Raw genomic sequence first — 55,734 nt, 5'->3', positions numbered from 1 at the left:
TCGTGCAGCTGGGTGCTGCCGGTGTTGGTGACCGTGTACGCGTAACGGACCTCGGTGCCGACCCGGAAGGGGCCCTTGGAGACGGCCTTCTTGTGCAGCGTCAGGTGGGGCTGCCCGACCGGAAGGGTCTGATACGTCTCCGGCGAGGTGACGGTCTCCCCGTCCGCCGTACCGGTCGCCGTGGCGGTGTTGGTCACGGAACCGGCCGTACCGTCGGCCGCGGTGATCGTGTAGGTGCCGGTGCAGGTGGTGCTGTCACCGGCCTCCTCCGCCGGGGCGAGCGTGGTCGACTCGCAGGTGATGTCCGTGACGTGGTCGTCGTGGACGGCGACACCGGTCAGCTCCGTCCCGCCGGTGTTGCGGACGGTATAGGCGTACGTGACCGTCTGCCCGACCGAGTACGGGCCGGGGGTCTCGACCCGCTTCTCGACCGAGATGCCGGGCGCCCGCTCGATCGGCACGGTCTCCGACGAGGGCGGGGAGGTGACCGGCTCGCCACCTGACGTGCCTGACGCCGTGGCCGTGTTGTCGATCGAGCCGTTGGCGACGTCGGCGGACGTCACCGTGTACGTCGCCGTGCAGGTGACCGTCTCACCGGGCGCGAGACGTGTCACGGGGCAGGAGACCGGGCCTGTCTTCGGGTCGTCGACGGCGAGGTCGTCGATGGTCGTGCCTCCCGCATTGGTGACCACGAACTCGTAGGGCACCTGCGTGCCGGCCGTGAGGTCACCGGGCAGCGGCTGCACGACCTGCTTCACGAGATTCAGCCGGGGCAGCGGCCGTTCGGTGCGCACGGCCACATTGCGGATGAGGTGGGTGTCCGTGAACAGACCGGTGGAGGCCGCGAATCCGAACTTGTAGGTCGCGGGTACGGGGCTCGGCGCGTCGGCCTGGAGGACCTGCTGGGAGCCGTTGCCGTCGTTGAAGTCGATGGACACGGTGACCTGCGGGTCCGGTGCCGGGGTGATCACCACGTGAACGCGACGGCGCGAGGGCTCAAGGTCCTGCTCGGCCTGGACGGGATCGCTCGACACCTCGGTGGTCGGCCCGTGCAGTTGTCCGGGGAGGGTCGACGGCCAGGGGCCGGTGGTGGAGAAGTTGCTGGTGGTGGCGGTGAGGAAGCAGTAACCCTCGATGCCGTCGCCGGGGCCGCGCAGCGTGACCATGTTCGGCCCGGGTGCGGGCACGTGGAACGCCGTGCCCGCGGGCGAGCGCTGATCGGGCGGGCAGCCGTTGCCCCGGTGTTCCCAGTCACCGAAGTAGTTGCCGAGGACGTCGAGCCCGATTCCCAGATAGCCACGGTCCACACCGGGAAGGAACTCGGCGGTCGGGTCGTCGTCGGGCAGTTTCTGCGCGTACCCGAGGCTGCCGCCGAAGGCGCCGGGGTGGGTCAGCTCCGCTTCACCGTCGACCAGGAAGAACGAGATGCCGTCGGCCGGGGCGATGGCACCCGTGGTGGTGCCGTACTGCCACTGGTCGAAGGTGACGTCCAGGCCGTCGCCGGCAGGCAGCGCGTGGTTGTAGAGGACTGCGCCGGACTGGTCGTTGGAGGAGTCCGTCAGCCGCAGATAGCCGCGCGGGGCGGCGTCGTTGGGCGGTTCCGGGCCGATGCCCACCGTGCAGCCCCCGAGCGGGTGGTTGCCGGGCCCCGGCAGGGCGTCGGCTCCGGGCGCTCCGGTGAGGCAGGCCGAGCCGACCCCGGTGAAGTCCGGGGCCGTGGCCCGGGTGAAGGTCTCGTCGAGCAAGGTGGAGCCGCCTTGGCGCGGCTGCGCGTGGGCGAGTTCGCCGGTGGAGGCCAGGGGGCCGGCCACGCCGAGGGCGAGGGCCAGCGCCGCGGCGGCGAGCCGCGGGGCCCGTACGGCTCCGCCCAGCGGTGACGCGGGGTGTTTGCGGGTCATGCACAGCACAGATAGCAGTCGCTCTATGTGATCAACCGATTGCGGACCCTGTGTTCGCCGGGAGCACCCGGCCAGCCCTACCCGCCCGTCCGAACGGCTCCACATGCGGGACCGGCGCCCTCCGCCTAGCGTGATCACCCGGGGGAATCCGGCGGTGTGCGCAGCGAGGGAGATCCGCCCCATGGCCCGTGAAGCAGGTCCCCGGGAAGCAGGAACCCGCAGGGCGAACCCTCGTGAGGATCACCCGTCCCACCGCTGGTGGGTGCTCGGGGTGATCGGCCTGGCCCAGCTGATGGTGGTGCTCGACGCGACGATCGTGAACATCGCGCTGCCCTCCGCCCAGCAGGACCTCGGTTTCAGCGACGGCAACCGGCAGTGGATCGTCACGGCGTACGCCCTCGCCTTCGGCTCGCTGCTGCTGCTCGGCGGACGCATCGCCGACCTGGTGGGCCGCCGGGTGGTCTTCCTGACCGGGCTCGTCGGCTTCGCGGTCGCCTCCGCGATCGGCGGTGCCGCCCCGAGCTTCGAGGTCCTGGTGCTGGCCCGCGCCCTCCAGGGCCTGTTCGGCGCGCTGCTCGCCCCGGCGGCGCTGTCGCTGCTCACGACGACGTTCACCGTGCCCAAGGAGCGGGCCAAGGCGTTCGGGATCTACGGCGCCATCGCGGGGGCGGGTGGCGCGGTGGGGCTGCTGCTCGGCGGGGTGCTCACGGAGTACCTGGACTGGCGTTGGTGCCTCTACGTCAACCTGGTCTTCGCGTTCCTCGCGTTCACGGGCGGCTGGCGGCTGCTGACCGCGGGCGCGCCGGCCGACCGGCCCCGGCTCGACATCCCGGGGACGCTGCTGGTCTCGGCCGGTCTCTTCTGCATCGTCTACGGCTTCTCCCAGGCCGAGTCGCACGCCTGGAGTTCGCCGCTGACCTGGGGGTTCCTGGTGGCGGGCGCGGTGCTGGTGGCGGCGTTCGCGTGGTGGCAGACCAGGGCGGCGCATCCGCTGCTGCCGATGCGGGTGGTGCTGGACCGGGACCGGGCGGCGTCGTTCCTCGCGATGTTCATCTCCGGCGGCGGGATGTTCGGCGTCTTCCTCTTCCTCACGTACTACCTGCAGAAGAGCCTGGGTTATTCGCCGGTCTCCACCGGGCTCGCCTTCCTGCCGATGGTCGCCTGCATGATCGCCTCGTCGGTGACGACGACGAATGTGCTGTTGCTGCGGTTCGGTGCGAAACCGATCGTCCCGACCGGGATGGGTATCGCGGCCGCCGCGATGGTGTGGCTGACCGCCCTGGACCTGAACAGCGGCTACGCCGCCCATGTGCTGCCGCCGTTGCTCTGCCTGGGCATCGGTCTCGGCGCCGTCTTCGCCACGGCGATGAACCTGGCCACCGCGGGCGTCGGGGCGCGGGACGCCGGGGTGGCCTCGGCGATGGTCAACACCAGCCAGCAGGTCGGCGGCTCCATCGGCACGGCCCTGCTCAACACCCTCGCCACCAGCGCCGCCACGAACTACCTGGTGGGCCGCAGGCCGACCCCGCCCGTCGTCGCCCAGGCCCAGCTGGACAGCTACGCGACCGCGTACTGGTGGTCCGCGGGCTTCTTCGCCCTCGGGCTCGTCGTCTCCCTGTTCCTGTACCGGCCCGGCGCACCCCGCCCGCACCTCGCGGAGGAACCGGCGCGAGCGTGAGGGTCAGCGCCTCGCGCCCTCGGTGAGCCGGACGAACGGGATCGACTCGCCCACCCGCCGGTAGTCCTCCGCGCTGCCGTCCACCTCGAAGCCCATGTACGCGCAGAGCCGGCGGGCGACCCGGGGGTGCCGGGGCGCGTACCGCACCATCAGCTCGCCGCCCTCCTCGGGGGTCAGCACGTGCGCGGTCACCGCGTGGAACCGGCGGCCGACCTGCACCGTGGCGTGCGGGGTGCGCTCCAGGTTGCGGAACCAGTCCGCGCCGGGCCCGAAGCCCGAGGCGACGGTCCAGCAGGCCCGGCCCTCGCGGGTGCCCGCCTCCACGACCTCGACGGCGGTCCGGCGGGGGAGGCCCGAGACGCGGCCGGTGTGGACGAGCAGCAGCAGCCGGCCCCCGAAGAGCGGCCCGAGCCCCATGCGGAACATGTGGACGGGCAGCCGGAAGGCGGTGCGCCGCCAGCCGGTCGGCGGGGCCGGGCGCCGGGGAGCGGGCGAAGCCGCGGATTCATGCGTCACTATGCAAACGTTGCACAATCCAAAGGTCGGGGCCAGTGCGCGCCGCTGTCGGTCCGGTACCGGTTGGGCGGCGGTTCCGTATCGGATGACCGCCGGTTCGAGTACGCACGCCGGGCGCGGTAGAAAGGGGCATGGCCGCGCACGGACAGGCACCCGATGACCCCCCGACCGCCCCGGACCGGGACGACGTCGACGCGGTGACGCGCGCGGTGCTGACCGCGTCGAGACTGCTGGTCGCGGTGTCCGCCCGGTCCCTCGCGGCGGTCGAGGACCGGGTGACACTGCCCCAGTTCCGGCTGCTCGTGGTGCTCTCCACGCACGGGGAGGCCAAGCTCGTCACCCTCGCCGAGCGCCTCGGCGTGAACCCCTCGACCGCGATGCGGATGCTCGACCGGCTGATCGCGGCGGGCCTCGCGGAGCGTCAGGTCAACCCGGCCAACCGCCGTGAGACGGTGCTGCGGGTGACGCCCGAGGGTCACCGGCTGGTCGAGGAGGTCACGGCCGGCCGCCGCCGGGAGGTCGCCTCGATCGTGGAGCGCATCGCGCCCGAGCAGCGCGCCGCCCTGATCGACGCGCTGCGGGCGTTCACCGACGCGGGCGGCGAGGCGGCGGCCCCCGCGGACGGCGCCGACGCCTACCCGCTGGGCTGGACGCCGGACCTGCCGACGGGGGCCTGACCCCCACCGGACACGGCTGCCCGGACGAGGCGGAGACCTCACTCCGGACACGGCTGCCCGGACGAGGCGGAGACCTCACTCGGTCGAGGCGGAGACCTCTTCCCGGGCCGGGGGGACCGGGGCGTTGCCCACGGGGGCGGCGGGCGCCCCGTCCTTGCCGCGCCACTTCTGGACGCGTTCGACCATGGGCTGGGTCCAGCGCGCGGTGAGCGGGCCGACGATGACCAGGATCAGGACGTACGCGGTGGCGATGGGACCGATGCGGGGCTCCGTCGCCACGGCCAGACCGGCGATGACGATGGAGAACTCGCCGCGCGCGACGAGCGTGCCGCCCGCCCGCCAGCGCCCGCGCGGTCCGATGCCGGCGCGCCGGGCCGCGTACCAGCCGGTGCCGATCTTCGTGAGGACGGTGACGACGGCGAGCAGCGCGGCCGGCAGCAGCACCGGCGGGATCTCGGCCGGGTTGGTGGAGAGCCCGAAGAACACGAAGAAGACGGCGGCGAACAGGTCCCGCAGCGGCGTCAGCAGCTTGCGCGCGCCCTCCGCGACCTCACCGGAGAGCGCGATGCCGACGAGGAACGCGCCCACGGCGGCCGACACCTGGAGCTGCTGGGCCACCCCGGCGACCAGGACGGTCAGCCCGAGCACCACGAGCAGCAGCATCTCGGGGTTGTCGGAGGAGACCGCGCGGCTGATGAGCCGGCCGTGCCGCAGCGCGAGATAGAGCACGAACCCGACCGTGCCGAGCGCGATCAGCAGGGCGACGCTGCCGCCGGCGAGTCCGACGCCCGCGAGCATCGCGGTGAGCAGCGGCAGGTAGACCGCCATCGACAGGTCCTCGATGACCAGCACCCCGAGGATGACCGGGGTCTCCCGGTTGCCGAGCCGTCCCAGGTCCGCGAGGACCTTCGCGATCACACCGGAGGAGGAGATCCAGGTGACACCGGCGAGCGCGACGGCCCCGACCGGGCCCCAGCCGAGCAGCAGCGCGGCGACCGCGCCCGGGGTCGCGTTGAGCACGAAGTCCACGGCCCCGGACGGGTACTGGGTCTTCAGACTGGTCACCAGCTCGGAGGCGCTGTATTCGAGGCCGAGCAGGAGCAGCAGCAGGATGACGCCGATCTCGGCGCCGACGGCCGTGAACTCCTCGCTGGCCCCGAGCGGCAGCAGCCCGCCCTCGCCGAAGGCCAGCCCGGCCAGCAGGTAGAGCGGGATCGGCGAGAGCCCTATCCGGCCGGCGAACCGCCCGATGATGCCGAGTCCCAGAATGACGGAGCCGAGCTCCACCAGCAGTGCGGTCGTGTCGTGCACGGTCAGCCCTCCGCGATGATCTCGGAGAGCGTGTCGACGCCCTCGCGCGTTCCGACGGCGACGAGCGTGTCGCCGATGGCGAGCCGGAAGTCCGGCCCGGGTGACGGGTGCGCGCTGTGGGTGCGCAGCACCGCCACGATCGAGGCGCCGGTCCGGGTCCGCGCCTTGGTGTCGCCGAGCAGCCGGCCGCCGTACGGCGAGCGGGTGCCGAGCGGGATGTGCTCGGTGACCAGGTCGATTCCCTCGGTCCGTACGGCGTCGATGGGCGCCGCGTCGATGAGGTGGGCGAGCCCGGTCGCCTCCTGTGGAGTCAGGGGGACGGAGAGCCGGCACGAATCAGGGTCGTCCTGGTCGTAGAAGCCGATGAACCGCCGCCCGTCGTGGTGGACCACCACGGAGATGTGCTGCCCCGACTCGGTCGTGTAGTCGTACTGGACGCCGACTCCGGGCAGCGTGGTGCGGTGGGTTCCCATGGCTTCCTCCCGAGGAGCGCGGTACGCGCGAGGCACTTGGTGATCTCTTTAGCTCCGCATTACCTTATCCGGAGGTATGCGCCATCCCTGAGGGGCGCTTTCCAGCCACGTTCCCGTCGCGTCCCGGATCCCGGCACACGAAGGCCCGGACGGTTGCGCAAACGGCCGGGCACGCGGGTCTGGTCGCGGGCGGATCAGTCGCTGATCTCGATCTTCCCGTTCTTCTCCGGCGAGGCCGCCGGGGCCTGGACGACCGGCTCGGCGGCCGGCTTCGGGACCGCGCCCCTGAGGTTCTGGAGCAGCGCGGCGAGGTCGACCCCGGTGGTGGAGCTGAGCAGCTCCATGCCCTGGGCGACGTTGTCCGTGACCGTACGGGACAGCTGACTGGCGCCGTCCGTGGAGATGACGGTCATCTTGTCGATCGCGCTCATCGGCTCGGCGGCCTTGGCGACGACCTGCGGCAGCACCTCGACGAGCATCTGGAGCACGGCCGCGTCGCCGTACTGCGCGAAGGCGTCGGCCTTCTTCCGCATGGCCTCGGCCTCGGCCGAACCGCGCGCCGCGATGGCGGCGGCCTCCGCCTCACCCTCGATGCGGACCGCCTCGGCGAGCGCGGAGCGGTGCAGCTTCTCGCCCTGACCGGTGAGCCGGGCGCGCTCGGCGGCCGCTTCGGCCTCCTTGACCTGGGCGATGCGGCGGGCCTCCGCCTCCTGCTCGGCCTGGTAGCGGGCGGCGTCGGCGGGCTTGCGGACCTTGGTGTCGAGCTCGCGGTCGGTCAGCGCGGCCTGGCGCTCGGCCACCTTCTCCTGCTCGGTGAGCACCTCCTGCTGGCGGGCGGCCTCGGCGAGCGGACCGGCGGCGTTGGCCTTGGCGGCGGCGGCCTCCGTCTCGGCCTTGATCTCGGCCTGCTTCAGGTAGAACGTCCGCTCGGCGATCGCGATCTCCTCGGCCGCCTTCAGCCGGGCCTGCTCCGAGGCGCGGCGGGCGATGGCCTCCGCGATGTCGGCCTCCTGCTTGGCGCGGGCGGCCTCGGGGCGGCCCAGGTCCTCCAGGTAGGAGCCCTCGGTGGTGATGTCCTGGATCTGGAAGGCGTCCAGGATCAGGCCCTGGCCGGACAGGCTCGCCTCGGCCTCCTCCGCCACCTGGCCGGCGAACGCGGCGCGGTCGCGGATGATGTCCTCCACGGACATCCGGCCGACGATGGCGCGCAGCGCGCCGGACAGCACCTCCTGGGTGAAGCCGACGATGCCGTCCTGCTGGCGCAGGAAGCGCTGGGCGGCGGCCCGGATCGCGTCCTCGCTGCCGCCGACCTTGACGATCGCGACGCCTTCGAGGTGGGCCTTGACACCGCGCAGGGTGACGGCGCCGCGCACGGCGACCGGGATGTGCCGGCTGGACAGGTCCAGGGTGAACTTCTGCTGCACGAACGGCACGACGAAGACGCCGCCGCCGACGACGACCTTCTGGCCGCTGTTGTCGATGCTGGTCCGGCCGGTCACCGGGTCGACGGACTTCTTGCCCCGGCGGCCGGTGATGATGAACGCCTGGCTGGGGCCGGCCACCTTGTAACGGGTGATCACGGCGAGGCCGAGCAGGAAGAGGAGTACGACGACTCCGACGATCGCGATCATTACGGGACTCATGCGGTTTCCCCCTCTGCCTCCTGACGGGGGCAGTCGTGAGACGAGCGGTGATGGGGCCGGGCGTACCGGGTCAGCGTTCGACGGGACGGACCGACACCGAGGTGCTGGACAGCGACGCCTCGACCCAGACCTCGGCGCCGCGCGCGACCGGCACCGTGCTCCTCGCGGACAGCTTCACGAGCTGGCCGCCGAGGCGGAGCAGGACCTCGCCGTAGCCGTCGGCCGGGATCGCGGTGACCACCGACCCCGACGTGCCGACCACGTCCTCGTCGCGCGGCGTCGCGTCGGTCTGATCCCGCATCAGGGCGCGGCTGAACTTCCAGGTCAGCAGGGCGGCGACCAGTCCCGCCGCGACCCCCGCCACCGTGGCGACGAGGGTGCCCGCCCCGGTCGTGCCGAGCACGATGGCGCCGCCGAAGCCGAGCATCGACAGGAAGCCCGCGATCACCGGAAGGGAGACGAGCCCGCCGAACAGGCCCTCCAGCAGGCCCCCGAAAAGGCCCTCCAGGATCCCGTCGAAGATCAGCGACAGGGCGAGCAGAGCGATCCCCGCGATGCCGAGACCGAGGAACAAGGTCATCTGGTCACCCCTCCCGGCCCCGTCGCTCCCTGTGCTGCTTTTCCGTCGAACTGGCTGGATGGTCCCATACGCACCCCCGAGGCGACACTGCCGGAACCCGGCAATCTTCTACTGGTTGTTGATGCCGGAGAGACGGTCGGCCAGGGAGTCCAGGGACTGGAACGTGGCCCCCAGAAGCGCCACGTGCTTCCACCGCAGCACCCCCTCGCCGTCGATCAGGAAGACCGCGCGCCGCACCCCGATCCCGGGCGCCGCGACACCGAAGGCCCGGGCGGTCTCCCGGCCCGGGTCCGCCAGCAGCGGCATGCGCAGCCCATGGGCGAGGGCGAACGACTCGTGGCTGTCCACCCCCTGCGGGCTGATCCCCCACACCTCCGCGTCCAGCGTCTCGAAGGTCTCCATGCCCGAGGAGTACGAGCACAACTGCTTCGTGCACACGGTGGTGTTGTCGCCCGGGTAGAAGGCGAGGACCAGGGCCCGCCCGCGCGCGTCCGCGAGCGAGTAGTCGCGCCGCTCGAAGGCGTCCCCGGCGAGGACGCCGCCCGCCAGGGTGAACTCCGGTACGCGTGAGCCGAGTCGCGGTGACGATCCCATGGGGTGCTGCCCTTCGGTGTGCTGCGCCCGGGTGGCGGTGGTGCCGCCCGTGTCGCGTACAGCATGCCTCCGTCACCGGGGACGGTCAGCCACCCGTGGACGGTTCCGGTTCGGTGGGAGTGGAGGTGGCGGATCCAGAACGGCTCGATGAAGGTGATCGACCTGGAGCGCGTCGCACTCGACCAGCTCCGCCGGGTCGAACCGCTCGGGGTCTGCCTGCCCACCCCGGCCGACGCCCGGCTGCGCGACATCGCCCGCATCCTCCAGGACGATCCGGCCGACGGGCGGACCCTCACCGAGCTGGGCGCGGCCGTCGGCGCGGCGCCCCGCACCCTGAGCCGGCTCTTCCGCGCGGAGACCGGGATGTCCTTCCCGCAGTGGCGCACCCAGCTCCGCCTGCACCACGCGCTGACCCTGCTCGCCTCGGGCGGCTCGGTCACCTCGGTGGCCGTGGCCTGCGGCTACAGCGGACCGAGCGCCTTCATCCAGTCCTTCCGCCACGCCTTCGGCACCACCCCGGGCTCCTACGCCTCGGGCACGCCCTGACACCCGCCACCCGGCGGTGCTGCGGATGCGGGAGCGGGCGGGGCGACCGAGGATGAAGGGCCGGGCAGCAGGCGGCCCGCGCCCTGCCCGAGGAGGTTCGTCTTGCCGGTGCACGCCGACCATCCGCCGTCCATCGACGTCACGGCGCTCGCCGCCGTGCTCGACGGCACGACGGCGGGCGTGGCCGTGTTCGACACCGAGCTGCGCTACGTGTACGTCAACCCGTCCCTCGTACGCCACAACGGCATCCCGCCCGCCGCCCACATCGGCCGCCGCCCCAACGAGGTCCTGCCCGACATCGACGCCCGCGAGGACCTGATGCGCGCCGTGCTCGCGGACGGCCGGGCGCGCGAGGTCACCTCCAGCGGCCGGCTGCCCGCCGAGTCCGGGACCGCCCGGGTCTACTGGCACGGGGCCTACCACCGCCTGGAGGTGAACGGCCGGGTCGCCGGCATCGTCGGCATTGTGCTGGAGGTCATGGCCGACGACGAACAGCGCCGGCTCGCCCAGGCCCAGCGCCACCTCTCGCTCCTCGACAGCGCGAACACCCGCATCGGCACCACCCTCGACATGGACACCACCTGCGCGGAGCTGGCCGACCTCGTCGTCCCCGGCCTCGCCGACATCGCCGCCGTCGAGGTCTTCCCGCCGGACGTGGCCCCGCCGGTGCGCCCTGCTCCGCCCGACGTGGTCCGGCTGCGCCGCGCGGCCATGTCGGCCGTGCGCGGGCTGAGCGGCGAGGTCGCCCGGTTCGGGGTGGCCGGTGACTACATCGACTACCAGGAGGAGGCCGCCGTATCGCGCTGCCTGGCCACCAATCAGCCCGTCGTCGAGGACATCACCGACGACGAGCGGTTGAGCCGGTCCGCGCCCACCCCGGAGCGCGTCGCCGCCTACCGGGAGCTCGGGCTGCACTCGGCGGTCGCCGTGCCGATCTCGGTGCGCGGCGCCCCGATCGGCGTGCTCGGCCTGCTCCGGGCCGGCGGCTCGCCCGTCTTCTCGGACGACGACGTGGTGGTGGCCCGGGAGCTCGCCGGGCGGGCCGCCGTCCATCTCGACCACGCCCGCCGCTTCACCCACGAGCACACCATCGCCCTGGAGCTCCAGCGCTCCCTGCTCTCCGAGCCCCGGCCGCCCCACCCGCACATCGAGGTCGCCACCCGCTATCTGCCGGCCGACCGCAGCGTCCTGGTGGGCGGCGACTGGTTCGACGTCATCCCGCTGCCCGACGGGCGGCACCTGAAGGCGATGGGCGACGTCATGGGGCACGGCGTCGAGGCGGCCGTCGCGATGAGCCACTACCGCTCGCTGCTGCGCCTCCTGGCCGACGAGGAACTGCCCCCGCACCGCATCCTGGAACAGCTGGACCGGATGGTGGAGCGGTCCGGGATCGACCGGGCGGCGACCTGCCTGCTCGCCGTGGTGAACGCGGACGGCGGGCAGTGCGAGGTGGCGAGCGCGGGCCACCTGCCGCCGGTCTTCCTCGACCCGGGCGCGGCGGGCACCCGGATCTGCGACGTACCGGCGGCCCCGCCGCTCGGCACCGGGTTCGGCGGCTACCGGTCCACGGTGATGGAGTGCGGCCCGGGCACGGTGCTGTTCATGTACACCGACGGGCTCGTGGAGCGGCGCGACGAGGACATCGACACGTGCGTCGCCCGGCTGGGGGAGCTGACCCTGCCGGACAACGGCGATCTGGAGACCTTCCTGGACCGGGTGCTCGAACGCTTCGGACCCAACGCCGAGGACGACATCGCGGTCATGGCCTCGCGGACCCGGGACGAACCGGACGCCGCGGACCCGGCGACCTGAGCGGGGTCACCCGAACAGGAACGCCCCCGCCGTCGCCGCTCCCAGCGCCGTCCCCGCCGTGACCTGGCCGACCGTGTGGTAGCCGAGCGCCACCCGCGACCAGGAGACGGCGGCCGCCATCGCGTACCCGAGGAGCCACCACGGCGAGTGGACGGCGGCGAGCAGGGCGACCACGGCCGAGGCCACGGAGGCGTCCACGGAGATCTTCCACACCGTGTTGACCGCCAGCAGCACGACCGTCATCGCCCACAGCGCGAGCATCGCGACCAGGATGCCGGTGGGCGCCCCGCCCAGCACCATGACCGCCGAACCGGCGCCGATGGAGCCCAGGATGACGAAGAAGATCGGCGCCCGCTTGGTGCGGTCCACGACATGGCGGTCGCCCCAGGTTCCGCGCCCCCGCTCCCACTCGATGTACCCCGCGGGCACGATGCCGGCGCACAGCGCGCCGAGCAGCCCCCAGGGCACGCCGGTCCAGTCCCCGGCCGCCGCGAGGCCGATGCCGAGCATGCCGACGAGCAGCAGGTTGCGGGGCTGGAGGACGTCGGTCACCCTCCGCGCCAGGGCGTGGTCGGGGGCGGTCGCGGGGCCGGTGGTGTCGGTGGTGGTCATGCCGGCTGCTCCTTGCCCGTGGCGGTACACATGTCGAGGATCTGACGGGCCCGCTCCGGGGTCACCGTGCGGTACGCCGCCGCCACCCGGACCAGCCAGGCGACCTCGCCGTCCTGGTCGGTGGCGTGCTGGGTGGACACGGCCGCCGCCGCGCCTGCGGGTGCCCCGGCGGCACGGGCGGTCAACGCCGCCTTGATCCAGTACGCGTCGGCGAGCGGCGAACCGGAACCGCCCCCGGCGGCGGCCTCGGCGGCGGGCAGCAGGGTGTCCGGGACGTAGTGGCGCAGCTTCTCGACCGCGTCCGCGATGTCCGCCGCCCAGCGGTCGACGCGCAGGTCGGCGGGCGTGTCGAAGCGGGTCAGCTCGCGCCGCAGCGGGCGCGGCGGCTCGAAGGGCTGGTCCGGGAAGGCGGTCATCAGCTCGTACCAGAGGCCGTGCAGCCGGGCCTGCGCCCGCCAGAGCTTGGCACGGCGGCGGACGTTGCCGAGGGCCGGGATGGAGGCGCCGACCGCGAAGAAGAGGAACAGGACGACCTGGGCGGCCTCGGTGACCTCGTCGAAGTCCAGCGCGAAGGACTCGCTCGGCCGGTCCACGACGCTGACCCAGAGGAACAGCGTCCGGCTGACGGTGTACCCGACGCCGATGAACATGGCGAACGTCATCATCCCGAGCCCGACGCGCAGATGGCGCATCCGGGCGCTCCCGGTGGCCAGCGCCCACTGGTACGCGCAGACGGCGGACGCGGCGCCGAGGTAGAGGTAGAACACGCTCATGTACAGCGTGGCGCCCCACTGCCCGGCGTGGTCCGCGACGAAGCGGTCCGAGGGCGTGGAGCGGTCGACCACGGTGAAGAACAGCACGGTGAGCAGCACCAGCGTGGCGACCGACGCCTTGGCCGCGACCTGCTGGATGAGCCGGGCGAACCGTACGTGCCGGGGGATGGCGCCCTCGTCCGCGTACCGGCCGTAGATCGCCACGATGTAACTGAGAATGGCCAGAATCGCGATGGTCGCGGTGTAGTGCTTGATGAGGACCGACAGGTCGGTCACCGGGCTGTCGTTGAGCCCGACGCGCACGAACCGGGTCTTCGTCCAGAGCGCCAGCGCGAATCCCGCGTAACACCCCCACAGCGCCCGGCGGCGCCGGTCCTCCTCGTCACCCCACAGGGCGGCCGGCATGCGCCACAGGGCGACGGCGGTCATCAGGCCCGCTATGAGATAGCCGGCGAGGTCGAGCGGGGTCACGGCGGAAGTCCTCGGGAGTGGGGGGAGCGGTGGGGGGAGCGTGGTCGGGCGGTACGGATGCTACGGACGCCGGAACAGGCCGCCGCGGCGGTGGGCGACCGGACGCGAGAGCGAGTTGGCGAGCCGCCCCACCATGTCATCGCTCGTGACGTCCCGGGCCATCCGGGGGATCAACGAGGCACCGAATTCGGCCATGCGTTCGTCGTGGGTGTCGTACTGCGCGCGCGCCTGCACGGCATCCGGGGCGAGCGCCGCGTCCGGGCCGACCATCCGGGAGATGAGCGAGGTGTCGAAGACCGGCAGCAGCCGCTGGAGCTGTTCCGCGTCGAGCGAGGTGCCGTGGTCGAACCACTCGTGGCACAGCTCGTGCAGGATCACGTGCTGGGTCTGGTACTCGGTGGGGCGCCGGCGGTACAGCACGAAGCTGGTGTCACCGGTCTTCAGACGCAGCCCGCAGGCGGCGTTGACGCGCGCCAGACGGTCGGGCATCTCGTGCAGCACGATGGTGCGGCCCCGGGCCGCCTCCATGTTGGCCACCAGGCCGGGTATCGAGAACGGAGAGGGCAGCGGCAACTCCGCGAGCCCCTCCTCGCACTCCCTCCGCAACTTCCGCATGGACATGGCTCAGCCCTGCTGTCCGCCGCCGGCCGGGGGCGTGCGCTCCTCGGCGTCCCGCAGCAGGGACATCGCGAACCGCAGCAGCTCCGGCGGCAGCCCTTCCTCGTCGAGCCCGCGTCCGGCGAGCCCGCTGATCTCGCCGGTCCGGCGCTTGGCGAGGAACTGGAGCCCGGCCACGACGTCGTCGACGACCTCGGACTCCTCCTTGAAGAACCGCCAGTCCACGCCGAAGCCCAGCCCGAGCGCCTTCAGGATCTCCTCGGACGGCTGGGTCACCTTGCCGGCCAGGATGTTGGAGAAGTAGCTGTGGGAGAGCGATCCGCCGCGCTCCCTGACCAGGTCGGCGAAGAACCGGCCCGAGATCCTGCGGCCGGGAAAGGTCTTCTCGACCATGTACTCGACCTTCTGGCGCAGCGTCCGCAGCTCGGGCGCGCGCTCTTCGCCGTTGTCCATCCGGCCCCCACGTTCACGTCCGCCGCAGGCCCCTGTCCGGCCCCGGGCGGCGCTCGATTCGGTCAACGGGCTCGTACTGTAACGAACCGCGGACCGTGGCCTTCCGGTCGGGCTCCCGGAGCGAAGGTGAAGCGGAACAATCTGATCCGGTGCCCGGAGCGGGCTTGCGCAAACACTCTACGTCACTGTTAACTCGAAAAAACATGGGCAGGGGGCCACGAGGGGAGTCCCTTGCCCGTGAAGACGCCTGTGCGCGCCGCCGCGCCCACAAAGGGGTGTAGCCCTTCACGACGGGGGATGCGTGAAGGGCTACCCGCACATTATGGCCCCTGGCCGGGCAGTCATCAACTGACCGGCCGGTCAGTGTCCTTGTCCGGGGCCCGTTTTTCCGGGTCCGGCGCCCCGCACCTGCCCCGGTTACCATCGGAAAAGACCCGCGGGACGCCGCGCCTTCCCAGACGAAAAGGTTCCGCTTGAGCCGCGACCGCACCCCCCGCTCCCACGACCGCTCCTCCCGCTCCCGCGGCCAGGGCTCGGCGGGCTCCCGCACGGGCGGCGGCTTCCGCACCCGGGGCGCCGGCCGCTCAGGAGGCCCCGACCGCCGCTTCGGCGGGAAGGGCGGCAAGCCCGTCGCGCGGCAGGGCGAGTACGAGCTGCCGAGGACCGTCACCCCGCCGCTGCCCCCCGTCGCGGCCTTCGCGGACCTGGACCTGCCCGACGCCGTGCTGGCGGCGCTGACCGAGCAGGGCGTCACCGAACCGTTCCCGATCCAGGCGGCCACCCTGCCGAACTCGCTGGCCGGGCGCGACGTGCTGGGCCGGGGCCGCACCGGCTCCGGGAAGACCCTCGCCTTCGGCCTGGCGGTACTGGCCCGCACGGCGGGGCACCGCGCGGAGGCCCGGCATCCGCGCGCCCTGGTCCTGGTCCCCACCCGCGAGCTGGCCCAGCAGGTGACCGCCGCGCTGACCCCGTACGCGAAGCCGCTGCGGGTGCGGCTGGCGACCGTCGTCGGCGGGATGTCGATCGGCCGCCAGACGGCCGCGCTGCGCGGCGGCACCGAGGTCGTCGTCGCCACGCCGGGCCGCCTCAAGGACCTCATCGAGCGCGGCGACTGCATCCTGGACCGGGTCGAGGTGACGGTGCTGGACGAGGCGGACCAGATGGCCGACCTGGGGTTCATGCCGCAGGTCACCCAGCTGCTCAACCAGATCCCGCCGGACGGGCAGCGCATGCTGTTCTCGGCGACCCTGGACCGCGACGTCGACCTGCTCGTCCGGCGCTACCTGAACGACCCGGTCGTCCACTCGGTGGACCCGGCCGCGGGCGCGGTGACGACGATGGAGCACCACGTGCTCTACGTACGGCCCTCCGACAAGTTCGCCACCACGACGGAGATCGCGGCGCGCGACGGCCGGGTGATCATGTTCCTGGACACCAAGCACGCCGTGGACGAGCTGACCGCCCACCTGCTCAACAGCGGGGTCCGGGCGGCCGCCCTGCACGGCGGGAAGTCGCAGCCGGAGCGCAACCGCACCCTGGAGCGCTTCAAGACCGGGCACGTCTCGGTGCTGGTGGCGACGAATGTCGCGGCGCGCGGCATCCACGTCGACAACCTGGACCTCGTCGTCAACGTCGACCCGCCGGCCGACCCCAAGGACTACCTGCACCGGGGCGGACGCACCGCCCGGGCCGGGGAGTCCGGCACCGTCGTCACGCTGGTGCTGCCCAGCCAGCGCCGCGAGATGACCCGGCTGATGGCGGACGCGGGCATCAGCCCGCAGATCGCGGAGGTCCGCTCCGGCGGGGAGGAGCTGAGCCGGATCACCGGCGCGCGGGCCCCCTCCGGCGTCCCCGTCACCATCACCGCGCCGCCCTCCGAGCGCCGGGTCAGGCCCAGAGGGCCTCGGCGAGCGTGACGCCGGCGAAGGCCGCGCCGAGGCCCACGACGACGCTCACCACGACGTTGGCCGCCGCGTAGACCTTGGCCCCGTCCTCCGCGAGCCGCAGCGTCTCGTAGCTGAACGTGGAGTACGTGGACAGCGCCCCGCACAGCCCGGTCCCGAGCAGCAGCTGAAGGTGCGAGGAGGCCGCCCCGGCCGCCACCGCACCGGTCAGCGTGCCCAGGATCAGGCAGCCGGCCGTGTTGACGGTGAACGTGCCCCACGGGAAGACGGTGTCGTGGCGGGACTGCACCGCCCGGTCGGTCAGATAGCGCAGCGGGGCGCCGACCGCCGCACCGGCGATCACGAGCAGCCAGTTCACTCCTGGTCCCCCCGTATCCCGGGGTTCCGTACGATCTCGCAGGCGTCCAGCGTCACCGGGCAGCCGCCGGTCAGCTCGGCGATCTCCGGCAGGAACGCCCGTACCGCCTCCTCCGCGTCCACGATCACCACGGCCACCGGCAGGTCCTCGCTCAGGGACAGCAGCCGCTGGGTGTGGATCACCGACGAGGCGCCGAAGCCCTCGATGCCCCGGAAGACGCTGGCGCCGGCCAGCCCGGCGGCGTGCGCCCGGTGCACGATCTCCGTGTACACGGGCCGGTGGTGCCAGCTGTCGGACTCGCCGACCAGTACGGTCAGCCGCAGCCCCGGTTCGGTCACGGGTGTGGTCATGCCTGCCTCCACGCCAGTGCGCGGCGCGTCAGCCACACCGCGCTCCACACCGCTGCGAGGGCCGCGAGCAGTGTCACTCCGAGGTAGACCAGTCCGGTGCCGGCCCGGTCCTCGGACACCAGCCGTTCGATGTCCACCGCGTAGGTCGAGAAGGTGGTGAACCCGCCGAGGACCCCGGTCCCGAAGAACGGCCGGACCAGTCGGTGCGCCGCCCAGACCTCGCTGATCACCACCATGAACACGCCGATGACCGCGCAGCCGGTCACGTTGACGACGAGGGTCGTCCAGGGGAAGCCGCCGGTCGCGGTGGGCCAGAGCAGCGAGGCGCCGTAGCGGGCCGAGGCGCCGGCCGCGCCGCCGAGCGCGACCACGGCGACGACGGCGGTCTGCGGGTTCTTCGTGAGGATGCCGGGCATACGTCTCCTACCTGCCGGGGCCCCCGCCGGGCGCGGGCGCACGTCTGCGCAAGTAGGGACCGTTGGCGGCGCGTCAGGCGTCCGCGGTTCGGGTACGGCGGGCCCCACCGCCGCGCGGGGACCGTCACCGGCCCGCCGCTTCCCCCAGGATATCGCCGGATCGGGCCGGTCCGGGCTATTCCCCGTCCGGGCCGATTTCACCCGATCGGCCACCTCATCTGCGGGCCGGGCAGGATACCCGCAGGGTGGAGCCATGTGGCCCCACCGAATATGGCTGGGTGCCGCGGTCCTCCCGCTGGCTCTCCTGGTGCCGCGGGACGCCCCGGTGCCCCACGTCCTGGCCGAACCGCCCGCCGCCCCCCGCACGCGGGCGGTGGCCGCGCCGCAGCCGGTGATCGTCAGCCGGACGGCCTGGCACGCGGACGAGTCCATCGTCCGGGAACGTGCCGTCTACACGGGCGCCGTCCGCGCGGTCTTCGTCCACCACACCGGCGAGACGAACGACTACGACTGCGCCGAGGCGCCCGAGCTGATCCGGAACGTCGAGGAGGCCCACATCAAGGGCCGGGGCTGGGACGACATCGGCTACAACTTCCTGGTCGACCGGTGCGGCACGATCTACGAGGGCCGGGCCGGCGGCATCACGCGCTCGGTGCGCGGCGCCCACACCACGGGCTTCAACGCCGACAGCGTGGGCATCGCGGTGCTCGGCGACTACCGCGACGGCGAGAAGGTCCCGGCCCCGGTCGTGCGGGCCCTGGCGACCCTCGCGGCCTGGAAGCTGCGGCCGGGCGAGGACCCGCGCGGGAAGGTCCGGCTGCGGTCCACCAACGACGCGAGCCGCTACCCCAAGGGCGAGGTGGCCGTGCTGAACGTCATCTCCGGCCACCGCGACACGTACCAGACCCGCTGCCCCGGCCAGGCGCTGTACGACGAGCTGCCGGAGATCAGGTCGATGGCGGCGGCCATGCGCGCGGCGGCCGGGCGCGAGGGGGAGGCGGACACGGAGGATGCGGGCAATACGCACTAGTGCAAATATTATTTGACGCTAGTACGTACGAGGGTAGGGTGACGGGCATGACCGCCACGCGCCCCCTCCCCGTGACCCTGACCGGCAGCCACGTCCGCGTCGAACCGCTCGCCCCCGCCCACCTGGACGACCTGTTCGCCGCCGGCGGCGGCGACGACGAGGTCTGGCGCTGGCTCGGCGGCCCGGTGCCCCGCACCCGTCAGGACATGGAGGCCGCGCTCGCCGCGATGCTCGCGAACGCGTCGTACGTCCCGTTCGCCGTCGTCCACCTGGCCACCGGGCGGGCCATCGGCTGGACGGCCTTCCTCGACATCGACGTGGCGCACGAGCGCCTGGAGATCGGCTCGACCTGGTACGGCCGCGCCCACTGGCGGACCGCCGTCAACACGGAGACCAAGCTGCTCCTGCTCACCCACGCCTTCGAGGACCTGGGCATGGGCCGCGTCCAGTTGAAGACCGACCACCTCAACGACCGCTCCCAGAGGGCGATAGCCCGCCTCGGCGCCCGCCACGAGGGCGTCCTGCGCCGCCACCGCCGCCGCCCGGACGGCAGCTGGCGCGACACGGTGTACTTCTCGCTGCTCGCGGACGAGTGGCCGGAGGCGAAGGCGCGCCTGGCGGCGCGCGTCTGACCGCGCGACCGCCGGATGTCCACCGACCGGTGGACCACCGGTTCCACCGGTCGAGGCTGCCGGGCGCACCCCCCTCCGAAACAGCATGGAGGACATGAGACTTCGACCCGTACACCTGGCCCGGTGGAGCGCCCGGCACCCCTGGCGCGCGATCACCGGATGGTTCCTCTTCGTCCTCCTCTGCCTCGGCGCCGGCATCGCCGCGGGCTCCAACCCGGCCACCACGAAGGACTTCTGGGTCGGTGAGGCCGGTCACGCCGAGTCGATGGCCACCGACGGCGGCCTCCAGCGCCGGCCCACCGAACACATCCTCATCCGGTCCGCCTCCGGCCCCCTGGACACCGCCCGGGCCGACGAGGCGGCCCGCGAACTCACCCAGCGCATGCGGGCCCTGGACGAGGTACGCGAAGTGGAGGCACCCGTCCCCTCGAAGGACGGCACCGCCCTGCGGGTGAGCGTCGTCATGGAGGGCCCCGAGCTGGACGGCAGGAAGAACGTCGTCCCGCTCCTCGCCGAGACCGCCGAGGTGGCCGACGCGCACCCGGAGCTCGTCGTGGAGGAGACCGGCTCGCCGGCCATCAGCAAGGGCGTCAACGACCAGCGCGGCGACGACCTCGCGCTCTCCGAACGGCTCTCCCTGCCGGTCACGCTCGTCATCCTGCTGGCCGTCTTCGGCTCGGTGGTGATGGCCGGGGTGCCGCTGCTGCTCGCGCTCTCCTCGATCGCCGCGGCCATGGGCCTGTCCATGCTGGCCTCGCACCTGCTGCCCGACCCGGGCGTCGGCACCAACATGCTCCTGCTCATGGGCCTCGCGGTCGGCGTCGACTACACCCTCTTCTACCTCAAGCGCGAACGCGAGGAACGGGCCCGTGCGGGCGGCCGGCTCGGCCCCGAGGCACTGGTGGAACTCGCGTCGGCGACCGCCGGCCGGGCCGTGGTGGTCTCCGGCCTCGCGGTGATCGTCTGCACCGCGACCCTCTACCTCGCCACGGACGTCATCTTCTCCTCGCTGGCCACCGGCACCATCCTCGTCGTCGCCGTGGCCGTGCTCAGCTCGCTCACCGTGCTCCCCGCCCTGCTGGTCAAGCTGGGCCACCGCGCGGAACGCCGCGCCGCGCACAGGGCCGCCCGACGGGCGAAGCGCGGGGCGCCCGTCGCCGCGAAGCGCCCGAAGCCCGAGAACGGCCGCATGTTCACCGCCCTCCTGCGCCCCGCCCGGCGCCACCCCGTGGCCACCCTGTGCGCGTCCGTCCTGGTCATGCTCGCCGTCGCCGCGCCCGCCCTGGGCCTCAAGCTCGTCGACCCCGGCAAGGACACCTTCTCCCGCTCGATCCCCGCCATGCAGGTGTACGACCGGCTGACCGCCGCCTACCCCGAACTCCTCGTGAAGCACGAGGTGGTGACCCGTACGAGCCCCGGCCGGGCGCCCGAGGCGAGGGCGGCGCTGGCCGAACTCGGACGGCGCGCCCAGGCCGACCCGCTCTTCGCCCACACCGGGAAGCCCGTTCTCCGCACCTCCGCCGACGGCCGCGTCACCGTGCTCGAACTGGCCGTCCCGCACCCCGCGCCCTCCGACGAGGCCATCGCGTCCCTGGACCACCTCCGCGACCGCTACATCCCCGCCACCGTCGGCAGGCTGACCGGCGCCGACACGGCGGTCAGCGGTGACGTGGCACGCGGGCAGGACTACGTGCACCACGAACGCGGCAAGCTGCCGCTGGTGATCGGCTTCCTGCTGCTGTTCACGTTCGCCACGACCGCGGTCGCCTTCCGCTCGGCGGTCATCGGCCTGATCGGCGTCGTCCTCAACCTGCTCTCGGCCGCCGCCGCACTCGGCGCGCTCGTCCTGGTCTTCCAGGGCACCTGGGCCGAAGGGCTGCTGGACTTCGACTCGCTCGGCGCCATCGCCTCCCGCGTCCCGCTCTTCCTCTTCGTGCTGCTCTTCGGCCTCTCGATGGACTACCAGGTCTTCGTCGTCAGCCGGATCAAGGAGGCCTTGGACCACGGCATGACGGCCCGGGAAGCGGTGCTCGAAGGCATCGCCCGCTCGGCGAAGGTCGTCACGAGCGCCGCCCTCGTCATGGTCACGATCTTCGCGGCCTTCGTCTTCCTGCACCTCACGGAGATGAAGCAGATGGGCTTCTGCCTCGCGGTCGCCGTCCTCCTGGACGCCGTGGTGATCCGGATGATGATCCTGCCGTCGCTCCTGCTGCTCCTCGGCGACCGCGCCTGGCCCCGGTCCCGCCGCGCGACGGCGGCCACCGCGTCCGCCCCGGCCGTCCCCGTAGGCTGACGGACATGCTTCAACGGCCCCAACGCGGCGACCCGCTCTGGATCTGGGTGCTCCACGGCTGGGAGGCCCTGTCCTGGGGCCTCGTCGCCCTCGTCACCCTGGTCACGATGGCAGGCGGGTCGCCCGGGAGCCGGAAGCTCGGCATCCTCGGCCTGACGGTCCTCGTCGCCGCCTGTTACGCGTGGGTGCGGCTGCGCCCCGGCAGCCGGGTGCCCGGCCCGTACGGCTATCTGTCGGTGCTCGTCGTGGGGCTCGGGCTCCTCGCCTACCTGGGCGACGGGTTCGGCGCCCTCTACACCGTGGTGCTCGCCCAGTTCATCGTCTTCGTGGACAGCCCCCGGGGCGCCGTCCTCTTCGCGGGGCTCGGGGCGCTGGGGATCACGGTCGGCGGGAGCCTGCGGGAGGGCGGGCAGCCGGAGGTCTTCCTCCACAACACCGTCTCCTCGCTCCCCGTCTGGGCCGCCGCCGTCCTGATGGCCGTGCTCACCCCCCGGGCCCTGGCCCAGCGCGACGAACGGGCCGCACTCCGCGCCGAGTTGCAGAGCACCCAGCTCGAACTGGCCGAGAGCCAGCGGCGCCAGGGCGCGGCCGAGGAGCGCGAACGCCTCGCCCGGGAGATCCACGACACCCTCGCCCAGGGCTTCGCCTCGATCATCGTGCTCGCCGAGGCGGCCAGGTCCCAGCTCGCGGCGGATCCGGCGCGCAGCGCGCAGCAGTTGCAGTCCATCGAGCAGACGGCCCGGGAGAACCTGGCCGAGGCCCGCGTCCTCGTCGGGTCCGCCCCCAGCAGCGGCGTCGCCGCGGGCTCCGTCGCCGCGACGCTCCGCCGCACCCTGGACCGCTTCACCGAGGACACCGGCCTCACGGTCACCGCGGAACTCGCGGACATCGACTGCGACCAGCCGACCCGGGTCGCCCTGCTCCGCTGCACCCAGGAGTCCCTGGCCAACATACGCAAACACGCCGCCGCCACCACCGTGGGCGTCGTCCTGACCGCCCACCCCGGCGGCGCGGAGCTGGAGATCACCGACGACGGGCGCGGCTTCGTCGTGGCGGACTCCCGGGGCTTCGGCCTGGACGGCATGCGCCGGCGCCTCGCGGAGTTCGGCGGCGGGCTCACGGTCACCAGCTCGCTCGGCGACGGCACCCGCGTCCTCGCCACCATCCCGCTGCACGAGAGGCCCCAGGTGCCATGACGCCCACCCCCGCGCCCCTGCGCATCATCCTGGCCGACGACCACACCGTGATGCGTGCGGGGCTGGTCGCCCTGCTGGGCTCCGAGCCGACGCTCGACATCGTCGGCGAGGCGAGCGACGGCCGCGAGGCGGTCGCCCTGGCCGAACGCCTCCGCCCGGACGTCGCCCTGCTCGACCTGCGCATGCCGGTCCTCGACGGCGTGGGTGCCACCACGGAGATCGTCGCGGGTCCCGCACCGACCCGGGTGCTCATCCTCACCACGTACGACACCGACGCGGACATCGAACGCGGCGTGGAGGCGGGCGCCACCGGCTATCTGCTCAAGGACGCCACCCGCGAGCAGCTGGTGGACGCCATCCACGCGGCCTCACGCGGCGAGACGGTCCTCGCCCCGCGCGTCGCCCAGCGCCTGGTCGCCAAGATGCGCCGCCCGGCCCCGGTCGCCCTGACCGCCCGCGAGTCGGACGTCCTCGAAGCGGTCGCGGACGGCCTGTCCAACGCGGAGATCGGCCGCCGGCTGTTCATCGGCGAGGCCACGGTCAAGACCCACCTCCTGCGCATCTTCGCCAAGCTGGACGTCAACGACCGCACGCGCGCGGTGGTGGTGGCCCTGGACACGGGCCTGCTGAAGCGCCGCTGACGGCCTCTACAGCGCGTCCGGCCCCCGCTCGCCCGTGCGGACCCGCACCACCGTCTCCACGTGCTGCACCCACACCTTGCCGTCGCCGATGCGGTCCGTGCGGGCGGCCCGGACGACCGCGTCGACGGCGGCCTCCTCGTCCGCGTCGTCCACGACCGCCTCGATCCGCACCTTGGGCACCAGGTCCACGCGGTACTCGGCGCCCCGGTACACCTCGGTGTGCCCGTGCTGGCGGCCGTAACCGCCGGCCTCGGTGACGGTCAGGCCCTGGACACCGGCCTCCCGGAGCGCGGTCTTGACCTCGTCGAGGCGGTGGGGCCGTATGACGGCGGTGATGAGCTTCACGGAGTGGTCTTCCTGTCCCTCGGGAGCGACGCCGGCTGCGGGGCCGCGTGGCCCAGCGCGCCGTGATCGTAGGCGCTCTCCGCGTGCAGCGTCTGGTCGAGGCCCGTGACCTCCTCCTCGGCCGAGGCCCGCAGGCCCATCAGCCGGTCGATCGCCTTGCCGATCCCGTACGTCACGAGGAAGGTGTACGCCGCCACCGCGACCACGGCGACCGCCTGCTTCAGGAGCTGGGCCGCCCCGCCCCCGTACAGCAGGCCCTCCGGGCCCCCGGTCATCGTGGCGGTCGCGAACAGGCCGATGAGCAGGGTGCCGACGACGCCCCCGGCGAAGTGCACCCCGACGACGTCGAGCGCGTCGTCGTAGCCGAAGCGGAACTTCCACGCGACCGCGTACGAGCAGACGGCACCGGCCGCGAGCCCGACCGCCGCACCGCCCACCAGGGAGACCGTGCCGCAGGCCGGGGTGATCGCGACGAGCCCGGCGACCGCGCCCGAGGCGGCGCCGAAGGTGGTGGGGTGTCCGTCCCGCTTCTGCTCCACGAAGAGCCAGCCGAGCAGTCCGGTGCAGCCCGCGACGACCGTGTTGAGCATCGAGGCGGCGGCCAGCCCGTTCGCGGCGAGCGCGGAGCCGCCGTTGAAGCCGAGCCAGCCGAACCACAGGAGCCCCGCGCCGAGCATCACCATCGGCAGGTTGTGCGGGCGCATCGCGTCCTTCCGGAACCCGATGCGCGGCCCCACCACGAGCGCCAGCGCCAGTCCCGACGCGCCGGACGCGATCTCCACCACGAGCCCCCCGGCGAAGTCCAGCGCGCCCAGCGTGTCCTTGATCCAGCCGCCGGGCCCCCAGACCCAGTGCGCGACGGGCGCGTATACGAGCAGCGTCCACACCGGTACGAAGACGAGCCACGCGGCGAACTTCGTACGGTCCGCCACCGCACCGCTGATCAGCGCCGCCGTGATGATCGCGAAGGTGAGCTGGAAGGTCGTGAACAGCAGGGTCGGCACCCCGCCGGTCAGCGCGTCCGGCCCGATGTCCGCCAGACCCAGGTGGTGGAGGTCGCCGACGAGCCCGCCGAACGCGTCGTCGCCGAAGGCCAGCGCATAGCCCGCGACCAGCCAGACCACGGTGACCAGAGCGATCGAGACGAAGCTCATCATCAGCATGTTGAGGACGCTCTTCGTGCGGACCATGCCGCCGTAGAACAGCGCGAGGCCGGGGGTCATCAGCAGCACGAGGGCGGTGGCGGCGAGCAGCCAGGCGGTGTCGCCGCTGTCCAGGCCGGGCGCGGCCACGGTCACGGGGGTCACGGGGGAGTCCCTCCTCGGGGCGGGGAGCGGTGGGAGCGACTGCGAGCGTGACCGGCTCGCGTTTCGGCGAGGGACCCCGTGTGTTTCCGCCGTATTTCATTGCCCGGGTGTTGCCGGGATCTCACGGGCGCGGCGCGGCGGTGCGGGCCGCCCCGAGGGCCCGCGGGCCGGCCCCGAGCGTGTCAGCAGCCCCCCGTGAAGCGGGTGAGCCCGTACGCCGAGTCCAGCCGGTACGTCCCCGCCTTCCGCACGGTCAGCCGCGTCCACTCGCCGTCCTGCCGCAGGCAGGCCCCGCCCGCCCCCCGCACGCGGAGCCACGGCGAGTACGCGACCCGTACGGTCACCGAGCCGGCCCGCTCCATGCGCAGGACCATGTCCGCGTCGCCGCTGGTGGTGACCGTGGCGGGCGGGGGCGCGAGCGGGGTGGCCTCGCGGACCCGGTAGACGGTCCAGCCGTCGTCCTCCCATACCTGGTCCAGCCACGGCAACCCGCGCCTGATCAGGGCGGCTTCGGCCTCGGCGGGGCCGTCCGGCCGCCCGTGGTGCAGGACGACGAGGCCCACGGCCCAGTGGTCGAGCCAGGCGCGGTAGCGGTCCGGGGTGAGCTCGCCCTCGTAGAAGAGGCGCCCGCGCTCGACGTCCAGCTGGCGGTTCCAGCCCCGGGCCATGTTCACGTGCGGGGCGAGGACGGCGGCCTCGCGGTGGTTGCGCGCGGGGACGACCTCGACGCGGACCCGGTCGGCGCCCAGCCGGTCGAGCGCGGCGACGACGCCCCCGGTGTGGGACGCCCAGGCCGGCACGGGGGTGGCGACGCGGAGATCGGAAGCCGTCTTCTGGAAGAGCCAGACCCCGGTGATCACGAGGACGGCGGCCAGGAAACCCGTACGCGCCCGCGCCCCGGCGCGGACCGTGTCGAAGATCGCCGCGCACAGCAGGGGCACGGCGACCAGGCCGAGCAGCCGCTCGACGTTCGTACCGATGGGGGAGGCGACGAGGAACGTCAGCACCACGCCGACCGCGTACACCACGGCCCCGTACCGTGTCAGCCGCCACTCCCGCGTCCGGGGCGCCGCGAGCGCGAACACCGCGCAGACGAGGACCGGTATGCACAATCGGTCCGCGTGCATGGGCTGTTCGCCCTGGAACGGGAACAGCAGGGTCGTCGCGCCGACGACCGCGAAGAACGGGACCATCAGGACCGCGCCCGTGCGCCACCGCCGGTCCAGCAGGTACGCCGCCCCCACGACGACCAGGAAGAGCCCGGCCACCGGGCTCGCCATGGTGGCCAGCGCCCCCGCGATCGTGGCCACCACGGGCCGGTGGGCGTACCGGCAGGCGACGAGGCCGATGGCCACGCCGAGCGCGAAGGTCGTACGCCCCGACGCGACGTTGCACCACAGGGCGAACGCGCCGAGCAGCGCGGGCGGGAGCGGCCGGCGCAGGCCCGCGCGGGCGAAGAGGCGGGCCAGCAGCCAGGTGGCGGCGAGCCCGGAGACGACGGAGACCGTGCGGACACCGGCGTAGGCCATGACGTACGAGGAGAAGACGCTGTAGTTCGCGGTGTGCGTCCCCCCGTACCAGGAGAGGTTGTACGCCGATCCCGGGTGGCGCGCGGTGAACCCGGCCCAGGCGAGCTGCGCGGCGAGGTCACCGGCCCCGGTGGCCAGGAAGGCGGCCCACACGGCGTACAGCGGCAGCACGGCCGCGACGGAGATCAACGGGACACGGTGGACCCGCCACCAGGGGGGCCGCCCCGGCTCCCGATCGGAACTGTCCGTGTCCGCCCGTACGCCCTCATCGATCGCCACCCGGCACACCTTAGGGGGCGTTGCCCAGAGGGGTGTCCAGGGGCCTTCAAGAAGCTTCGAAACTTTCGAAATCGATGGTGTGAGAGATCGGGGGACTGCTTGCTTCCGCTCGAATTCGAGCCCGGCTACTGACGAGGAGGTGTCCAATGACCTGGGAGTTCACTCAACTCCCCTATCCCGAGGGGCAGTCGAAGGTTTCGCAACTCGTGCCGAAACTATTGACACCCCCAGAGGCCGGTCCAACACTGAGCGCCGTCGGCAGGCCCCCGCCGACGCCCACCTGCTCACGGGACCAGGAGGACATCCCCCATGCACGCAGCCCCCGCACATCCGACGAGCCGCACCAGAGCCCCCAGCGGAGTACGGCTGTTCATCCGCAGCGCCTTCGCCCTGGTGATCGCGGTCGTCGCGGCCATCGCCCTGCCCGGCACGGCCACCGCCGACACGACCGTCACCTCGAACCAGACGGGGACCAACAACGGCTACTACTACTCCTTCTGGACCGACAGCCCCGGCTCCGTCTCCATGAACCTGGGCTCCGGAGGCAGTTACGGAACGTCCTGGCGCAACACCGGAAACTTCGTCGCGGGCAAGGGCTGGAGCACCGGCGGCCGCCGCAGCGTGACGTACTCCGGCTCCTTCAACCCCTCGGGCAACGCCTATCTGGCCCTCTACGGCTGGTCGCAGAACCCGCTGGTGGAGTACTACATCGTCGACAACTGGGGCACCTACCGGCCCACCGGCACCTTCAAGGGCACGGTCACCAGTGACGGCGGCACGTACGACATCTACGAGACGACGCGCACCAACGCCCCTTCGATCGAGGGCAACAAGACGTTCAAGCAGTACTGGAGCGTCCGCCAGTCCAAGCGGACCGGGGGCACCATCACCACCGGCAACCACTTCGACGCCTGGGCCCAGCACGGGATGAACCTCGGCAGCTTCAACTACATGATCATGGCTACCGAGGGCTACCAGAGCAGCGGCAGCTCCAGCATCACGCTGGGCAGCACGTCCGGTGGCGGTGACACCGGCGGCGGCAACACCGGCGGCGGCAGCAACGGCTGCACCGCCACCCTCTCCGCGGGCGACAAGTGGAGCGACCGCTACAACCTCAACGTCGCGGTCTCCGGCTCCAGCAACTGGACCGTGACGATGAACGTCCCGTCCCCGGAGAAGATCCTCTCCACCTGGAACATCAGCGCGAGTTACCCCAGCGCCCAAGTGCTGACCGCCAAGCCCAACGGCAGCGGCAACAACTTCGGCGTCACCATCCAGACCAACGGCACCTGGACCTGGCCGTCGGTCTCCTGCACCACGGGCTGACCGTGCGGTGCGCTCCGGGGCGGCGGCGGGGGGGGGGGGGGGCCGGTCCGGAGCGCACCGGCCGTCCGCCCCCGATGCTAGGGCCTCCTCCGGGCCGTCACGGATTCATCACTTATGGAGAGCCTGCCTCCTCTTGCGGTGGAGCGTGCGTATACGGTCATGCCTCCATCAATCGCACCTTGGGGGGACGAATGAGCTGGGACAACAGCACCCAACAACCCTGGGGCCCGGCCCCGGAGAAGCCGGCCGGAGCGGCCTCGGGCCTGCCCGCCTGGGCGCGCAAGCGCGTCCTCGTCCCGGCGGCCGCCGGCCTGTTCGTCGCCGGAGCCGTCGCGGGGAGCGCGGGCGCCGGCGGCAGCGGTACGGAGAACGTCGGCAGCGTGACGCCCGCGCCCCTCGCGACGGTCACTGTGACGGCGTCGCCGAAGGCCGTCGCCGAGCCTCCCGCGCCGAAGGGCACGATCCGGCCGGCCGACGACGCCGGCGCGAAGGTGTCCGTGCCCGACTTCGTCGGCATGGGCCTCCAGTCCGCGCAGGACGCGGCCCAGGCCAAGGGCTTCTACGCGCTGACCTCGCACGACAGCGCGGGCCGGGACCGGATGCAGCTGCTCGACCGGAACTGGAAGGTCTGCTCCCAGAACGTGCCGGCCGGCACGTCGGTCTCGTCGACCACCACGTTGGACTTCGGCGCCGTGAAGACCGAGGAGAGCTGCCCGGCCGGGGACCGGAAGCCCCCGAAGACGGTGGGCGGACGGATGCCGGACCTCGCGGGCGCGTCGGTGAACACCGCGCGCGACGCGCTCGACCCCGGGACCTCGCTCACGGTGAAGGACGCCGCCGAGGGCCGCATGGTGCTGCTGGAGAGCAACTGGAAGGTCTGCACCCAGGTGCCGGCGGCGGGCGCGAAGCTGAACGGGCAGCCGGTGGAGATCACGGCCGTGAAGTTCGAGGAGAGCTGCCCGTAGGGGCGCCCCTCTCCCGGCTGCGTGGCCGTGGGCTCCCGTGCGGGAGCCCACGGCCCGGACTCCGGCCCGTCAGGAGGCGGGCATCTTCGTGACCAGGTCGATCCATGTCCGCGCTTCGGCCGCGAAGTCGACCCGCCCGATGTCGTGGTGGGCCGCGACCCAGCTCCCCGCCGGGGGCTTGTCCTCCCAGTCGTCCTGAGCGGGAGCGGCCCGGCGCAGATAGACCTCGCAGCCGACCCGGTTGGTGACGAAGCTCAGTTCCAGCTGGGAGGGCCGGTCGCCGGTGCCGACCCGGTCGGCGAGCAGGAAGGTCTGCGTCAGGTACAGCCCGTAATCGACCGTGGGGATCTGGCCGTCCGTGACCTCGCACGCGTCGCACAGGTAGCCCTCGGCGGCGAAGGCGTCGAAGACCGCCTCGTGCAGCGGGAGTGCGGCGACATGCACGAGGTCGTGGTCGCCGACGGCCTCGTCGTCCCCGACCCGCACCTTCGTGCCGAGTCCGAGGACTGCTCCGACGGCCTGTCCGGACACCTCCGTCACGGGGACGTCCCAGGGGAGCCGGTGCTCGAAGGGCACCCGTCGCTCCTCGCCCTTGGCGAGCTTGAAGTAGGCCGAGGCGCTGGGCCAGCAGATCGTCTCCTGGGCGTCGGCTCCCTCGTAGGAGGGCTTCACCTCGGCGAACATCTTCAGCTCGACGCCGCGCAGTTCGACCTCGCGGTCGAGCGCGCGCACCAGGACCTCGCCCCGCAACGTCTCGCCGGGCCGTACGAAACCGGCCGCCACCTGTGTGTCGACCTCCAACGGCACAGAGCCGCCCCCGCCTATGCGCCGCAGGCGCTTGAACACCATGCCCGTAGGCTAAACGTCCCGTCTGTTCATGGCCATACACGAATCAGGCTGTTGCGCAGCGCTCCTGACGCGCCGTCAATTACTGCGCTCCAGCGCGTCGGCCCGCTCCGCCAGCCCGGCGGCCACCTCGTCCCAGTCCGGGCCGTGCAGCCACAAGCTCTGGGCCGCCTCCCGCAACAGGTCCGGTTCGTCCGGCCGCTGCAACAGCGCCAGCCGGTAGGCCAGGTTGCGGACCCACACGGGCAGACAGCCGTCCGCGATGTTCGGGCAGAGTTCGCGCAGCATGGCGAGGATGGCGTCCGCGTCGGCGAACGTGAGCTCCTCGACGAAGTAGTGCTCCCGGTGTTCGAGCCCGCACGCCGGGGTGGGCCGGTACTCGTCCCCGTACAGGCACCGCGCGTGCGCCGTCAGGGTCCTGTGCATGGCTGTCACCTCGTTGCGCGGCGGGAAGCGCTCGTCCCCCGGGAGCCGGCGCTGTCATCGTGGGGTGGACGGGATGCTCAATATCATGATGCAGCCGTTCTGGAGGCTGCTCCTGGACGATGCCGTCGCCACACCGGAATGTGCTGCTGTCACCAGGGCGGTCATACAGAGGAGGGTGGTGACCGCCAAAACCTTGTTCACTAGCCGTTTTTCCTTCCGCGTGGATCTTTCGAGCGGAGATTAGCAGAACGTAGGACGAGCAAACCGGCTATTATTACCGCAACATTCCTCTGGTATATGCCAGCGGCATTCCTCGGTTACGCCTCACGCTCTGCCGGGCGGCTTTCCTGGCGGTTATCAGATAAGTGTTCGAGCGCCTTTAGGTGGCGGTCGATGCGCTGCGCCTCGGCGGCATCCCGATGCTGATTCAACGCGAAAGCCCGCCGGAGCGAGGCCCGCGCGTCGCCGATATCGCCGGCCGCCAGCAGGACCTCCGCGAGCAGTGTCCGGGCGGCGGTCTCCTCCTCGACGTCGTCCGTGCGGGCGGCGATGGCCGCCGCCGTCCGGAGGCGGTCCGCCGCGACGGTCAGCCGGCCACCGGCGAAGTCGGCGCGACCGAGCCGGCGCAGCGCCTGGACTTCGTGGTGAGCTGCGCCGATGTCCTGCGCGATCCTCAGCGCTTCGAGGACGTGCCGGCCGGACTCCTCGACGTTTCCCAGCCGCCAGTGCGCCTCGCCGATCCCGACCAGGGTCTCGGCCTGGCTTTTGCGGTCGCCGAGCGCACGGAATTCCGTAAGCGTGGCCGCGAAGGCGGGGAGAGCGGCCGAAGGAGCACCCGATTCCATCAGTGACTCGGCCAGATTTCTGCGTACGGTCGCACAGTCGTACCGGCTTCCTTCGTTTTCCAGATACGCGAGAGATTCCTCGAACGAGCGACGGGCCGAGGCCACGTCTCCCGTCTGCATCTGTAATTCCCCGATGTTGTTGAGCGTCTGGGCTGCGGCGGTCCTGTCGGCGGCACTGCGGAATCCGTCGAGTGCCTTGAGGAAATGAGTGAGAGCGCGCTCGCGGTCCCCCAGGAAGAGCATGGTCACCGCGATATTGTTCCGGCTGCGCGCCTGCTCCCAGACATCGCCCGACAGTGAGGCGAGTGCGAACGACTTCTGGAGCAGGACCAGGGCGTTCCGGTTCTCGCCGAGATGCCAGTTCAACGTACCCAGGACGCGGAGCGCCGCGGCCTCGGCGGCCGGGTCGTCCCGGGCCCGCGCGAGCTCCAGAGCCCGCTCCCCGGCCGCGGCGGCCTCCGCGTAGTCACCGACACTCGCACCCGCCGCGCACAGGTCGACCAGCGCCAGACAGAGAGCCGACGCGTCATCGGCCCGCTCCCAGTGGGTGACGGCGTGCCCCAGAAGCTTTCTGGCGTCGTGCCAGTGGCATTCGCCTTGCAGGAAGCCCGCCAGGGCACCGGCGAGCCGGGCGGCCGGCCCGCCGTCCCCGGTGCGGCGGGCGGACTCCTCGACGGCCAGAAGATTTCCGCGCTCCGCGGCGAGCCAGGACCGTGCCGCGGCGGGGTCCGTCAGGAGCCGCGCGTCCACCGCCGGGGGCGGCACCGCCGGTTCCGGACGCACACGATGGGGGTAGGCCATCCGGTCCGCGGCCTCAGCCGTCGTGACATAGAAGCCCGTCAGGCGGTCCATGGCCCGGCGGCGCTCCTGCTCGCTGTCCTCCGAGACGGACAGACCGCAGGCGTATTCCTTGAGGAGATCGTGGTACCGATAGCGATCGGGCAGGGGCTCGCGGAGCAGATGGCACGCCACCAGTCCTTCGAGCAGCCGTTCCGCCGTGTCGTGGGGCAGATCGAGCAGTGCGGCCGCCGCCGGAGTGGTGAACTCGGGCCCGGGATGGAGCCCGAGGCGGCGGAACGCCGCCCGCTGCTGAGCAGTGAGATCCCGGTAGGAGAGGGCGAACGCGCGGACCATCTCCTGTTCCTGATCCGCACTGTGAATCTCCGCCAGTCGTTCGGGACTTCGGGCGAGACGCTCGGCCAAGACCTCCAATGTCCAGGAGGTACGGGCGCGGAACCTGTGCGCCACCAGCTCGATGGCGAGAGGAAGGCACCCGCACAGATCCACTATCCGAGCGACCTGGCCGGTGTCACGGGTCCGTGCCCTTCCCGCGAATCCGCGGAACAACTCGACGGCGTCCTCTTCCGGGAGGACGTCGAGCGGTACGGACAGCGCCTGCGGTATCCCGGTCAGATGGCGGCGGCTGGCGACGATCGTCAGGCACGACGATCCGCCCGGCAGCAGAGGGCGTACCTGTCCGGGGCCGGTGGCGTCGTCCAGAACGATGACCACGCGACGCCCGGCCAGCATGGTCCGCCACAGAGCCGTGCGCCCCTCCAACTCGGAGGGAATGGAGAAGGCCGGCGCGCCGAGCAGTCTCAGCAGGGTCGCCAGCGCCGCCCGGGCGGTGAGCGGTTCCTGGGCCGGGGAATGGCCGCGCAGATCGATGTAGAGCTGACCGTCCGGGTACGTGTCGGCGAGCAGATGGGCCGTGGCGACGGCCAAGGCCGTCTTACCGACCCCCGCCATGCCGCTGACCGCCTCCACGGTGACGACCGTCCCGCCTCGCGCACCCCTCTCGGTGATCATCGAGGTCAGCGCCCGCAACTCCGGCCGGCGCCCCACCAGCGACGGCTGCTGCGGCAGATTGCGGCGCGGCGGCACCTCGTGCGGGGGGCCGGCGGAGCCGGGTGCTGCGGACGGTTCAGCGGCAGGCAGGCCCGGGGCGGCGGCGGCAACGAGCGGCGCGGCGGTCCGCTTCGCGCCACCGCCTCCGTGAGCCAGTTCACGCGCGGGCACGCGGGCCAGGACACCTTGGTGAATCAGGTTCAGCTCGGCGCCGGGCGGGGCTCCGTACTCCGTCCTCAGCGACTGCCGCGCCCGCTGGTACACCCGCAGGGCCTCCGCGTACCTTCCGCTGCCGTAGCACGCCACCATCAGCTGTCCGAGCAGGGTCTCGTCGCCGGGGTGCCGGTCGACGAGGGCGGTCAGCTCCCCCACGTAGTCGCTGAAGCGCCCCAGCCGCAGCCCGGCAGCGATGCGCGAGGTGCCGGCACTCAGCCGCGACTCCATGAGCGTGCGTCGTACGGTCGCTGCCCAGAGCCCCGGCAGACCCGCCAGCGCCTCGCCCTGCCAGAGCTCCTCCGCGCGAGCCAGCAGTTCCACCGTGCGCGCGTCGTCGTCGCTCCGGTACGCCGTGTTGACCAGGTGCTGGAACTGCCGCAGGTCCACGGCATCGCGGCCCGCGCGCAGCGTGTAGGTGTGCGCCCTGCCCACGATCGCTGGTGCGTCCGGCCCGGTGCCGGCCACCCGCAACTGACGTCGGAGACGCGACACATAGGTGTACGCGTTCGCCCGGGCACGCTCGGGAGGGTCGCCGTCCCAGAGGCGGTCCATCAGCTCGCCGATCGCGACAGGACGGCCCGCGTCGAGAGCGAGCGCGGCCAGTAACAGGCGTTCCTTGTCCGATTTGAGCGTCAGCCAGTGGCCGTTCAGCCGCAGTCCCACTGGTCCGAGAAGCTGAAATTCCACCAGCGCCCCCGCCGGTCCGATGGATGGCTCACGAGCATGACACCGCGCGCCGAATACCGCCATACAGCCTTACCGGAATTGGCGTGAATCACTTCGCCCGTGATGGTCATTCGAACGCGCACCGGGGTAGAACGCGAATGGGGCAGGCAATTGGCATTGATCTACGGGGGTGGATGGATGAGCGATTCCAGCGCGGTCCCGGAAGGGCCTCACCGGAATGAGATCAGCGGCGAGGCGAGTCTGAGCGGACCCACCATCCAGGCCCGTGAAGTGCACGGTGGCATCCATCTCCACCCGGCCCCGGCGGCGCCGCGGCCCGCGCCGCCACGCCAGCTCCTGCCCGTGCCGGTGAACTTCACCAACCGGCGCAGCGACTTCGCGGCCCTGGGCGATCTCCACGGCAGCGGATCGCGGCTGATCGTCGTCAGCGGTCAGGCCGGCGTTGGCAAGACGACTCTGGTGTCCAAATGGCTGCGCTCGATGACCCCGGAATTCCCCGACGGACAGTTGTACGCGGATCTGCGCGGGCATTCGGAGGGCAAACCGGTGGGGCCCGGGGAGATCCTGACCCAGTTCCTCCGGGCCCTGGGGGTCGGCGCGCCGTCCACCGACGCCGCCGAACTGGCCGCCCTGTGGCGGACACTCACCAGCGACCGGCGGGTCGCGGTCATGCTGGACAACGCCTTCACCGCCGCCCAGGTCCGCCCGCTGCTGCTGGCCGGACCGGGGGGACTCGTGGTCGTCACCAGCAGGAGCCGGCTGACCGGGCTGCGCATGCAGGGCGCGGGCTTTCACCAGCTCGACGCGCTCGGCCCGGAGGACGGCGTCGCACTCCTCACCCGAGGGATCGGCGCGGACCGCGTGGCGGACGAGCCACTGTCGGCGCAACGCCTGGTGGACCTGTGTGCGGGCCTCCCGCTCGCTGTCTGTCTGGCGTCCGCGCGGCTCGCGACCCGGCCGCGCCAGTCGGTGGGTGCGTTCGTGGACGCCCTCGCGCGGAACAAGGGAGGCGGTCGGCTGGCCGCCCTCGAAGTGGAGGGGGAGACCTCGGTGCGCAAGGCTCTGGACGCGTCGTACGCGGTGCTGAGCGGGGGGAGCGCCCGCCTGTACAGGACCCTCGGCCTGCTCCCCGTACGCACCTTCGACGCGATGACCGCGGCCGCCTCGTGCGGCGAGTCGTTGGACTGGGCGGAGCGCGGTCTGGACGAACTGGTCGAGGCGAATCTCGTGGAGGATGTCGGCCCCGACAGCTGCCGCCTGCACGACCTCTTACGGATCCACGCACACGACCGCGCCATGGAGGACGAGACGAGCGCGGCCCGCGAAGAGGTGCTGCGCCGGTTCTGCGACTGGTGCCTGCACACCGCGTCGGCGGCGCAGACACGGCTGACACCGGTGCAGTTCACCCTCCCCAGGGTCTACGCGTACGAGCCCGAGCTGCCCCTGCCCTTCGAGGGTGACGTCGCGGCGCTCGACTGGCTCGACACCCACAGGACCCAGTTGCTGGACGCGGTCCGGCTTGCCGCCGGCAAGGGCTGGTACGACACGAGCTGGATGCTGGTGGACGCCCTGTGGCCCCTCTTCCTGCGCCTGCGCCACTACGCGGACTGGATCGAGGCACACGAGATCGGACTCGAAGCCGCCCGGCAGGCCGGCAACAGGACTGCCGAGCGCCAGATGCTCAATTCCGGCGCCATCGGACTGGGGGCCGCCGGCCACACGGAGCAGGCCCTCGTCTGGTACCGGGAGTCCCTCGACGCCGCGCGGGAAGCCGGTGACGTCCGGGACGAGGGCCAGGCGCTGCTGGGCCTCGGCACCTGTCATCGCGAGGCCGGACGGCCCGCCGACGCGGTGGCTCTCCTCAACCGGGCGATCTCCGTATGGGAGGGCTGCGGTTACCTGCGGGGTGCGGCCCTGGCCCGCATCATCCTCGGCGAGATCGCCCTCGTGGCCGGTGCCGCGGACCGGGCCGCCGGGTACTTCGAGCGGGCCCGTGAAACCCTGGTGGCGGTGAACGACCCCCATGATGCCGCGCGGGCCCTCGTCCTCCTGGGGCGCGCCCGGGCCCGAGCGGGATTCCCTGCGGAAGGCACGGCGAGGATGCGCGAAGCCCTGGCCGTGTTCACCGAGTCCGGGGCCCTGTTCTGGCAGGCGCGCTCCCTGGAGATGCTGGGGGAGAGCGCTGCGGAGCAGGGCGACCGGACGGGCGCGGGGCGGTACCTCTCGCGGGCCGTCGCGCTGTACGAGACCACCAGCCCCGCCGACGCGCTTCGGCTCGGCGGGGACGGGTGACCTGCGTGGCCGGGGGACCGGCTGCGGGCCCGGTCCCGAGAGGGTGGGGCCGAGGCTCAGCCGGTCGGTACGACGCGGGCGCCGGGCCATTCGCGTAAGGAACGTCCCGCCACCAGCCAGGCGTGTAGGCACGAGGGCAGCAACGACTGCTCCGCGGAGCTCCGGGCCCGCGACGGCACGAGAATCGCGCACCGGTCCGGACCACCGGCGACGACCCAGCCGCTCAGCCCTCCGCCCAGGGGCACCGCGGCGACGCCGCAGGCCGGGTGGGCCGCGACCAGGTCCGCCACCCGGCGCAGTGCGACGGCGACCGAGGACGCCCGGCTGCCCTGGAGCACGTCACCGCATTCCAGCAGGGAAGCGTCCGCGCAGGCATCCACATCCACGACCAGGTGCTCGTCGATGACCGATGTGCGGTGGGGGCGGCGGACAGGGGTCAGCCGCACGCTGTACGAGACCTGCGCGCACCGGGCGCGCAGCACGTCGGGAAAGGGGCTTGCCTCGACCACGACGAAGCGCTTCACGCCGGCGCCTCCCCACGGTCCGGCGCCCATGCCGCCGGTGGCACGGGTTCCGGCAACGGCACGGTCACCGGCTCGTGTGCGGGCTGGCCCATCCCCATGAGCCCGTACATCAGCCTGCGCGTGTTCCGGTTGAAGTGGCCCGGCTCCGAGGTGATGCGCGACCTGATCGACGCGTACTCCTCGTCCCGGTACTCCCTCGACACGTAGTCGAGCTGGTCCACGAGCGGATGGGTGGGAGACAGCCGCGGGGCATGGGCGGCGAGGGTCGCGGCCGGCGATGAGGGATTGATCTCCTGCTCGGGCGAAGCGGCCAGCAGGATCGGTGCACCGGTGAGCGTCCCGTACAGCGTCACCGAGCCGTGGTCCCCGATGATCCAGTCAGCCGCGATCAGAATGCTGCGCCAGTCCGCTTCGGGCGGCACGACCCCGATGCCGAGGTGCACGCACCGTGCCAGCCAGGACCTGACCTGGTAGGCCCCGTGCCCGGACCACACATTGGGGTGGACGAGCAGAGCCGTACGGTAGCGCGCCACCGGCAGCTCTCCGATCAGCCGCGGCAGCAGCGCGTCGAACCGGCCGAAGCAGGAGTGGGCGCCCCACGTCGAGACCGCGACGACGAGCTTCTGTCCATCGGCGAGCCCGAGCGCGCGGCGGTACGCGGCCCGAAGCGGCATGCTGGCGATGATGCGGTCGTACACGGGGTCACCGAGCACATGCGCCACGGGAACGGCCTCTGGGCAGCTGTGCGCCAGTTCGCGCAGCTCGGAGTGGTGCGGCACACCGACGGCGGCCGGCAGCCGCCCACCAGGCAGGAGGTCCTGCCTGCGCAGCCCCGCCACCCCCGAGTTCGCTCCCTCGCGAACCCTCTTCAGGTAGTTGGCCCCGTGGGACAACGTGATCAGCGGCGCGTCCACGTGCTCCACCCCCCGCGGCCCTGCGGCGAGGGCGAGATCGAAGCTCATGCGCGTGGCCTGGTCCCACGGCAGAACCACTCCGCCGAGCCGGGCGAGGAAGGCGGGCACGTCGTCACCGAAGGCGTGCGGCGGTGCGGTGAAGAAGATCTGGAGCCGGAAGTCCGCTTCCAGCAGCGAGAGGACATCGAGCAGGCGCTTCCCGTACGTCACGGTGTGGATCACCGCCAGCACCCGCTTGCGCCCCACCAGAGTCAGCCACTGCCGCGACTCGGTCCCCTGTCCGTCGACCGTGTCCGGTTCGAACCTGCTCGCCGTGGCCGCGCTGGCTCCGTTCGTGTTGGTTCCGGTCGTACTCAACGCCGACACTGAGTCCCCCTGTTGGTCGATCACCGAGTGCAACGAACTGCTTCCGGTGACGGGATGCCCGGCGAGGGGGACCAAAGGCTCGACGGCGCCTTGCCAGAACCTTGCGGCATGCTGCCGGGCGCAGCCGACGGCTGCCGCGGGAAGGGGAACGCGTGGCCGGACGCTATCGATCCTCTTCGCGTTCCGGCATGTTGAAAGTGAGGCTGGAGAAGTCCCGGCCCTGGAGTACCGGGCCGTTCTGGGTACCCCCGCTGATGGTGTTGTCCACGTCGCCGCCGGCAACGCGTTGCGCGTCCTGCCACCACACGTCGAGCAGTGCGCGGAACTCGCCGTCCAGGGCGGCCCGTACACCGAGTGCGGTCGCGAGGGCCTGCGCACGCACGGGGTCGGCCGGATCGCCCTCCAGGGCCGTGAGCTCCGCCTCGCCGGAGCCTACGGCGGGCTCCTCCTCCGACCGCCGCAGGAACGGGCGCCGCACCAACGAGGTGAGGCCCTGCCACGCCTGGCGGCCGGCATCACCGCCGACACTGCCGGCCATGGCCGTGAGGGCCGCTGCTGTGATCGGATCCATGCCGGGCTCCCCCTGGGTCGCTGGCTACGATCACAGCGTAGGGCGGGGGCAGAGGGTTACGCAGGGGTTCGGGCACGGCAGGGCATACGCGACGGAAGGCGCGAGAAGCGGATGCCTGCGGTCGAGCGGCTGTGAAAAGAGTGGACGCTCCGCATCGGGGACGCATTCACGGTGTTCTTCGAGGAGTCCCATCCCTTCGACCGGATCCGGGTCTCGGAGAACGTCGCCACGTTCCGCTCGGCACTGGGGATCGAGACTGCGGTGGATACCGCGATGACCCGCGTCGGTGGGTGGGGGAGACGGGGTGACGGCGGGGCGCCCCGACGTGCGCCCGTGCGGTCCCGTGCCGCTCAGTCCTCGGGCTGCGCTTCCGCCGCTTCCGCCGCGCGGCGGTACTCGGCGTTGATGCGCTGCGCCTCTTCCAGCTGGTCCTCCAGGACGACGATGCGGCAGGCGGCCTCGATGGGCGTGCCCTGGTCGACCAGTTCGCGGGCGCGGGCGGCGATACGCAGTTGGTAGCGGGAGTAGCGGCGGTGGCCGCCTTCCGAACGCAGCGGGGTGATCAGACGGGCTTCGCCGATGGCGCGGAGGAAACCTTGGCTCGTGCCGAGCATCTCGGCGGCCCGGCCCATCGTGTAGGCGGGGTAGTCGTCGTCGTCAAGACGGCCGTACGAGTCGTCTGCTGTCACTTGCACCTCTCTTGTGGAACGCGTTGAGGGGCCTTGGTGCCACTTGGCACCAAGGCCCCGAAGGAACTACTACACCACCTGCCGGTCCGGACTCGGCACCGGCCTTCTTTATCCGCAGCTCCGACCTGGCCGCTGTCGGGAGCGCGGGGATCGCGGTTGCGTGACCGGAGACCACCTCACTATCGATGTCCTGCGGTACCCGGGCGGGCTGAAGGCTTCCTCCCGGGCGATCCTGATGGCGCGGCTCCTCCGTTCTTCTCTCGGGATCAACTGCTGACCAGCGGGCACTGCGTACTGCGTTCACGGACGCCGTGACTGTCATGTCAGCGGCCCCGCTCCGGCGGCCCCTTGCCTGCGGGCCACCCGGTCCGGCCGTCAGTCCCGTCGCCGTCCTGCAACAGCCCTGGCTTCGGAACTCCACCGCCGCACCGTCCTGCGACTACGTCCACCACCGGCAGTCCGTCTCTGCCGGGTATCGCTGTCTCTCTGGGTTACGAGAGAAACCCTAACCACGTCAGCGAGCAATGTCTACTGTGGTCATCATAGATTTTCGGATTCACTCGGAGGAGGTAGTCGACCGCTCCGGAGGAGTCGGCCGCCCCGCCACCCACCGGCTTGTCCGAGGGCCCGGGGGACGCCGGGCCGGCCCGTGCATAAGATCGGCTCTCATGTCGAAGCCTGACGAGCTGCTCGTTGACGTCGCCACGCTGGTGGAGTCCGGGCACAGCAACCAGATGTCCCTCACCGTGGTCGCCGGTGGTGCCGTCATCACCGGCCGGCTGGCGCCCGAAGCCGTGTGGCGGCAAAGGGTGTCGGAGGTCCTGACGGACTCCGCCCGGCTGGGCGAGTTCTCCGCCGTGTTCACCGCTACGCCCCCGAGGGAGGGTCCGCCCGCGTATCTGCACTTCCATATGGCGCGGATCCTCCAGGGAACGGTGGGGATCCCGGAGACGGGCGGGATGTACCGCGTCGCGATCGCGGACGTCAGCGCCTGGACCATGGGCGACTTCACGTACTCCGAGCACTGACGTTCCCACCGGGTACGCGGAAGGGCCCGACCGGCACATTGCCGATCGGGCCCTTCCGCCTGCTCAGGTCGCGGTCCGCGCCACCCGCCGGGCAGCAGGCGGTCAGACGGCCACCGGGGTGCCGAGCATCGCGGAGGCGTGCTGCAACGGGCTGAGGGCCGGGGCGGGCGCGGCGGCCCGGGAAGCGCTGCGGCAGGTGAAGCCGAGCTTGGTCATCGCCCGGAGGACTTCGTCGGCGCTGAAGTCGCGGCGGTCCTGGCGGGTGACGACCTCACCGACCTGCTTGACGGGGTAGACGCGGCGGCCGATGGTCACGGAGTCTCCGACGATCTCCTCGGGCTTGACGCCCTTCATGGAGTCCAGGACACCGCTCTTGGTGAGCTCGAACGGGAAGCGGGCGATGACACAGCGCACGATGCCTCACAGGGAGAGAAAGGGGGATGGTTCCGCGGGGGAGACGGTTCAGAGGGCCGCGGCGAGGGCGGGGGGCCGCCGGTGCGTGGTCCCGCCGGCCGTCATCGCGGCCGGTGGATGCGGCTCCCGGTCGCCGAGGAGGTCACGCAGCTGCACCCGGTCGGAGTAGCCGGGCCCGTCGCGGACGACGGCGAGCTGGGCCCGGGTGACGAGGCCGGTGGGCAGGCCGTCGTTGTCGCAGACCCTCAGGCGGCCGGTCCTGGCACTGGTCATGACGGACAGGGCCACCTCCACGGTCATGTCGTCGCAGACCTGCGGCCCGGCGGCGTCCATGGCATCGAGCACCGCCTCGGCGACGGGGTCGGTGTTCGCCGGGTCGGGCTGGTTCTGGACCGATGTCACAACGTGCCTCCTGCGGAGATGGGCCGGCCTTCGGATCGGGCGGTGCTCAGGCCGCCGCGTTCCTGACGGACTGCCGCCCGCTCCCGCGCCGGGACCCCGCGCCCGGGTTGCGCCGGCCGGTGGGGGACGCGCCGCGCTTGCGCCGCTCGGGCGCCGGCGTCGTGATCGTCACGGGGATGCCGGAGGGGGTCCGGGCGCCGGTGATCCGGCTGAGCGCCGCCTCGCCGGAGCGGACCTGGGTGGTCCGGGGCGTGATGCCGGCGGCCGCCATGAGGCGGTTCATCTCGCGGCGCTGGTCGGTGGTGACCAGGGTGACGACGCTGCCGGACTCGCCGGCCCGCGCGGTGCGGCCGCCCCGGTGCAGGTAGTCCTTGTGGTCGGTCGGCGGATCGACGTTGACGACGAGGTCCAGGTTGTCGACGTGGATCCCGCGCGCCGCGACGTTCGTCGCCACCAGGACCGTGACGTGCCCGGTCTTGAACTGGGCGAGGGTGCGCGTGCGCTGCGGCTGCGACTTCCCGCCGTGCAGCGCGGCGGCGCGGACCCCGCTGGCGAGAAGGTGCTGGGTGAGGCGGTCCACCGCGTGCTTGGTGTCCAGGAACATGATCACCCGGCCCTCGCGCGCCGCGATCTCCGTCGTCAGCCGGTGCTTGTCGGCACCGTGCACGTGCAGGACGTGATGCTCCATCGTGGTGACCGCACCCCGGGAGGGGTCCACGGAGTGGACGACGGGGTCGGTGAGGTACCGCCGGACCAGCAGGTCGACGTTACGGTCCAGAGTCGCGGAGAAGAGCATGCGCTGGCCCCCGGGGCGGACCTGGTCCAGGAGCGCGGTGACCTGCGGCATGAACCCCATGTCGGCCATCTGGTCGGCCTCGTCCAGGACGGTGATCGCGACCCGGTCCAGCCGGCAGTCACCGCGTTCGATCAGGTCCTTGAGGCGGCCGGGGGTGGCCACGACGACCTCGGTACCGCCCCGCAGCGCGTGGGCCTGCCGGCCGATCGACATCCCGCCGACCACGGTGGCCAGCCGCAGCTTCGCGGCGCGGGCGTACGGGGTCAGGGCGTCGGTGACCTGCTGAGCGAGCTCCCGGGTGGGAACGAGGACCAGGGCCAGCGGCTGGCGGGGCTCGGCGCGCTGACCGGCGGTGCGGGCCAGCAGGGCCAGGCCGAAGGCGAGCGTCTTGCCGGAGCCGGTCCGGCCGCGGCCGAGGACGTCGCGGCCGGCCAGGGAGTTCGGCAGTGTCGCCCCCTGGATCGGGAACGGAGTGGTCACGCCCTGCGCGGTGAGGGCGGACAGCAGGCTCTGGGGCAGGTCGAGGCTGCTGAACAGCTCGACCGCGGGCAGCGGCGGGGTGACCGTCCGGGGAAGGGCGAACTCTCCCTGCACGGGGGCGGGCCGCCGGCCACCCGAACGGCTCGGGGCCGACGAGCCGGAGCGGCGGGGCCGGACCGGGCCGGCGGTGGGGTGGCCTCCGCGTCCGTCACCTCGGAGGGCGGTGCGGGAGGACCGGCTGTTCGTGCGCGTGGGGTTCATGCTGAACCTTCCTTGATACGGCACGCATCAAGGAATTCCGCAGCGAAGGAACGGCGTGGGGAATCACAGGAACGGACCGAATGAAATGCGGACGCGCGGCCTGCGGAATTCCGCGCCGGCGTGAGCGAAAAATGAGGGGTGGTGCACGGGACGGAATTCGGAAAAGCAAGTGGCTGGGGCCCGCACCCCGAGGGATGCGGGCCCCAGCTGCACGTACGCGTCAGGCGGAGACGATGTTCTCGGCCGTCGGGCCCTTCTGGCCCTGAGCGATGTCGAAGGACACCTTCTGGCCCTCCTGCAGCTCGCGGAAGCCCTGGGCGGCGATGTTCGAGAAGTGGGCGAAGACGTCAGCGCCGCCACCGTCCTGCTCGATGAAGCCGAAACCCTTTTCCGCGTTGAACCACTTCACGGTGCCAGTAGCCATGTCAATCTCCTTTGGGCAGTACACCGGAATCCGCACTTTACGGACCCCGTGTCGCCGCGATGATGCCCTGCCCGGAAATGACCGGAAATACGAAGCGCCCCTCTGCGGCCTACGACCGCCTGAGGCGCCTGAAGTTTTTGGGTACCAAAACTGCAACTGCCTTCGACAGTAGCACGCCAAGGAGAATTATGTGCGTACGTGAATTTCCCGCATACGCCGCAACAAAAACCCTCCGGGGATGGACCGCTAAATTCTGAGACGGCCGGCAGAGATATTCGGTGCCCCCGGGCCGCGCGCGTCCGCCCGGCGGCACCCGACGCCCGCGGACGCCGGGGCGTCGAAAGGCGTGGCGCGCGGGCCCGACAGGACCGGGTAACGTCTTCGGCATGTTCTTCCAGGCGCCGGTTCCCGGCTGAGAGTGTGACGGGCCCCGCTGACGCCCTTCGGCACTGCCCCGTCCCCCAGCGTGAATCCGTAGAACCCTTCACCACACCACCGGAGAACCCGTGACCGACAGCAAGAACATCAACAACCCCGTGGGCCAGGGCGGCGGCCAGCGCAAGAAGCTGTCCCGCGCCGAACGGCAGAACAACGGTCCGCACCGCAACCTCGACCGCCAGGGTGCCGCCGACCGCAAGGCGGAGCTGGTGCGCAAGATGCGCGAGAAGACGCGGGCGACGGGGAGCACGGGACAGACGGACGACGACGCCCGGAGCTGACGTACCGCACCCGCCGGGGCACGGCCCGACGGCCGCCGGGCCCCGACGGCCACTGGGCCCCGGTGGTGTGGCGGCCCGGTGGTGTGATGGCTCTGGTGGTGTGGCGGCCCGGCGGTGCGATGGCTCTGGCGGTGTGGCGGGCCCGGCGGTGCGATGGCTCCGGCGGTGCGTCGGCCTGGCGGTTGTGCGGCCCCGGCCGGTCACGCGGCCGGCGGCCCGGCGGTGCGATGGCTCCGGCGGTGCGTCGGCCTGGCGGTGTGGCGGCCCCGGCGGTGCGGCGGCCCCGGCGGTGTGGCGGCCCCGGCCGGTCACGCGGCCCCGGCCGGTCACGCGGCCCCGGCAGGTCGCGCGGCGCCTTTCGCCCGCGGCCGGAGCCGTGTCGCTCAGGCGGATTCGAGGATCGGACGGATCTCGACGGTCTCCGGGGTGGGGAGACTCCTGGCCAGTTCGACGGCCTCCTCGCGGTCGGCCACATCGACGACGAACCAGCCGCCGAGGGTCTCCTCACCGGTGTGCGCGGGCCCGTCGGTGACCGTCGTCGTCCCGTCGGCCGTCGTGCGAACCGTCGCGGGGAGCGTGCGCTCGGTCTCCAGGGCGTCGCCGCCGACGAGCTTCCCGGCCGCCGCCAGAGTGCCGATCCAGCCCTCGTACTCCTTGCGGTAGGCGTCCCGGTCGGCCTGGATCCGGCGGCGTGACTCGTCCGTCTCGAAGATCACGAGTGCGTACTTCATGGTTGTTCCCTTCCGGCCCGCAGGCATGCGGCCAGTACTGAAGCTGGTTGAGAGGTGCCTGAGGGGTGCCCGGGGCCCGGGCACCGGCCGAGGACCGCACCCCCGCACAGGAGCGCGGTCCTCCATACGGACATACGGACGGTTACGAGGCCCAGCCGCCGTACGGCACGGTGATGAGCTCCATGGCGTGACCCGCCGGATCCATGAAGTACACGCCGCGGCCGCCGTCGTTGTGATTGACCGTGCCCGGCTGCTTCCGCCGGGGGTCGGCGTAGTGCTCGATGCCGCGCGCTCTGATCTGCGCGTACGCCGCGTCGAACTCCTCCTCGGAGATCAGGAAGGCGTAGTGCTGCGGCGTGATGCTGTCCACCGGGACGGTGGCGAAGTCCAGTGTGACGCCGTTACTCAGGCCGACCGCGATGAACGGACCCCACTCGGCGGTGATCTCCAGGCTGAGCAGGTTCGCGAAGAACTCCGCGGATTCCCGGTTGTTCCGGGCGTGGACGATCGTGTGATTCAACTCGACTGACAAGGAATGCCTCCGAAGGCATGTCCCGACACCTCCATGTCTCACCCAGCCGGTGACCGACACGCGATGTTGCCGTAGACCGTATGCCTATCTGGCGGATGGATCAAGGAAGTTGATGTGCGCCGCGGCCGGACCGGCGAACGAGCCGCGACTCCCGCCCCTGTGCGAGGGCTGCCTCCGGCGGCAGCGTCTCCCCCTGCGTGAAGGCGCCCGTGAAGACGTCGCCCCCAGCGCGACGGTCGCCGCGGCGGAGGTGCGGTCGACGTCCAGCCGCTCCGCGGCCGGGAGGGCGCGCCCGTGGCGCCGCGAAGAAGCGCCGCGATCCCGGGGCCGCCGGACGGGGGCCGACTCCGGTCAGGAATCGAGAAGCTCCGCCTGCGGCACGGCCCCTAGCGTGAGGGGCATGGCAACCACCGCTTCCACCGCAGCCGTCACGTCCCTCGCGTCCGTCACCCTTGAGGTGGCCGACCTCGAGGCCGCTCGCCACTTCTACAGCGCCTTCGGCGTGGACACGTACGTAACCCTCCGGGCGTCCGAGGCGCACTCCACCGGATTCCGCGGCTTCACCCTGGCGCTCACCGTGGCCCGTCCGGCCATCGTGGACGGCTTCCTCGGCGCCGCCGTAGACGCCGGCGCCACCGTCCTGAAGCCCGCCGCGAAGTCGCTGTGGGGCTACAGCGGCGTCGTCCAGGCACCCGACGGGACGATCTGGAAGATCGCGACCTCTGAGAAGAAGGACACCGGTCCCGACACCCGCGAGATCGACCAGGTCGTCCTGCTGATCGGCGTCGAGGACGTGAAGGCCACCAAGCAGTTCTACGTCGGCCGGGGCCTGACCGCGGCCAAGAGCTTCGGCGGCAAGTACGCCGAGTTCGCCGCCGGACCGGCCGGCCCCGTCAAGCTCGCCCTGTACAAGCGCCGCGCCCTGGCGAAGGACCTCGGCGTCCCCGTCGACGGCACCGGCTCGCACCGCGTCGTCCTCGGCGGCACCGCCGACGCCTTCACCGACCCGGACGGGTTCACCTGGGAGCCCGCCGCCTAGCGCGACCCCCGCGCGTACGGGTCAGAAGGGTGGCACGAGATCGCCGCGGCCATCGCTGTGCGGCCCCCAGCTGCAGGGCTCTTCCGGAAGAGGCTCAGGATCGGGGACGTCGTGGCCCCATGCTTCGAGTGCTCTCCGGGCAACCCGCCGGTTGGGCGCGTCTGCGCTGACGTCCAGGACGGCGCGCGCGGCCACGGCGAGGTGATCGCGGTGGTCGGCGAGCGTGGGGTGCTCGGCGAGGACGAGCGCGGCGATCACGGCGGCTTCGCGCACGTCCTCGTGGCTGTCCCGCAGGAAGGGTGCGACCGCCCGACAGAGCATCGGGCGCAGGTCCCGGAAGCACGCCACGGTGGTCCCGGGACCGAGGAAGCCGGGGAAGGACTGCTCCGTGCGACCCGCCATCTCGTCGGAGGCGTTGTACGCCATGGAAGCCAACCAGCTCAACAGGGCCGCGCGGACGGGCACGTTGCGGTAGGGCCGCGGGGTCGTAGCCGCCGGGTGGGTGAGGATGCCGGCGACGTACAGGGCGACGGGGCCGGTGGCTTCGTAGACGGTGTTCTGGTGGCCGACCGTCTCCCCCAGCTCCGACAAGGCGCTGACCTGGGCCTCGGGGTCGGGTGTCAACAGCCGTGCCAGGACTCTGGGAAGGCCCTCACCGTTACCGAAAGCCGTCTGGAGCGAACCCCAGTCGGTCTCCGCCAGCACTGCCTGGTGCGGCGGCAACTCGGGCCCACGGGGCGCGCCGGCCTGGGAACGGCTGTGGTTCACCGGCACAACCTAGCGCGGATCCGATGGAGCGGGTGACGAGAGCCGAACTCGGACTCCGAGCTGGGGAATCAGCGGTTCTTGGGCAGTCGAAGTGGATCTGGCCTGCGTGTTCGTCCGGACGCGCGTGGTCGGTGCGGTCTCCGGGCGCCGCACGCGACCACTGTTGTCCGCTCCGAAGGGCACGGATGGGGCACGGTCGCGGGGGGTTGAGCAGTCGGCCGGGGCGCCGGACAGCACGCGGCACGTCGACCACTACGACGCCCGAGCGCGACCCGCCCGGGCGTCGTTGCACGTGCCGCGCGACCGGCGATCGCTAGGCGTCGCGGCGTAGCGTGAACCAGGAGGTCGGCACCGAGTTGGTGCCCGGTGTGACGTCGAGCAGCTCCCAGCCGGAGAACCTGGCGCGGAGCTCGTCGGCGGTGACGCCCGCCGCCCACGACGTGATCTCGGTGGTCGAGCTGCCGAGCGGCTCGGGGCCGTACCCGAACATCAGTAGACGTGCTCCCGGAGCGGCGCGGTGGGTGAGCCCGGCGGCGTAGGCGTCGCGGCGATGCAGCGGGACCCCGCAGTAGCAGCTCAGGTCGAAGAACAGGTCGAAGGGGCCCGGCACGTCCAGCTCGTCGAGGCGGGTGGCGTCTCCGTGCAGCAGCCGCACCGCCACCCCTGCCCCCGCAGCCTTCTCCCTGGCCCGGTCGACGGCGCGATCGATCAGGTCGACGGCTGTCACCTCCCAGCCGTGCCGTGCGAGGTAGATGGCGTTGGTCCCCGTGCCGCAGCCGAGTTCGAGAGCACGGCCGGCCGCCGGCGCGCCGTGCTCCTCCACCAGGGCGACCAGCTCGGGCGGCGTCACGCCGGTGTCCCACGGTGCCTTGCCGGCGCGGTAGTAGCCATCCAGTGCCCGGTGGACGGACTCCTCCTCGGCGTCTTGCTGCGCCGAGGCCAGGTCCGGTGCCGGCCCCTGGGGGGCGTTGGACAGGTCCATCGTCTCCTCCAAGAAATTAGAGTCGAACTCTAGTGATGAACTCTAGAGATAGACTCGCGCCATGGACGATGTCAAGCGGCCGGACAAGCGGGCCGAGCGCTCACGCCGCACGCGTGAAAAGGTCGTCGAGGCGGCTCGCGAGCTGTTCGTTGCGCAGGGTTACGGGGTGACGAGCCTGCAGGAGGTCGCGGACCGGGCGGGTGTGGCCGTTCAGACGGTCTACTTCGTCTTTCGCAACAAGCGCACGCTCTTCAAGGAGGTGGTCGACGCGTCCATTGCCGGGGACTCCGAGCCGGTCGCGACCATGGAGCGTGAGTGGTTCCGCGCCGCGTGCGCCGAGCCCACCGCGGTCGGCCAGCTGCGCGCGCACGTCCACGGCACCCGCGAGATCCTCGGCCGGGTCGCCCCGATCATGCCGCTGATCGAGACCGCCGCGGCCACCGACCCCGAGATCGCTGCGCAGTGGCCGGACGGCCCCGACCCGCGTTACACCGTGCAGTACGCCGCGGCCGAAGCCCTGGCCGGCAAGCCCGACACCCGTCCTGACCTCTCCACCGAGACGGCGGCGGACCTGCTGTTCGGCCTGCTCAGCCCGCAGCTCTACCTGATCTTCGTCCGCGACCGCGGGTGGTCCCCGGACAGGTGGGAAGACTGGGCCCGTGCGGCCTTGACCTCACAACTCTGCGCCGACCCCGGCTGAGCGGACGGACGGCACGGTGGTCGGGTCCACGATCTGCTGGACGGTCCGGCTCCCGTGTCGTACCGCTGCTGGGCGAGGCCGGCGGTGAGCGTCGTGGGCCTGCGTCCGCCGACCCGGCCGCGGGCGGAGGCCAGGCCCTCCACCGCCTTGGCCGCGATCAGCTCGCAGCGCAACTCGACAAGGACCGACAGCATGCCGAAGTACCCCGGCCCCTGAGGACCCGGTGCGGGGCCACGCTCAAGAGCACGATGGCCCGCGCCGGTTGGAGACCTCGTGCGGATCTGGTCCGGGATTCCTGAACTGGTCCTGACACCAAAGGGGCCCGAGCCACTGGCTTGGGGCTTTCCTCACGGAGCGGGTGACGAGGATCGAACTCGCGCTCTGAGCTTGGGAATCAACGGCGCTCGGGTAGCCAGAGGAGCCGTGAAGTGCGGCTTTGCAGCAGGCAGGCGGATGGTCCCCTGCCTCTGAGAGCCGTATCTGACCGCTGTTGTCCGCTCTGCTGGGCACGGACGGGGCACGCGCGGGGAGGATGGGCGCCACCTCCGGAGACGCCGGCGTCTGCAGTATGGGCCACAGGCCGACGGAAGAGCCCGGCCAAAGTACTGGGCCTGCTGCCGTTCCGCCGTGCAACACGGCGGAACGGCTGATGGCCGGGATGCAGGGCCAGGTGTCGTGGAGTTCCTCGGGCGGGTGGGACGGAAGCGCCGTCGGGGCACGTTGACTACCGATGAGGGCGACCAAGGCGTGAGCGCCGTCGATGCCGGGGGATGGCTCCGATGTAGGTGACCGCGTTCAGTCCGGACCGGGGCGGGGAAGAGGCCCGGCTCGGAGGCGTGGAGTGTGGAGCGGCGGCGATGGTGGTGGAAGCGTCGACCGGCTGCAGGCGGGTTCCGGACAGGCCCAGCTGTGGTGTGTGCAGAGGCAGGTGAGGTGGCAGGGGCGCGGGGGAGGAGTAATCGGCGTGACGGCAGCCGCAACTGCTGAATAAGGGCTGTGTACCAGGCGAACCACGTGAGCTTTCGTGTCACAGCGGCAGGTTGGGCGAGCGCGGAAACGGCTGACCGACAACGCTCCGCCGGGATGTACTTCTGGGAAGGTGGGAATCGGATTGCGCACCCACGGCACGCCGTCGGGCGCACGCCCCGCCGTTCGGAAAGGCCGCAGGAAGGCTGAGCCCCGGCCCCGCGGCAGGCAATCGCACTGAAGCACCGGATCGCGCAGACAGTACCGACCTCACCAACAGGAGGCACACTTATGCACGTCCGCACGTCATATCTGTCGAGCAGACCCGTCCGGGCCGTGATGCTCGTACTGGGCATGGTGGCCGCCCTTCTGGCCGCAGCTCTTCCCGCAGCCGGCCCGGCCCACGCCGCCGTACCCGACCGCTGGGGCTTCGCGTACCTCGACAACGCGACTCCGCCCCCCGGTTACGTGCCTGACTCATCGCGGCAGTGGGGGAGTTGGACCTCACCGTCCGCCAACCCCGTCAAGGTCGACCAGATCGGCCTCGGTTCATACGTGGTCCACTTCCCGCTGATCGGCGGACCGGGCGGCATCGCCCACACCACCGCGGTGAACAGTGCTGCCCACTGGTGCCAGATCGCCGACTGGAAGACCGTGGGCTCCGGCCAGGACGTATACGTCAACTGCTACCTCCCCAGCGGCGCACCGGACAACTCCACCTTCACGGTCCTCTACACGAGCAGCAGCGGCTTGCCCGCCACGCCCTCCGGCTCGTACGGCTACCTGAACTCGGACAGCAGCGGCACCGTACTCACCCAGTACAACTCCACGGGGGCCACCAACGCGGTGAGCAAGGGATCGACGGGCATCTGGAAGGCGTGGCTTCCGGCCCTCGGGCTGTCCGGCTACGCGGGCGATCTTCAGGTCACCGCTGTCGATCCGAGGCAGGGAGCGCGGTGCAAGGTGTCCGACTGGACACCGGGGTCGGCGGGCCAGACCGTGATCGTTGCCTGCTACGACGCGTCCAGCAAGCCGTACGACACCGAGTGGACTTTGAGTTACTCCTATCTCCGAGCGGTGCACGGGCCGGCCTTTCCGCCGAAGTCCTTCGGATATCTCTGGTACAACGGCTCCCTGCCCGCGCTGACCAACTACAACTCCAGCGGAGCCACCAACAGCCTCGGTGGCTCGGGAGCGCCCTTCACGGTCACCATGCCGTCGGTGGCCGTCCCGTCGGACACCGCCCACGTCACCGCTTACGGACGCAGCGCCGACTACTGCGGCCTGTACAAGCCTTGGGACAGGACCAGTGGTTCCGTCCGGCTCCACGTGGCGTGCTTCGACCCCGGCGGAGCGCCGGTGAAGACACCCTTCTTCGCCGCCTATACTTCGGCGTTCTGACCTGAGGCACAGCTACGACCGGGGCGCGTCAGCGCCGAGCTTGTCGGCGGCGGCCACGAGGTGCTGTGGGTGCCGGGGGAGCGCAGCGCGGAGACGCGGCGCCGTGCGAGGGAGGCTGGCGCCACAGCCTGTGACTCGCTTGCGGAAGCTCTGTCCCGTAGCTCGGTCGTTCTCTCGGTCTGCCCACCGCAGGCGGCGGAGGACGTGGCCACGGCCGTAGCTGCGCACGCTTTCGACGGGGTGTACGTCGATGGCAACGCCATCAGTCCTCAGCGCGTACAGCGAATCGCCGAGGAAATCCGCCCCTGCTGGGCAGTCGTCGACGGTGCCGTCTTCGGTCAACCGCCGGGGGAGGGACGTACGGCGCGGTTCTACGTTGCAGGGTCCGGCTCCGCCGTCGACCTGGTCGCGTCGTTTTACCGTCCCTTCTGGCACGTTGTGGCACGGGCTCCCGTGTGGGCAACCGCTCGGACGGGAGTCCGGTCTGGGTTGCGCGGCCGATGGCGATCGTCGGGTGGCCACCATCAGGATGCGGTTGCGCCGATGGGCTGGGGGCAGATGCAGCGGGCCGGCTCTCAGGGCGCCCTGGTGCGGTGTGGCCGGGTCGTTACCAGCTGGTCAGGTCGACTACGTGGACACAGTGGGGGTCGGATGCGTCTGTCACCCAGCGTTCCTCTTCGCCGATGAGTGAGGGCAGGGCGGCCAGCAGTGCGGTCAACGCGCCGGTGAGCTGTACGTCGGCCGCGATCAGGCCCTCGGACTCCTCGACCGCGAGGTAGAGACGCATGCTGTCCTGTCCGGTGAAGAGGAACCCGCAGAGTGCCGGGCTGGGCGGGGTCTCGACGAAAGGCCAGGCCAACGTGCGCAGCACGCGCAGCACGTGATCCGTGCGGGTCGAGTCGGCGGGTTCGAGGGCGGTGATGTCCACCGGGACAAGCGGCATGCCCATCACGGTCGCGTCCGTGTGGGGGAGAGGGCCGGATGTGAGCGTGCGTGTCCAGCCAAGGACCAGGGGGGCGGTCACCGGCTCCCCGTCCTCGTCCGACAACGGGACGTCATAGGCGACCAGTTCGTGCGGCCCAATCGCGTCGGCAACTCCGGTCACGACCCGGACCGCATCCCGCGTCGGCAGCACACCGCGTAGGAAGGTCCCCTCGGTAAGGGGTACCGCTGTGTAATCGAGGAGAAAGCGCGTGATGTGCGCCTGCTGCTCAACCGTTTCCCCGTCGAGGTCATTCACTCGTTGATCCAGTCCGGGCACCTGTTCATGCCCTTGCAATAGGCCGTGATGACACCGATCTTCTTGCCCCTGCCTGCGTCGTACTCGCCATCGGCCGTACGGCGCGCGTACTGCACGATGACCACGATCTCGACCAGCCTGGTCTTGTTGCGGGCAACCCCGTAGTACTCGAGTCTGCCCCCGTTCTTCTTGTCGACCTTCCCGGCCAGGGCCGCGTCGACCACCCGGCACTTCTTGATGTTGTGCTTACCCGAGAAGTGATTCCAGCCGAGATCGGCGTTTCCGTAACGGGTAGGGATCACCCGTCCCTCGGGATCGGTCTCCTCGCACTTCACGCTCTTGTTCCAGTGCGGCGCCGCTGACGCCTCGCCCAAGGGTGTGGCTGCGAGGCAGGCGCTGGCGACAACTGCGGTCAGGGTCTTGATCTCTTCATGACCGGACAGTGCCATCCCACCGCAGGGCATAGTCCCTCCCCGCGGCCAGGATCGTTTCTTGTCCCCTGGATGGACGAGGCCCAATGCGGCTGAGCGAACATGTCCGGTTCTGTCTCAGCGTCGTCAGCCGCCTCGCGCAGGTTGCTAAGGGCTGCCGTGGTTGCGCTCCCGGGCACCGGGACCCGGACCCGTGGCCACAGCAGAGGGGTCCCGCCTGTCCGGCTGTCCGGTTATGGCACGGCGCTGCGCGGCATAGCGAAGAGAGCGACGTGCGTGAGCAGCATCTGTCCATCCCGGAAGTGGCCCGAGCTTCTGGGCATGGCCGAGCGCTTCCCTTGGCGGTTTGTGAAGGTCTCTGGCGGCCGAAAGGGGGCAAGGTGGTGCGCAGATGGTGCGCGATGATTAGACCGGTCCGGACAACAAAGAAGCCCCCGGCCGCTGGCCTGGGGCTTTCTCATGGAGCGGGGGACGAGAATCGAACTCGCGCTCGGAGCTTGGGAATCACCGCGCTTCCGGACCCCGGGTGCAGCCTGGCCCGCGCGAACGGACGCCCGCACGAGTCCTGCAGCCCACCCTGAGCCCGCTGTTGACCGTGGTTTACCAACCTGTCGGGCACGGATCGGGCTCGGCTACGGTGCGCGACTTCTTCGTCCCGAAGCAATGCGTCCGCCCCGATGGGCTGCGGCTCAACTGTCCTTGACCTGTGTGAACTGTTCGCCAGAGCCCATGGACGTCCGCCTCGGTGTGGGGCCGTTGGGGCGCAGTCAGACACTCGGCCTGTGCTCCTACAGGCCGCGTAGTGCCTCGTGTAGGTCGCCGTAGGCTGTCCAACAGTCGATGCTGCCGTCTTCGTACAGGCTGCCCATGTACCAGTCGTCGTCGTGGACTGGCTTCACGAGGCACAGACTGTGGAACCCAAGCACGATTTCTGGTTGCAGCACCTCGTCGGCTCCGTCGAAGGCTACCCACTTCACCGCCCTGTTTGGGTCTAGGACAACAGCCTCTTGGTCCCCGGACACGTCGGCGATCTGCTGAAGGGTCCACCCCGGGGGTAGCTGCGCGTCTGCCATTCACGGATGATCCCACCCGCCGGGTGTGGACCACCGCTTTAGGGGCGAGGTGGGGCAAGCATGGGCCTGACCTGCGGATTCCCCGCCTTGGGTGGCGCGGCCGACGCGTCCCACTGCGCACCGTGATTCCCCCTGAGTCCCCGCTCGTTCTGGCACGCCAGGGCACGAGCGAGGAGCTGGGCTCCGCCTTCGGTGTGGAGTGAAGAGGAGTCAGGGACGTCAGGTGGGACGGGCCGAGATCTGTTTCGTGCCCGATGCGAGCGAAGCGCTTGAGGACGTCTGCAACGTCGACATGTGGGTGATCTTCGCGGATGGCCTCCGGTGGTCAGGGACCATTTTCACGCTCGCTGAGGTCCAAAGGCTCATGAAGCGGTGGGCGACGACGGGCGAGGAGCTGAGAGGAAGCTTCTTCACCTGCTGGGAATTCCTGCGCAAAGACCTTCAGAGGCACATGGACTGGTACGCGGAGAAAGGGCCGGACGGGCTGTTGTTCGTCGGTGAGAAGGGCAAGCCGTTCCGGCGCTCCACCTTCGGGCGAAAGTGGCGCAAGGCGCGGACCGCTGTAGGTCTGCCTGAAAATTTCCGCTTCTACGATCTCCGGCACACCGGGCACACCCTTTCCGCCCGGTCGGGAGCCACCCTCAAGGACACGATGGTGCGCGCCGGCCAGTCGACGGAGAGGGCCGCGCTGATCTATCAGCACTCCGACCACGAGCGTCAAAAAGAGGTGGCGGGTGGGTTGGGCCGGATGGTGCGAGCGGCCCGGGACAAGGCACAAGAGGAGCGCGAAAAGGGGTCAGGTAGTGCGGAGGTTGTGCAAGGCGCTCAGGAAGGTCTAGACAACGACGAACCCCCAGGCCGATGACCTGAGGGTTCGTGGAAGAGCGGGTGACGAGAATCGAACTCGCGCTCTGAGCTTGGGAATCAACGGTTCTTACGGTGCTGGAGGGGCTCTGACCTGCGATTTCGGAACGGGCAGGTGGATGGCTCCCGGTCTCTGGGAGCCGTATCTGACCGCTGTTGTCCGCTCTGCTGGGCACGGATGGGGCACGAGAGCTGGCAGTGCGACGCGTGCTCCGGGCGGGCCGACTGGTCAGAGGGGGACGATGCGGACTTGGTTGCCGCAGAGCTTGGTCATGTCATCGCTGTCGGAGGTCAGCAGGGCGACGGGTTTCGGCTGGCGGAGCGCGACCTCGGCGACCGTGGCGTCAATGGCGTACTTGTGCCCGTGCAGCCCGGCGTCTTTGAGGAGCTCAGCCGCCGCTTTCGCCGCCTGCTCGGTGACGGGCTCCACCTTGACACGGGACAGGGCCCAGTTGAGGCGAGGCATGTTGGTGCGGGAGTGGGTGACTTCCACGATGGTGTTGGCCCCGATCACCAGGTCGGCTCCCATGTCGTGGAAGACCTGCAGCATGGCGAGGAGCTTGCGGTCCTGCGCGACCCAGGCGGACAGTCCTTCCGAGTCCAGGACAACGGTCTCGAAGCGCTCGCTCACGCGGCGTCCGCGCCCGTGGAGGTGCCGGCGGAGCCGAAGATCTTCCCGCGCGCCTCGGCGAGCTCCTCGTCGCTGAAGGCGCCGTGCTCCTCCTTGTGACGGTGGAGGTCGTCGCCCAAGAGCTGGTGCCGGATCTGGCGGGCTACGGCTTCCGCCACGTAGCCGGAGACGTTGTCCGTGATCTTGCGAAGCTCCGCCACCTGATCGCTGGGGAGCGTGACGGTGATGCGAGTCGTTGAGGACATGAGTCCAATCATACTGGAGTATGCAAGGCTAGGCTTGAGTCACAGGCCCGTGCCTAGATGTATTGACCCGCAGGGTTGTTGACGCGGGTGATTGGGGGCCGGCCTCCGAGTGCGGTGTGGCAGCGATGGTAGTTGTAGCTGTGCAGGAAGCCCTGGA

General features: G+C 71.4%; 54 protein-coding genes and 2 pseudogenes (1 of these 56 only partly in view). 19 read left to right on the top strand and 37 right to left on the bottom strand.

Annotated features, from left to right (window positions below; translation table 11 throughout):
* On the bottom strand, positions 1-1,898 hold the 5' portion of the coding sequence (locus ACN6LM_RS15780; RefSeq protein WP_445065990.1) for a DUF7507 domain-containing protein. It extends 319 nt beyond the left edge of the window; the window shows 1,898 of its 2,217 coding nt (coding positions 1-1,898); the start codon lies at positions 1,896-1,898; the stop codon falls past the left edge of the window.
* Between the two features lie 181 nt (positions 1,899-2,079).
* Here ACN6LM_RS15780 and ACN6LM_RS15775 point away from each other — a divergent pair, with 181 nt between their 5' ends.
* Entirely contained in the window at positions 2,080-3,576 is a 1,497-nt protein-coding gene (locus ACN6LM_RS15775) for an MFS transporter (RefSeq protein ID WP_445065989.1), read from the top strand.
* A gap of 3 nt (positions 3,577-3,579) precedes the next feature.
* On the opposite strand, the gene ACN6LM_RS15770 is transcribed toward ACN6LM_RS15775, so the two are convergent.
* Complete coding sequence (locus ACN6LM_RS15770; protein ID WP_445065988.1) at positions 3,580-4,092, bottom strand: nitroreductase family deazaflavin-dependent oxidoreductase; 513 nt, start codon at positions 4,090-4,092, stop codon at positions 3,580-3,582.
* A 131-nt stretch (positions 4,093-4,223) separates the two neighbouring features.
* Between ACN6LM_RS15770 and ACN6LM_RS15765 the strand changes: the two genes are divergently transcribed.
* The gene (locus tag ACN6LM_RS15765; protein ID WP_445065987.1) at positions 4,224-4,769 is read left to right on the top strand and encodes a MarR family winged helix-turn-helix transcriptional regulator; all 546 of its coding nucleotides are present in this window, start codon (positions 4,224-4,226) and stop codon (positions 4,767-4,769) included.
* Positions 4,770-4,844: 75 nt separating this feature from the next.
* Here the strand turns inward: ACN6LM_RS15765 and ACN6LM_RS15760 are convergent, their stop codons facing one another.
* The 5 genes from ACN6LM_RS15760 to ACN6LM_RS15740 all read right to left on the bottom strand — a co-directional run bounded on the left by ACN6LM_RS15760 (position 4,845) and on the right by ACN6LM_RS15740 (position 9,370).
* Complete coding sequence (locus ACN6LM_RS15760) at positions 4,845-6,080, bottom strand: cation:proton antiporter (RefSeq protein WP_445065986.1); 1,236 nt, start codon at positions 6,078-6,080, stop codon at positions 4,845-4,847.
* A gap of 2 nt (positions 6,081-6,082) precedes the next feature.
* Positions 6,083-6,553 carry a cation:proton antiporter regulatory subunit gene (locus ACN6LM_RS15755; RefSeq protein ID WP_072487793.1) on the bottom strand — a complete coding sequence of 157 codons (471 nt, stop codon included), beginning with the start codon at positions 6,551-6,553 and terminating at the stop codon, positions 6,083-6,085.
* A 194-nt stretch (positions 6,554-6,747) separates the two neighbouring features.
* The gene (locus ACN6LM_RS15750) at positions 6,748-8,196 is read right to left on the bottom strand and encodes a flotillin family protein (protein WP_445065985.1); all 1,449 of its coding nucleotides are present in this window, start codon (positions 8,194-8,196) and stop codon (positions 6,748-6,750) included.
* Between the two features lie 70 nt (positions 8,197-8,266).
* Positions 8,267-8,776, bottom strand: coding sequence for a hypothetical protein (locus tag ACN6LM_RS15745; protein ID WP_445065984.1), 510 nt, complete (start codon positions 8,774-8,776; stop codon positions 8,267-8,269).
* Between the two features lie 108 nt (positions 8,777-8,884).
* Complete coding sequence (locus tag ACN6LM_RS15740; RefSeq protein ID WP_445065983.1) at positions 8,885-9,370, bottom strand: peroxiredoxin; 486 nt, start codon at positions 9,368-9,370, stop codon at positions 8,885-8,887.
* A 159-nt stretch (positions 9,371-9,529) separates the two neighbouring features.
* Here ACN6LM_RS15740 and ACN6LM_RS15735 point away from each other — a divergent pair.
* A pseudogene (locus tag ACN6LM_RS15735) lies at positions 9,530-9,916 on the top strand (helix-turn-helix transcriptional regulator); the annotation flags it as partial.
* A gap of 102 nt (positions 9,917-10,018) precedes the next feature.
* On the top strand, positions 10,019-11,728 hold the full coding sequence (locus ACN6LM_RS15730) for a SpoIIE family protein phosphatase (RefSeq protein ID WP_445065982.1): 1,710 nt from the start codon (positions 10,019-10,021) through the stop codon (positions 11,726-11,728).
* Between the two features lie 6 nt (positions 11,729-11,734).
* Here the strand turns inward: ACN6LM_RS15730 and ACN6LM_RS15725 are convergent, their stop codons facing one another.
* The 4 genes from ACN6LM_RS15725 to ACN6LM_RS15710 are packed head-to-tail and all read right to left on the bottom strand — an operon-like array spanning position 11,735 to position 14,655.
* Positions 11,735-12,340 carry a hypothetical protein gene (locus ACN6LM_RS15725; protein WP_445065981.1) on the bottom strand — a complete coding sequence of 202 codons (606 nt, stop codon included), beginning with the start codon at positions 12,338-12,340 and terminating at the stop codon, positions 11,735-11,737.
* Entirely contained in the window at positions 12,337-13,584 is a 1,248-nt protein-coding gene (locus tag ACN6LM_RS15720; RefSeq protein WP_445065980.1) for an MAB_1171c family putative transporter, read from the bottom strand. Before ACN6LM_RS15720 ends, ACN6LM_RS15725 begins: the two co-directional genes overlap by 4 nt.
* 60 nt (positions 13,585-13,644) lie before the next feature.
* Complete coding sequence (locus ACN6LM_RS15715; protein ID WP_445065979.1) at positions 13,645-14,205, bottom strand: toxin; 561 nt, start codon at positions 14,203-14,205, stop codon at positions 13,645-13,647.
* A gap of 3 nt (positions 14,206-14,208) precedes the next feature.
* Positions 14,209-14,655 carry a hypothetical protein gene (locus tag ACN6LM_RS15710; protein ID WP_383292980.1) on the bottom strand — a complete coding sequence of 149 codons (447 nt, stop codon included), beginning with the start codon at positions 14,653-14,655 and terminating at the stop codon, positions 14,209-14,211.
* Between the two features lie 473 nt (positions 14,656-15,128).
* On the opposite strand from ACN6LM_RS15710, the gene ACN6LM_RS15705 reads away from it, so the two are divergent.
* Complete coding sequence (locus tag ACN6LM_RS15705; protein ID WP_445065978.1) at positions 15,129-16,571, top strand: DEAD/DEAH box helicase; 1,443 nt, start codon at positions 15,129-15,131, stop codon at positions 16,569-16,571.
* Here ACN6LM_RS15705 and crcB (ACN6LM_RS15700) read toward each other — a convergent pair.
* From crcB (ACN6LM_RS15700) to crcB (ACN6LM_RS15690), 3 genes are read right to left on the bottom strand one after another with little or no spacing between them, the layout of a single operon-like run.
* Complete coding sequence (crcB, locus tag ACN6LM_RS15700; RefSeq protein ID WP_445065977.1) at positions 16,543-16,917, bottom strand: fluoride efflux transporter CrcB; 375 nt, start codon at positions 16,915-16,917, stop codon at positions 16,543-16,545. The two genes, ACN6LM_RS15705 and crcB (ACN6LM_RS15700), sit on opposite strands and share 29 nt — an antisense overlap.
* Positions 16,914-17,267, bottom strand: coding sequence for a DUF190 domain-containing protein (locus ACN6LM_RS15695; protein WP_445065976.1), 354 nt, complete (start codon positions 17,265-17,267; stop codon positions 16,914-16,916). Before ACN6LM_RS15695 ends, crcB (ACN6LM_RS15700) begins: the two co-directional genes overlap by 4 nt.
* Complete coding sequence (gene crcB, locus ACN6LM_RS15690) at positions 17,264-17,683, bottom strand: fluoride efflux transporter CrcB (RefSeq protein ID WP_445065975.1); 420 nt, start codon at positions 17,681-17,683, stop codon at positions 17,264-17,266. The genes ACN6LM_RS15695 and crcB (ACN6LM_RS15690) overlap by 4 nt, the downstream gene beginning before the upstream one ends.
* 253 nt (positions 17,684-17,936) lie before the next feature.
* Here crcB (ACN6LM_RS15690) and ACN6LM_RS15685 point away from each other — a divergent pair, with 253 nt between their 5' ends.
* The 5 genes from ACN6LM_RS15685 (at position 17,937) to ACN6LM_RS15665 (ending at position 23,475) form a co-directional block, all read left to right on the top strand.
* Positions 17,937-18,713 (top strand): peptidoglycan recognition protein family protein, encoded by a 777-nt coding sequence (locus ACN6LM_RS15685; protein ID WP_445065974.1) that lies wholly within the window; start codon positions 17,937-17,939, stop codon positions 18,711-18,713.
* A 47-nt stretch (positions 18,714-18,760) separates the two neighbouring features.
* The gene (locus ACN6LM_RS15680) at positions 18,761-19,345 is read left to right on the top strand and encodes a GNAT family N-acetyltransferase (RefSeq protein WP_445065973.1); all 585 of its coding nucleotides are present in this window, start codon (positions 18,761-18,763) and stop codon (positions 19,343-19,345) included.
* Between the two features lie 94 nt (positions 19,346-19,439).
* A complete protein-coding gene (locus ACN6LM_RS15675) occupies positions 19,440-21,638 on the top strand; it encodes an MMPL family transporter (RefSeq protein WP_445065972.1) in 2,199 nt (732 codons plus the stop codon).
* A 5-nt stretch (positions 21,639-21,643) separates the two neighbouring features.
* Complete coding sequence (locus tag ACN6LM_RS15670; RefSeq protein ID WP_445065971.1) at positions 21,644-22,834, top strand: sensor histidine kinase; 1,191 nt, start codon at positions 21,644-21,646, stop codon at positions 22,832-22,834.
* Complete coding sequence (locus ACN6LM_RS15665) at positions 22,831-23,475, top strand: response regulator (RefSeq protein ID WP_425812774.1); 645 nt, start codon at positions 22,831-22,833, stop codon at positions 23,473-23,475. Before ACN6LM_RS15670 ends, ACN6LM_RS15665 begins: the two co-directional genes overlap by 4 nt.
* A gap of 6 nt (positions 23,476-23,481) precedes the next feature.
* On the opposite strand, the gene ACN6LM_RS15660 is transcribed toward ACN6LM_RS15665, so the two are convergent.
* The 3 genes from ACN6LM_RS15660 to ACN6LM_RS15650 all read right to left on the bottom strand — a co-directional run bounded on the left by ACN6LM_RS15660 (position 23,482) and on the right by ACN6LM_RS15650 (position 26,845).
* A complete protein-coding gene (locus ACN6LM_RS15660) occupies positions 23,482-23,820 on the bottom strand; it encodes a P-II family nitrogen regulator (RefSeq protein ID WP_445065970.1) in 339 nt (112 codons plus the stop codon).
* Positions 23,817-25,127 (bottom strand): ammonium transporter, encoded by a 1,311-nt coding sequence (locus ACN6LM_RS15655; protein ID WP_445065969.1) that lies wholly within the window; start codon positions 25,125-25,127, stop codon positions 23,817-23,819. Before ACN6LM_RS15655 ends, ACN6LM_RS15660 begins: the two co-directional genes overlap by 4 nt.
* A gap of 182 nt (positions 25,128-25,309) precedes the next feature.
* Positions 25,310-26,845: a hypothetical protein gene (locus ACN6LM_RS15650; protein ID WP_445066000.1), complete on the bottom strand. Its 1,536-nt coding sequence runs from the start codon at positions 26,843-26,845 to the stop codon at positions 25,310-25,312.
* A gap of 399 nt (positions 26,846-27,244) precedes the next feature.
* On the opposite strand from ACN6LM_RS15650, the gene ACN6LM_RS15645 reads away from it, so the two are divergent.
* Positions 27,245-28,261: a glycoside hydrolase family 11 protein gene (locus ACN6LM_RS15645; RefSeq protein WP_445065968.1), complete on the top strand. Its 1,017-nt coding sequence runs from the start codon at positions 27,245-27,247 to the stop codon at positions 28,259-28,261.
* Between the two features lie 191 nt (positions 28,262-28,452).
* Positions 28,453-29,226 carry a PASTA domain-containing protein gene (locus ACN6LM_RS15640; protein ID WP_445065967.1) on the top strand — a complete coding sequence of 258 codons (774 nt, stop codon included), beginning with the start codon at positions 28,453-28,455 and terminating at the stop codon, positions 29,224-29,226.
* Between the two features lie 69 nt (positions 29,227-29,295).
* Here ACN6LM_RS15640 and ACN6LM_RS15635 read toward each other — a convergent pair whose 3' ends face one another.
* The 3 genes from ACN6LM_RS15635 to ACN6LM_RS15625 form a co-directional block, all read right to left on the bottom strand.
* Entirely contained in the window at positions 29,296-30,075 is a 780-nt protein-coding gene (locus ACN6LM_RS15635) for a sporulation protein (RefSeq protein WP_445065966.1), read from the bottom strand.
* Positions 30,076-30,150: 75 nt separating this feature from the next.
* Complete coding sequence (locus tag ACN6LM_RS15630; protein ID WP_445065965.1) at positions 30,151-30,498, bottom strand: hypothetical protein; 348 nt, start codon at positions 30,496-30,498, stop codon at positions 30,151-30,153.
* Between the two features lie 317 nt (positions 30,499-30,815).
* Positions 30,816-34,094, bottom strand: a complete 3,279-nt coding sequence (locus ACN6LM_RS15625; RefSeq protein WP_445065964.1) for an AfsR/SARP family transcriptional regulator — start codon at positions 34,092-34,094, stop codon at positions 30,816-30,818.
* Between the two features lie 177 nt (positions 34,095-34,271).
* Here ACN6LM_RS15625 and ACN6LM_RS15620 point away from each other — a divergent pair, with 177 nt between their 5' ends.
* Complete coding sequence (locus ACN6LM_RS15620) at positions 34,272-36,386, top strand: tetratricopeptide repeat protein (protein WP_445065963.1); 2,115 nt, start codon at positions 34,272-34,274, stop codon at positions 36,384-36,386.
* 56 nt (positions 36,387-36,442) lie between these two features.
* Here ACN6LM_RS15620 and ACN6LM_RS15615 read toward each other — a convergent pair whose 3' ends face one another.
* The 4 genes from ACN6LM_RS15615 to ACN6LM_RS15600 all read right to left on the bottom strand — a co-directional run bounded on the left by ACN6LM_RS15615 (position 36,443) and on the right by ACN6LM_RS15600 (position 39,450).
* Complete coding sequence (locus ACN6LM_RS15615; protein WP_445065962.1) at positions 36,443-36,910, bottom strand: hypothetical protein; 468 nt, start codon at positions 36,908-36,910, stop codon at positions 36,443-36,445.
* Positions 36,907-38,070, bottom strand: coding sequence for a hypothetical protein (locus ACN6LM_RS15610; RefSeq protein ID WP_445065999.1), 1,164 nt, complete (start codon positions 38,068-38,070; stop codon positions 36,907-36,909). The genes ACN6LM_RS15615 and ACN6LM_RS15610 overlap by 4 nt, the downstream gene beginning before the upstream one ends.
* A 283-nt stretch (positions 38,071-38,353) precedes the next feature.
* Positions 38,354-38,761: a hypothetical protein gene (locus ACN6LM_RS15605; protein WP_445065961.1), complete on the bottom strand. Its 408-nt coding sequence runs from the start codon at positions 38,759-38,761 to the stop codon at positions 38,354-38,356.
* Between the two features lie 350 nt (positions 38,762-39,111).
* A complete protein-coding gene (locus ACN6LM_RS15600) occupies positions 39,112-39,450 on the bottom strand; it encodes a MerR family transcriptional regulator (protein ID WP_445065960.1) in 339 nt (112 codons plus the stop codon).
* A 668-nt stretch (positions 39,451-40,118) separates the two neighbouring features.
* Here ACN6LM_RS15600 and ACN6LM_RS15595 point away from each other — a divergent pair.
* Positions 40,119-40,478, top strand: coding sequence for a hypothetical protein (locus tag ACN6LM_RS15595; RefSeq protein ID WP_445065959.1), 360 nt, complete (start codon positions 40,119-40,121; stop codon positions 40,476-40,478).
* Between the two features lie 102 nt (positions 40,479-40,580).
* Here the strand turns inward: ACN6LM_RS15595 and ACN6LM_RS15590 are convergent, their stop codons facing one another.
* The 4 genes from ACN6LM_RS15590 to ACN6LM_RS15575 form a co-directional block, all read right to left on the bottom strand.
* Entirely contained in the window at positions 40,581-40,892 is a 312-nt protein-coding gene (locus ACN6LM_RS15590) for an SCO5918 family protein (protein ID WP_445065958.1), read from the bottom strand.
* 48 nt (positions 40,893-40,940) lie between these two features.
* Positions 40,941-41,294 carry a CBS domain-containing protein gene (locus ACN6LM_RS15585; protein ID WP_445065957.1) on the bottom strand — a complete coding sequence of 118 codons (354 nt, stop codon included), beginning with the start codon at positions 41,292-41,294 and terminating at the stop codon, positions 40,941-40,943.
* A 46-nt stretch (positions 41,295-41,340) separates the two neighbouring features.
* Positions 41,341-42,831: a DEAD/DEAH box helicase gene (locus ACN6LM_RS15580; protein WP_445065956.1), complete on the bottom strand. Its 1,491-nt coding sequence runs from the start codon at positions 42,829-42,831 to the stop codon at positions 41,341-41,343.
* A 220-nt stretch (positions 42,832-43,051) separates the two neighbouring features.
* A complete protein-coding gene (locus ACN6LM_RS15575) occupies positions 43,052-43,255 on the bottom strand; it encodes a cold-shock protein (RefSeq protein WP_072489439.1) in 204 nt (67 codons plus the stop codon).
* A gap of 506 nt (positions 43,256-43,761) precedes the next feature.
* Between ACN6LM_RS15575 and ACN6LM_RS15570 the strand changes: the two genes are divergently transcribed.
* Positions 43,762-43,974 carry a DUF6243 family protein gene (locus ACN6LM_RS15570; RefSeq protein WP_445065955.1) on the top strand — a complete coding sequence of 71 codons (213 nt, stop codon included), beginning with the start codon at positions 43,762-43,764 and terminating at the stop codon, positions 43,972-43,974.
* A gap of 383 nt (positions 43,975-44,357) precedes the next feature.
* Here ACN6LM_RS15570 and ACN6LM_RS15565 read toward each other — a convergent pair whose 3' ends face one another.
* Both ACN6LM_RS15565 and ACN6LM_RS15560 read right to left on the bottom strand, forming a co-directional pair.
* On the bottom strand, positions 44,358-44,705 hold the full coding sequence (locus ACN6LM_RS15565) for a YciI family protein (RefSeq protein ID WP_445065954.1): 348 nt from the start codon (positions 44,703-44,705) through the stop codon (positions 44,358-44,360).
* Positions 44,706-44,847: 142 nt separating this feature from the next.
* Positions 44,848-45,237, bottom strand: coding sequence for a VOC family protein (locus ACN6LM_RS15560; protein ID WP_445065953.1), 390 nt, complete (start codon positions 45,235-45,237; stop codon positions 44,848-44,850).
* A gap of 400 nt (positions 45,238-45,637) precedes the next feature.
* On the opposite strand from ACN6LM_RS15560, the gene ACN6LM_RS15555 reads away from it, so the two are divergent.
* Positions 45,638-46,276 (top strand): glyoxalase, encoded by a 639-nt coding sequence (locus ACN6LM_RS15555; RefSeq protein ID WP_445065952.1) that lies wholly within the window; start codon positions 45,638-45,640, stop codon positions 46,274-46,276.
* 21 nt (positions 46,277-46,297) lie between these two features.
* On the opposite strand, the gene ACN6LM_RS15550 is transcribed toward ACN6LM_RS15555, so the two are convergent.
* A complete protein-coding gene (locus ACN6LM_RS15550; RefSeq protein ID WP_445065951.1) occupies positions 46,298-47,044 on the bottom strand; it encodes a hypothetical protein in 747 nt (248 codons plus the stop codon).
* A gap of 313 nt (positions 47,045-47,357) precedes the next feature.
* Positions 47,358-48,038: a class I SAM-dependent methyltransferase gene (locus ACN6LM_RS15545; RefSeq protein ID WP_445065950.1), complete on the bottom strand. Its 681-nt coding sequence runs from the start codon at positions 48,036-48,038 to the stop codon at positions 47,358-47,360.
* A gap of 49 nt (positions 48,039-48,087) precedes the next feature.
* Between ACN6LM_RS15545 and ACN6LM_RS15540 the strand changes: the two genes are divergently transcribed.
* Together ACN6LM_RS15540 and ACN6LM_RS15535 are read left to right on the top strand one after the other, a co-directional pair.
* On the top strand, positions 48,088-48,726 hold the full coding sequence (locus ACN6LM_RS15540) for a TetR/AcrR family transcriptional regulator (protein WP_445065949.1): 639 nt from the start codon (positions 48,088-48,090) through the stop codon (positions 48,724-48,726).
* Positions 48,727-49,983: 1,257 nt separating this feature from the next.
* Positions 49,984-51,093 (top strand): hypothetical protein, encoded by a 1,110-nt coding sequence (locus tag ACN6LM_RS15535; protein WP_445065948.1) that lies wholly within the window; start codon positions 49,984-49,986, stop codon positions 51,091-51,093.
* A 607-nt stretch (positions 51,094-51,700) separates the two neighbouring features.
* On the opposite strand, the gene ACN6LM_RS15530 is transcribed toward ACN6LM_RS15535, so the two are convergent.
* From ACN6LM_RS15530 to ACN6LM_RS15520, 3 genes are all read right to left on the bottom strand, one after another.
* Positions 51,701-52,333, bottom strand: coding sequence for a hypothetical protein (locus ACN6LM_RS15530; protein WP_445065947.1), 633 nt, complete (start codon positions 52,331-52,333; stop codon positions 51,701-51,703).
* Complete coding sequence (locus tag ACN6LM_RS15525; protein ID WP_445065946.1) at positions 52,330-52,782, bottom strand: hypothetical protein; 453 nt, start codon at positions 52,780-52,782, stop codon at positions 52,330-52,332. The genes ACN6LM_RS15530 and ACN6LM_RS15525 overlap by 4 nt, the downstream gene beginning before the upstream one ends.
* 770 nt (positions 52,783-53,552) lie before the next feature.
* Positions 53,553-53,837: a hypothetical protein gene (locus ACN6LM_RS15520; protein WP_445065945.1), complete on the bottom strand. Its 285-nt coding sequence runs from the start codon at positions 53,835-53,837 to the stop codon at positions 53,553-53,555.
* A gap of 424 nt (positions 53,838-54,261) precedes the next feature.
* Here ACN6LM_RS15520 and ACN6LM_RS15515 point away from each other — a divergent pair.
* Positions 54,262-54,702 (top strand): annotated as a pseudogene (locus ACN6LM_RS15515) (tyrosine-type recombinase/integrase); the annotation flags it as partial.
* 228 nt (positions 54,703-54,930) lie between these two features.
* Here ACN6LM_RS15515 and ACN6LM_RS15510 read toward each other — a convergent pair.
* Both ACN6LM_RS15510 and ACN6LM_RS15505 read right to left on the bottom strand, forming a co-directional pair.
* On the bottom strand, positions 54,931-55,332 hold the full coding sequence (locus ACN6LM_RS15510) for a DNA-binding protein (RefSeq protein WP_445065944.1): 402 nt from the start codon (positions 55,330-55,332) through the stop codon (positions 54,931-54,933).
* Positions 55,329-55,577: a hypothetical protein gene (locus tag ACN6LM_RS15505; RefSeq protein WP_445065943.1), complete on the bottom strand. Its 249-nt coding sequence runs from the start codon at positions 55,575-55,577 to the stop codon at positions 55,329-55,331. Before ACN6LM_RS15505 ends, ACN6LM_RS15510 begins: the two co-directional genes overlap by 4 nt.
* Positions 55,578-55,734: the final 157 nt, after the last annotated feature.

The organism is Streptomyces sp. SAS_281 (genome assembly GCF_052542855.1).
The sequence above is the reverse complement of the archived record's forward strand: the minus strand, read 5'-3'. Positions and strand labels throughout refer to the sequence as shown.

Excerpts from the sequence above, each read along its gene's own strand:
- ACN6LM_RS15775 (WP_445065989.1), top strand. The coding sequence starts at position 2,080 with ATGGCCCGTGAAGCAGGTCCCCGGGAAGCAGGAACCCGCAGGGCGAAC.
- ACN6LM_RS15765 (WP_445065987.1), top strand. The coding sequence starts at position 4,224 with ATGGCCGCGCACGGACAGGCACCCGATGACCCCCCGACCGCCCCGGAC.
- ACN6LM_RS15755 (WP_072487793.1), bottom strand. The coding sequence starts at position 6,553 with ATGGGAACCCACCGCACCACGCTGCCCGGAGTCGGCGTCCAGTACGAC.
- ACN6LM_RS15750 (WP_445065985.1), bottom strand. The coding sequence starts at position 8,196 with ATGAGTCCCGTAATGATCGCGATCGTCGGAGTCGTCGTACTCCTCTTC.
- ACN6LM_RS15745 (WP_445065984.1), bottom strand. The coding sequence starts at position 8,776 with ATGACCTTGTTCCTCGGTCTCGGCATCGCGGGGATCGCTCTGCTCGCC.
- ACN6LM_RS15740 (WP_445065983.1), bottom strand. The coding sequence starts at position 9,370 with ATGGGATCGTCACCGCGACTCGGCTCACGCGTACCGGAGTTCACCCTG.
- ACN6LM_RS15725 (WP_445065981.1), bottom strand. The coding sequence starts at position 12,340 with ATGACCACCACCGACACCACCGGCCCCGCGACCGCCCCCGACCACGCC.
- ACN6LM_RS15715 (WP_445065979.1), bottom strand. The coding sequence starts at position 14,205 with ATGTCCATGCGGAAGTTGCGGAGGGAGTGCGAGGAGGGGCTCGCGGAG.
- ACN6LM_RS15710 (WP_383292980.1), bottom strand. The coding sequence starts at position 14,655 with ATGGACAACGGCGAAGAGCGCGCGCCCGAGCTGCGGACGCTGCGCCAG.
- ACN6LM_RS15695 (WP_445065976.1), bottom strand. The coding sequence starts at position 17,267 with ATGACCACACCCGTGACCGAACCGGGGCTGCGGCTGACCGTACTGGTC.
- crcB (WP_445065975.1), bottom strand. The coding sequence starts at position 17,683 with ATGCCCGGCATCCTCACGAAGAACCCGCAGACCGCCGTCGTCGCCGTG.
- ACN6LM_RS15685 (WP_445065974.1), top strand. The coding sequence starts at position 17,937 with ATGTGGCCCCACCGAATATGGCTGGGTGCCGCGGTCCTCCCGCTGGCT.
- ACN6LM_RS15680 (WP_445065973.1), top strand. The coding sequence starts at position 18,761 with ATGACCGCCACGCGCCCCCTCCCCGTGACCCTGACCGGCAGCCACGTC.
- ACN6LM_RS15675 (WP_445065972.1), top strand. The coding sequence starts at position 19,440 with ATGAGACTTCGACCCGTACACCTGGCCCGGTGGAGCGCCCGGCACCCC.
- ACN6LM_RS15670 (WP_445065971.1), top strand. The coding sequence starts at position 21,644 with ATGCTTCAACGGCCCCAACGCGGCGACCCGCTCTGGATCTGGGTGCTC.
- ACN6LM_RS15665 (WP_425812774.1), top strand. The coding sequence starts at position 22,831 with ATGACGCCCACCCCCGCGCCCCTGCGCATCATCCTGGCCGACGACCAC.
- ACN6LM_RS15645 (WP_445065968.1), top strand. The coding sequence starts at position 27,245 with ATGCACGCAGCCCCCGCACATCCGACGAGCCGCACCAGAGCCCCCAGC.
- ACN6LM_RS15640 (WP_445065967.1), top strand. The coding sequence starts at position 28,453 with ATGAGCTGGGACAACAGCACCCAACAACCCTGGGGCCCGGCCCCGGAG.
- ACN6LM_RS15635 (WP_445065966.1), bottom strand. The coding sequence starts at position 30,075 with ATGGTGTTCAAGCGCCTGCGGCGCATAGGCGGGGGCGGCTCTGTGCCG.
- ACN6LM_RS15630 (WP_445065965.1), bottom strand. The coding sequence starts at position 30,498 with ATGCACAGGACCCTGACGGCGCACGCGCGGTGCCTGTACGGGGACGAG.
- ACN6LM_RS15620 (WP_445065963.1), top strand. The coding sequence starts at position 34,272 with ATGAGCGATTCCAGCGCGGTCCCGGAAGGGCCTCACCGGAATGAGATC.
- ACN6LM_RS15605 (WP_445065961.1), bottom strand. The coding sequence starts at position 38,761 with ATGGATCCGATCACAGCAGCGGCCCTCACGGCCATGGCCGGCAGTGTC.
- ACN6LM_RS15595 (WP_445065959.1), top strand. The coding sequence starts at position 40,119 with ATGTCGAAGCCTGACGAGCTGCTCGTTGACGTCGCCACGCTGGTGGAG.
- ACN6LM_RS15580 (WP_445065956.1), bottom strand. The coding sequence starts at position 42,831 with ATGAACCCCACGCGCACGAACAGCCGGTCCTCCCGCACCGCCCTCCGA.
- ACN6LM_RS15575 (WP_072489439.1), bottom strand. The coding sequence starts at position 43,255 with ATGGCTACTGGCACCGTGAAGTGGTTCAACGCGGAAAAGGGTTTCGGC.
- ACN6LM_RS15565 (WP_445065954.1), bottom strand. The coding sequence starts at position 44,705 with ATGAAGTACGCACTCGTGATCTTCGAGACGGACGAGTCACGCCGCCGG.
- ACN6LM_RS15555 (WP_445065952.1), top strand. The coding sequence starts at position 45,638 with ATGGCAACCACCGCTTCCACCGCAGCCGTCACGTCCCTCGCGTCCGTC.
- ACN6LM_RS15540 (WP_445065949.1), top strand. The coding sequence starts at position 48,088 with ATGGACGATGTCAAGCGGCCGGACAAGCGGGCCGAGCGCTCACGCCGC.
- ACN6LM_RS15535 (WP_445065948.1), top strand. The coding sequence starts at position 49,984 with ATGCACGTCCGCACGTCATATCTGTCGAGCAGACCCGTCCGGGCCGTG.
- ACN6LM_RS15525 (WP_445065946.1), bottom strand. The coding sequence starts at position 52,782 with ATGGCACTGTCCGGTCATGAAGAGATCAAGACCCTGACCGCAGTTGTC.
- ACN6LM_RS15520 (WP_445065945.1), bottom strand. The coding sequence starts at position 53,837 with ATGGCAGACGCGCAGCTACCCCCGGGGTGGACCCTTCAGCAGATCGCC.
- ACN6LM_RS15505 (WP_445065943.1), bottom strand. The coding sequence starts at position 55,577 with ATGTCCTCAACGACTCGCATCACCGTCACGCTCCCCAGCGATCAGGTG.